Source organism: Serratia sp. TSA_105.2, from assembly GCF_052692115.1.
This window is the reverse complement of record NZ_JBQZFT010000001.1, coordinates 403,700-460,278: the sequence shown is the minus strand read 5'-3', so window position 1 is coordinate 460,278 and position 56,579 is coordinate 403,700. Positions and strand designations below refer to the sequence as shown.

Here is a 56,579-nt window from a genome sequence, read left to right as displayed (position 1 = left end):
GTCGCCGAGTTTATCGGCAGCCCGTCGATGAACCTGCACGATCTGGCGATCGTGCGCGACGGCCAAACGGTGCGGCTGCGCATCGGCCTGCAGCACCCGCTCGAGCTGCCGCCGGCGCTGCAACGGCAGTTGGCGGACTATCCGCATGCGCGGGTGTGCCTCGGTATCCGGCCGGAGTCCCTGCGGCTGTGCGCGCCCGGCAGCGCCAACTGCTTCCCGGCGCAGATCGTCACCATCGAGCGCATGGGCAACGAAGAGCTGCTGCACTGCGAGCTGGCCGACCTGCGCTTCGTGCTGCGCATGGCGTCGCTGCCGGACTGGGAGCCGCGCCTCGGCGAAAGCGTTCATCTGGCATTCGATCTGACGCGCGCACATTTGTTCGACGAGCTCAGCGGCCAAAACCTCAAATAACAACAGCGGAGTATCAGCAATGTCGTCAACACAACCCAACAACGTTGCCCAGCGCCCGGTCCAGGTACTGGTGGTCGGCGCCGGCGCGCGCGGTGAAATCTACTCGCGCTATGCGCTGGCGCACCCCGATTTGATGCAGGTGGTGGCGGTGGCGGAACCGCGCGACGCCTACCGCGAACAGTTCGTGGCACAGCACGCCATCGCGCCGGAAAACGTCTTCACCGACTGGCGCCAGGCCGCCAATGCCGGCAAGCTGGCCGACGCGGTGCTGATCTGCACTCAGGATCAGATGCACCTGGAACCGGCGCTGGCCTTCGCCCGCCAGGGCTACGCCATGCTGCTGGAAAAGCCGCTGTCGCCGGACGCCGACGAGTGCCGCGCCATCGTCGCCGAGGTGGTGCGCCAAAAGCTGATCTTCTCGGTCGGCCACGTGCTGCGCTACACCCGCTATACCCAAAAGCTCAAGCAGCTGCTGCGCGACGGCGCGATCGGCGACATCGTCAGCCTGCAACACCTGGAGCCGGTCGGCTACTGGCATCAGGCGCACTCCTTCGTGCGCGGCAACTGGCGCAACGATCGGCAGGCCGCGTTTATGCTGTTGCAGAAATCCTGCCACGACATCGATTGGATCCGCTACGTGATGGAGCAGCCCTGCGAACAGGTCAGCTCCTTCGGCAACCTGCGCCACTTCCGCCGGGAAAACCAACCGGCCGGCGCGGCGGACAACTGCCTGGATTGCGCAGTGGAGGCGTCCTGCCCCTATTCCGCCAAACGCATCTATCTGGGCGACGACCACAAGGCCACGCCCGGCTTTCTGCGCGTATTGACGCCAGAACCCGACCAGACGACGCTGCGGGCGGCGCTGCGCGACGGGCCCTACGGCCGCTGCGTTTACCGCTGCGACAATAACGTGGTCGATCATCAGGTGGTCAACATGCAGTTCGCCGGCGGCCGCACCGCGTCGTTCACCATGACGGCCTTTACCCGCCACGAAGATCGCCACACCCGCATCTTCGGCAGCCGCGGCTGCCTGGAGGGCGACGGCCGCCATATCCGCATCACCTCGTTCCTCGACGACGGCGAAACGCATTACGACACCGACGTCGGCCAGGATCTGCACGCCATGGCCGGCCACGGCGGCGGTGACTACTACCTGATGCAGCACTTTATCGCGGCCATTCGTACCAACGATCCGAGTCAGGTGTTGGCCGGCCCGGCGGAAGCGCTGGAGAGCCACCTGATGGTGTTCGCCGCCGAACGCGCGCGCCGCGAAGCGGCGGTGATCGCCCTGAACGGAGCCTGACCATGAGCACGAGAGAGATGCGTTACGGCTTCGACATCGGCGGCACCAAGATCGAAATGGCCGCTTACGATCGCCGGCTCAATCAGGTGCTGCTTCAGCGCGTGCGCACCCCAACCGGCGATTATGGCGAGTTCGTGGCCTGCATCGCCAGGCTGGTCGAGCAGGCGGACCGCGAGCTGCATACGCGCGGCAGCATCGGCATCGGCCTGCCGGGGATCACCGATCCCGTCAGCCGCCGCCAGTTGGCGGTCAACGTGCCCTGCCTGACCGGGCAATGCCTGGCGGATGATTTGACGCAGGCGCTGGCGCGGCCGATCGCCATCGAGAACGACTGCCGCTGTTTCGCGCTGTCGGAAGCCAGCACGCCGCAAACCGCCCATCTGCCGCTGGTGTTTGGCGCCATCATCGGCACCGGTGCCGGCGGTGGCCTGGTGGTGAACCGGCAATTGCACAAGGGGCGCAACGGGCTGGCGGGCGAATGGGGCCATATGCCGATCTCCGCCCAGTTGGCGCAGCGTTACGATCTGCCGCTGTTCGGCTGCAACTGCGGGCTGACCGGCTGCTTTGAACGCTACGTCTCCGGCAGCGGGCTGCTGGCGCTGAGCCGCCACTTTGCCCATCCGGCCGCCGACGTGCCGGCGCTGGTCGCCAGCTACCGCGCGGGGAATGCACTCGCACAGTGGCTGATAACCGTCTACGTCGACATTCTGGCCAGCGCGCTGGCCGGTTTGCAGCTGCTGCTGGACGTCGATGCCTTCGTGCTGGGCGGTGGGTTGTCGAACGTCGGCGAGCTGTATCGGCTGCTGCCAGCGGCGATGCGGCGCTGGCTGCTGCCGGGCGTGGAACCGGCAGCGGTATTCCCGCCGGTGCACGGTGACAGCAGCGGCGTGCGTGGCGCGGCGCTATTACAGGCGGCGGCATAAAAAAACAGTGAAAGCCCGGCGGCTGTCGAATGATCGCTGCGGCTTTCGCCGCCGCAGGGCCGAATAAAGCCATCGCGAGAATTGTCGACTGAAAAATAACGAATTTGCCGTTTTCACTTTGTGTTAATACTGCTTTCGGTTGCCGCTCAATCGAAAGCAAAATTAAATATAACCAACTGATAGATATAGATATTTTAAAATTAATCGATTGCATTTCAGTGTTTCGTTTGCTGTAATTGGCCACGAACAACTGAAAGCGCTCCGGTCGGTATCGCTGCGGCTTATTAAGCCGCGGTCGGGCACGGCTACAGGTAAATCAGGAGTCTGCGTTAATGATCAATACCGCAAAACGCCGGGAATTAATTATCGACCAGCTGTGCCGCGAAGGCTCGGTGCGCGTGGAACAGCTCAGCCAGCAGTTTTCGGTGTCCAGCGTCACCATCCGCAGCGATCTGCGCCAGTTGGAAAAGCACGGCTGCGCGGTGCGCGCTTACGGCGGCGCCATGTTGAACAAACAGTTCGCCTTCGATCGCCCGCTGCAGGACAAGGGCCGCATCAACCGCGACGTAAAACACGCCATCGCCTGCGCGGCGGCGGCGCTGATTGAAGACGGCGACGCCGTCATCCTCGACTCCGGCTCCACCACCAGCCAGATGGCGCCGCAGCTGGCGGGCAAAAAGGATCTGGTGGTGATGACCAACGCGCTGAACATCGCCTTCGAACTGGCCAACAACGAGCAGATCGATCTGATGGTGGTCGGCGGCAGCGTGCGCCGCAAGGCCTGGTCGCTGTACGGCCCCGCCGCCGAACAGCAACTGCGCCAGTACCGGTTCGACAAACTGTTTCTCGGCGTCGACGGTTTCGATCTGGCGGGCGGCATCACCACGCCGGATCCGGGCGAAGCGCAGCTGAACCGCGTGATGTGCGAGGTGGCGCGCGAAGTGATCGCCATCGCCGACGCCAGCAAATTCGGCCGCACCAGCTTTTGCATGATCCGCGAAATCGGCCAGATCCACCGCCTGGTCACCGACAGCCGCATTCCGGAACGCTATCTGCAGGCGCTGCACCATTTAGGGATCGACGTGATTATCGCCGACCGTTAACCGAGGCTTTTAAGGAGTTGTCATCATGAACGCGTATTTCTCTTACGAGGCGGATTGGCTGAAGCAGCGCAATGCCTGGCACACCGCCGCAGAGATTTGGCAGCAGCCGGATCTGTGGGCGGCGCTGCACCGGCAACTGCAGGAGCAACAGGCGCAGTGGCAGCCGTTCCTGGCGCCGCTGTTGGCCAATCCTCGGCTGCAAATCGTGCTGTGCGGCGCCGGCAGCTCGGCGTTCGCCGGTCGCGCCCTGGCGCCCTGGCTGCGCGAACGAACCGGCCGCGACGTGGCAGCCTACGGCACCACCGATATCGTCGCCAACCCGCGGCAGTATCTCGATCCTGAGCGGCCGACGCTGCTGGTCTCCTTCGCCCGCTCGGGCAACAGCCCGGAGAGCGTGGCGACGGTGGAGCTGGCCGACCAACTGCAGCCGGAAAGCTACCACCTGATGCTGGTCTGCAACCCGGACAGCAAGCTGGCGCAGTATGCGCATCGGCGCGACAACGTCTGTTCGCTGGTGATGCCGCAAGGCTCCAACGATCAGAGCTTCGCCATGACCTCCAGCTTCAGCTGCATGATGCTGAGCGCCGCGCTGCTGCTCGGCCCGCTTTCGCTCGAGGCCGCCCAGGCGCCGATGAACGCCATGGTGCAGCGCTGCCGCGCACTGCGCGAAACGCTGCAGCCACAGGTAAAGGCGCTGGCCGCCAGCGGTTTCCGCCGTTATATCACCCTCGGCGGCAGCTGCTTTACCGGCCTGGCGGAAGAAGCCTCGCTCAAGATGCTGGAGCTGACCGCCGGGCGCATCGTTACGCGCTACGACTCGCCGCTCGGCCTGCGCCACGGCCCGAAATTTATGGTCGACGGTCAAACATTGGTGGTGGTGATGTTCTCCCACGGCGACTACGCCCGCCAGTATGACCGCGATCTGTGGAACGAACTGCAGCGCGACGGGCTGGCGATGCAGTTGGTCGGTTTGACCGGCGAACGCCAACCCCTGTCCGATGCCCTGCTGTATATGCACGACGCGGCTGACGATATCTGGCTGCTGTTCCCGTACCTGCTGTTCACCCAGATGCTGGCCTTCGAGAGTTCGCTGGCGCTGGGGTTGACCCCGGACAACCCTTGCCCGACCGGCGAGGTCAACCGGGTGGTGAAAGGCGTGACGATTTACCGTTTTCCTTCCCCAGAGCTGTAAGGAGGTCCCATGTATCTGATAGCCAACCGAGAAATGCTGCTCAAGGCGCAACGCCAGGGTTACGCCGTCCCGGCGTTTAACGTTCACAATCTGGAAACCGTGCAGGTGGTAGCGGAAACCGCCGCCGAGCTGCGCTCACCGGTGATCATGGCCGGCACGCCCGGCACCTTCAGCTACGCCGGAACCGACTACCTGATCGGCATTTGCCAATCGGCCGCGCACCGCTACGATCTGCCGCTGGCGCTGCATCTGGATCATCACGAAGCGCTGGACGACATCGAGCACAAGGTGAAAAGCGGCATCCGCTCGGTGATGATCGACGGTTCCCATCTGCCGTTCGAGCAGAATATCGCCAAGGTGGCCGCCGCAGTGGCCCTGTGCCACCGCTATGGCGCCAGCGTGGAGGCAGAACTGGGCCGCCTGGGCGGGCAGGAAGACGACCTGATCGTCGATACGGCGGACAGCTTCTATACCGACCCGGTGGCGGCACGCGAGTTCGTCGCCGCCACCGGCATCGATTCGCTGGCGGTGGCGATCGGTTCCGCCCACGGCCTGTATCACGGCGAGCCGAAGCTGGACTTCGAGCGCCTGGCGCTGATCCGCGAACAGGTGGACGTGCCCCTGGTGCTGCACGGTGCCTCCGGCATTCCGGAAGCGATGGTCAAGCGCGCGATCTCGCTCGGCGTCTGCAAGGTCAACGTCGCCACCGAATTGAAAATCGCCTTCGCCGATGCGGTGAAAAGCTACTTTTCACAGCACCCGGATGCCAACGACCCGCGCAAATACATCGTCCCCGGCAAGCTGGCGATGAAAGAAGTGGTGGCGGAAAAGATCCGCATCTGCGGCAGCAGCGGCATGCTGTAAGCCCGCTCTCGCCCCCGGTTTCTGCGGCCGCACCACGGGGGCGAAAACATCCCGCCATTCCCCGCTTTCCTGAGAGAGCGATCACAGCCTTTTACCCTGCCCGTGCCGGAAACCATTAACCAGTCTTCACTATGATCCAAATCATGGTTTTGCTCACCCTACCTCCCTATTATCAAATTCATTGGATGCAGGCAGTAGGAATTTTGCCCATTCGTTTTTATTTCGCCAGGCGAAATAGCTTATTTGATGAAAACAAGCGTGCTTGTTTTTTAATTGGCAGTATTTTTCACTTTAAGAGGAACAGCATATGAACCATTACTTAGCTGTATTAAGCGCATTGGTCATTCTGCCCTTCGCTCTGCAAGCAAAACCGCTTTCCGGCAGCCAGGTCACCTCCGGCGTCGTGCGCTTCACCGGCGCCATTACCACCCCGACCTGCACCATCACACATCAGGATGAACAGCTTATCTCCAACTGCTTCGGTAAAGTGACGGAATATCAGAACGGCTATATTTCCTCTTCGTTAAAAGAAATGCCAAAAGAATTAGTCTCTGCCGTCACCAGCGAAATAGTAAATAACGATCCCCATTTAAAACGCGTGACCATCAGCTATAAGTAACGCCAACGCGTTAATGTCTGGTGAAATAATAAACAAGACACAGCTTGCCTTGATAACTTATAAATTTATTTTATAAATTTAACGTGCGATGACTCCCCGGCTTACCCTGAGCCGGCTATTTGGGCAACCCTGCGGTTGCCCATCAGCATGTCCGAAATCCGCCATCGCTTCCCCCGCTTTCATGCGATAATCGCCACACCAAACCGAGGAGTGATCCAGATGCAGACTTTTTTGATTGATCGTACCGCCACGCCGGTGGGAGAACTGGTGCTGATTGCCGATGAACAGGGGCGCCTGCGGGCGATTGACTGGACCGATCACGAAGCGCGCCTGATGAAGCTGCTGAATACCCACTACCGCGCCGATCGCTTCACCCTGCGCGAGCAGCGCGATCCCAGCGGGCTGACCGACGCGATGCAACGCTATTTCGCCGGTGAGCTGGGCATTATCGATCGGTTGCCGGTGATGACCGCCGGCACCGAGTTCCAACGCACCGTGTGGCAACAGCTGCGCCAAATCCCGTGCGGCGAGATCCTGACCTACGGCCAACTGGCGCAACGCATCGGTCGTCCGACCGCCTCGCGCGCAGTCGGCATGGCCAACGGTTCAAATCCGATCAGCATCGTGGTGCCCTGCCATCGGGTGATCGGTTCGCAGGGCGCGCTGACCGGCTATGCCGGCGGCGTGCAGCGCAAACAGTGGCTGCTGCAGCACGAAGGTTACCTGCCGAAAAGTTTGCTGTAGCCGCGGCGATGAGCTCATCCAGCGCCATTGTTTGGCGCTGCTTAATAAAGCACGTTGCTCTACGCCGCGCTCGTGCCCGCTTTGGCACTATCAATAACCTGTGTGAATAAAACGCATAAGTCACAAATAATACTCATAACTTCAGTCCGATACAGAATAATCTGCGGCATGTGTGCGCAAAATTCGCACACAATACCCCTATTCATGCTAATGCCACCCTTATCAGCTGCAGCAAAAGATGTTAAAATTGACTCATATCAATTATTGAATGAGCGTAATCTATGATCCCGGAAAAACGCGTGATTCGTCGTATCCAGTCTGGTGGTTGTGCGATCCATTGCCAGGACTGCAGCATCAGCCAGCTGTGCATTCCTTTCACCCTTAATGCCCACGAGCTGGACCAGCTCGACAACATTATCGAGAGGAAAAAGCCCATCCAGAAAGGCCAGACCCTGTTCAAGGCAGGAGACGAGCTGAAGTCGCTGTACGCGATCCGTTCCGGGACCATCAAAAGCTACACCATCACCGAGCAAGGCGACGAGCAGATCACCGGCTTCCACCTGGCGGGCGATCTGGTGGGCTTCGACGCCATCGGCGGCCTGAAGCACCCGAGCTTCGCCCAGGCGCTGGAAACCTCGATGGTGTGCGAGATCCCATTCGAAACCCTCGACGATCTGTCCGGCAAAATGCCTAATCTGCGTCAGCAGATCATGCGGCTGATGAGCGGCGAGATCAAAGGCGACCAGGACATGATCCTGCTGCTGTCGAAGAAAAACGCCGAAGAGCGCCTGGCGGCGTTCGTTTACAACCTGTCGCGCCGCTTCGCGGAGCGTGGCTTCTCGCCGCGCGAGTTCCGGTTGACCATGACTCGCGGCGACATCGGCAACTACCTCGGCCTGACGGTGGAAACCATCAGCCGCCTGCTGGGCCGCTTCCAGAAAAGCGAAATCCTCAGCGTGAAAGGCAAATACATCACCATCGAAAACGCCGACGCCCTGTCGGTGCTGGCCGGTACGCCACGCATCAACGTGACCGTCAACGCCTGATCCCCCGCCGGATCAACATTTCACCGAAATTGTTGATCCGGCACGCTTCTGTTGTTGTTCTGTTTTTCAATGTTGGGTTACTCTGTAAATTAACAGACTGTTGATTTCAGCTGTAAGGAGGCCCTATGGCGAAGTATCAGAATCTTCTGGTGGCTATTGACCCCAATCAGGACGATCAGCCGGCATTGCGCCGCGCCGTGTACCTGGTGAAACGGAACGGCGGGCGCATCAAAGCCTTCCTGCCCATTTATGACTTCTCTTACGAAATGACGACCCTGCTCTCCCCGGACGAAAGAACGGCGATGCGGCAAGGTGTGATCAGCCAACGCGCCGCCTGGATCAACGAGCAGTGCCGCTTCTATCTCAACGACGGCGTGCCTATCGAAATCAAAGTGGTCTGGCATAACCGCCCCTTCGAAGCCATCATTCAGGAAGTGCTTTCCGGCCAGCATGACCTGCTGCTGAAAATGGCGCACCAGCACGACCGGCTGGAATCGGTGATCTTCACCCCCACCGACTGGCACCTGCTGCGCAAATGCCCTTGCCCGGTGTGGATGGTAAAAGACCAGCCCTGGCCGGAAGGCGGCAAAGCGCTGGTGGCGGTCAATCTGGCCAGTGAAGAACCCTATCACGACCCGCTCAATATCAAACTGGTGCAAGAAACCGTCGAACTGGCGGAAAACGTCAACCAGACCGAGGTTCACCTGGTTGGCGCCTATCCCGTTACCCCGATCAACATCGCCATCGAGCTGCCCGATTTCGATCCGAGCGTCTACAACGACGCCATCCGCGGCCAGCATCTGATCGCCATGAAGGCGCTGCGGCAGAAATTCTGCATTAAGGAAGAGTTCACCCACGTGGAAAAAGGCCTGCCGGAAGAGGTGATCCCCGATCTGGCCGAACATCTGCAGGCCGGCGTGGTGGTTCTGGGCACGCTGGGCCGCACGGGCATTTCGGCGGCCTTTATCGGCAACACCGCGGAACATGTGATCGACCATCTGAAATGCGATCTGCTGGTGATTAAGCCGGAGAACTTCAACTGCCCGATCGAGGCGGATGAAGACGATGAACACGACGACGAAGATTAACCCTCGCGCATAAAAAACGGGCCGCTAAGCGGCCCGTTTTTTTGGTTGCCCAATTACTGCTGTAGCGCCCGCAGAATCGCTTCCACGCTGTCTTTGGCGTCGCCGAACAGCATCTGGGTGTTCTCCTTGAAGAACAGCGGGTTCTGCACGCCGGCGTAGCCGGTGTTCATCGAGCGTTTAAACGCGATCACGTTCTGCGCCTTCCACACTTCCAATACCGGCATGCCGGCGATCGGGCTGCGCGGATCTTCCAGCGCCGCCGGGTTCACCGTGTCGTTGGCGCCAATCACCAGCACGGTGTCGGTATCTGGGAAATCTTCGTTGATTTCATCCATCTCCAGCACCACGTCGTACGGCACCTTCGCCTCCGCCAGCAGCACGTTCATGTGGCCCGGCAAACGCCCCGCGACCGGGTGAATGCCGAAGCGCACCTTCACGCCGCGCGCCCGCAGTTTCTCGGTGATTTCCGCCACCGGATACTGTGCCTGCGCCACCGCCATGCCGTAACCCGGGGTGATGATCACCGAGGTGGAGTTCTTCAGCTGCTCGGCCACCTCTTCCGCCGTGGTTTCACGGTATTCGCCCATCTCTTCGGCATCGCCGGTGGACGAACCGTCACTGCCGAAACCGCCGGCGATCACGCTGATAAACGAGCGGTTCATCGCCTTGCACATGATGTAAGACAGGATCGCACCCGAAGAGCCCACCAGCGCCCCGGTGACGATCAGCAGATCGTTGCTCAGCATGAAGCCCGCCGCGGCCGCCGCCCACCCCGAGTAAGAGTTGAGCATCGACACCACCACCGGCATGTCCGCGCCGCCGATCGAGGCCACCAGATGCCAGCCGAACGCCAGTGCGATCGCCGTCATCAGCAACAGCGTCACCACCTGCCAGCCCACGCTGTCGGTACGCACGAATGCCACCAGCAGCAGGAACGAGATCATCAGCGCCGCCAGATTCAGCTTGTGGCGGTTCGGCAGCATCAGCGGCTTGGAAGAGATGATGCCGCGCAGCTTGCCGAAGGCGACGATCGAACCGGTGAAGGTCACGGCGCCGATAAAGATGCCGAGGAACACTTCGGTCAGATGGATATTCGCCATCACCGGCTCCATCGGCGCGCCGTGATCCAGGTAGCTGTTGAAGCCGACCAGCACCGCGGCCAGACCAACGAAGCTATGCAGCACCGCCACCAACTCCGGCATTTCGGTCATCTCGACCTTCTTGGCCAGATAGACGCCGATCGAGCCGCCGATGATCATGGCGATGATTATCCAGCCGACGTTGCCGGAATCCGGCCCAAGAATGGTGGCGATCAGTGCGATAGCCATACCGGCGACGCCGAACAGGTTGCCCTGCTTCGACGTTTCATGGCGCGACAGGCCCGCCAGGCTGAAAATAAACAAAATAGCGGCAACAATGTATGCAGCTGTAACCAATCCTCCAGACATTTGCTACCCCTTAGTTCTTGCGGAACATCTTCAGCATGCGCTGAGTGACGGTGAACCCGCCGAAAATATTGATGCTGGCGATCAGCACGGCGATAAAGGAGAGGAAACTCACCCAGCCGCCATGGCCGATCTGCAACAGCGCGCCGACCACGATAATCCCTGAGATCGCGTTGGTGACCGACATCAACGGGGTATGCAGCGCATGGCTGACGTTCCAGACCACGTAGTAACCGACCACGCAGGCCAGCGCGAACACGGTAAAGTGCGACAGGAACTCTTTCGGCGCCGCATCCGCCAGCCAGCCGAACAGCAGGATCGCCAGGGCCATCAGGCCGTATTTCAGCCACGGCGAGGTCGGTTTGGCTTCGGGTTTGGCGGCCGGTGCGGCGGCGGGCGCCGCTTTCGGCTGGGCGGAAACCTGGATCGGCGGCGCCGGCCAGGTGATTTCACCGCTGCGCACCACGGTAACGCCGCGGATCACCGTATCGTCGAAATCAATGTCGATCTCGCCGTTTTTCTCTTTCGACAGCAGCTTCAGCAGGTTGACCAGGTTGGTGCCGTAAAGCTGCGAAGATTGGGTCGGCAAGCGGCTCGGCAGGTCGGTATAGCCGATGATTTTCACGCCGTTGTCGGTCACGGTAATGGTGTCGGCCACCGTCAGTTCGCAGTTGCCGCCGGTTTGCGCCGCCAGATCGACGATCACGCTGCCCGGTTTCATCGACGCCACCATCTCTTTGGTGATCAGCTTCGGCGCCGGTTTACCCGGGATCAGCGCGGTAGTGACGATGATATCAACCTCCGCCGCCTGCGCGGCGAACAGCGCCATCTCGGCCTTGATAAAGGCTTCGGACATCACTTTGGCATAACCGTCGCCGCTGCCCGCTTCCTCTTCAAAATCCAGCTCGAGGAATTCCGCGCCCATGCTCTGCACCTGCTCTTTCACTTCGGGGCGGGTGTCGAAGGCGCGCACGATGGCACCGAGGCTGCCCGCCGCGCCGATCGCCGCCAGGCCGGCCACGCCGGCCCCGATGATCATCACCTTGGCCGGCGGCACTTTGCCGGCGGCAGTGATCTGGCCGGTGAAGAAGCGGCCGAACTCATGCGCCGCTTCAACGATCGCGCGGTAGCCGGCGATGTTGGCCATCGAGCTCAACGCATCCATCGACTGGGCCCGCGAGATGCGCGGCACCGAGTCCATCGCCAGCGCGGTGACGTTGCGCGCCGCCAGCTTGGCCATCAATTCGGGGTTTTGCGCCGGCCAGATAAAGCTGACCAGCGTGCTGCCTTCGCGCATCAAGGCGATCTCGTCGTCTTGCGGCGCGTTGACTTTCAGGATCAGATCCGACTGCCACACTTCGCTTTCGTCGACCAACGCCGCGCCTGCGGCTTCGTAGGCGACGTCCTCAAAACTGGCCAGTTTGCCCGCCCCGCGTTCAATCGCGACGGTAAAACCCAGCTTCAGCAGTTGTTCCACCGTTTTCGGCGTGGCTGCAACCCGGGCTTCATTGGCCAACCGCTCTCTTGGTACACCAATACGCATAATGTTCCCTTCTCACCTGTCTTGGATGATGTTTATTATTTTCCTGCCCATAGCATGACGCCACCGGCGAGCGAGGCGTTAACTTGCCCGCACTGATTTCAGACGCCAACTATAACCTACTGAAAATAAGGTCGATGATCCATAATTGCTTACGCATTCAGCTCTGTTTTTACATAAAAATGCCGCGCGTGATATGACAAATCGCAATTTACCGTGAAAAAAACCATACAGAACAGCACATTCTGCGTGACAAGAGGTTTACGCCCGGCGTAACGATTTATGGCCACGCGCGGCGAAGAAGCATAAAAGTTATCATTTTGTGAATAATTAACATTAATGACACCAGAGCCTTTATTATGGAAACTTATGAGGATGGCGCCATCCGTGCGACCCGCGTCACCGTCGGCGATTTGTCGCACGGGATAACATAAAATGCTGAGACAGTTTTCAGAATTACATGTAATAATCGACGGCTGAATTACACTTAAACAGTTCAGTACGTTATAAACGTTAATGCGCTAGGCGAAAGGATTTTTTATGAAGCTGAAGACCACGATCATCGCGTCAGCCTTGTTATCACTCACTGCGCTGTCTGCTCATGCGGCGCAAGAGTTAACTCCTGAGAAAGCAGCGGCGCTGAAGCCGTTTGATCGCATCACGATTACCGGCCGCTTCAATGCCATCAATGAAGCCGTCGACGCCGTATCCCGCCGTGCAGACAAACTGGGTGCCGATTCCTTCTATATCCAGGACAGCAACAACAGCAACAACGGCGGCAACTGGCGCGTCACCGCAGACCTTTATCATAAAGATGCGCCAGAAGTGAGCAAAACACCAAAATACCGCGTATTTAACGGCGTGAACGAACTGCCTAAAGAGGAAGCCTACCTGCTGGAGCCTTACGATACCGTGAGCGTCAGCGGTTTCTACCGCAGCCAGCCGGACATCAACGACGCCATCTCCAAAGAAGCGCAGAAAAAAGGCGCTGCCTCGTTCTTCATCGTGCGCCAGGTTGACGCCAACTCCGGCGGCAACCAGTTCGTCACCGCCTACATCTATAAGGCCGATGCGCCAAAACGCCGCGTGCAGAGCCCGGATGCCATTCCAGCCGATTCTGACGCCGGCCGCGCCGCACTGGCCGCCGGCGGCGCCGCTGCAGCGAAAGTCGAAATTCCTGGCGTTGCGTCTTCCGGTTCGCCAAGCCGCGAAGTGGGCCGTTTCTTCGAAACCCAGTCCTCTACCGGCCAGCGCTATACCGTCACGCTGCCTAACGGCACCAAAATCCAGGAAGTGAACAACGTGACTGCCGCGCAGATGGTGCCGTTCGATTCCGTCACCTTCACCGGCCACTTCAACAGCATGACCGACGTGTCCACCGAAGTGGCGAAACGCGCGGCCGAGAAAGGCGCCAAATACTATCACGTCACTCGCCAGTGGCAGAACAAGAGCGGCGGCAACCTGACCGTCAGCGCCGATCTGTTCAAATAAAACCCGCTTTTCGGTTTACCATCGGGCAGCCCTTGAGCTGCCCGTTTTTATTGCCATCCTTTTCACCAGTCGTTGAATAGTTTTTTGTAAATTCCGCATATTCAATCATTGCATCTCTAAGCATCCCTCCGTAGAATTTGCGCCAATTTTTAGGGCTATTGTCTATTCGCGCAGTGGTTGTTAATACATTGTTGCCGCCAAGCAGTTCCCTTCCAGTTGTTTATTCTGCGTTCAGGATCCGTCATTGGAAAAAAAACTCGGTCTTACCGCGCTAACCGCTTTGGTGCTCAGTTCAATGCTGGGCGCCGGCGTGTTCAGTCTGCCGCAAAACATGGCGCAGGTCGCCAGCCCCGCCGCGCTGCTGCTGGGTTGGGGGATCACCGGCGTCGGCATTCTGTTTTTGGCGTTCGCCATGCTGTTGCTTACGCGTTTGCGTCCGGATCTGGACGGCGGCATCTTCACCTACGCCAAAGAAGGGTTCGGCGAGCTGATGGGCTTCTGCTCCGCCTGGGGTTACTGGCTGTGCGCCGTGATCGCCAACGTCTCGTATCTGGTGATCGTGTTCGCGGCGCTGAGTATTTTCACCGATCGCGGCGGCAACGTTATTCTCGGTGACGGCAATACCTGGCAGGCGCTGATCGCCGAATCCGCCCTGTTGTGGATCGTGCATGCGCTGGTGCTGCGCGGCGTGCAAACTGCCGCCAGCATCAATCTGGCGGCCACCCTCGCCAAGCTGCTGCCATTGGGAATGTTCGCCGTTCTGGCGGCGATCGCCTTTAAAATGGACGTGTTCACGCTGGATTTCAAAGGCATCGCCCTCGGCAAGCCGGTGTGGGAACAGGTCAAGGACACCATGCTGATCACCCTGTGGGTGTTTATCGGCGTGGAAGGCGCCGTGGTGGTTTCCGCCCGCGCCCGCAATAAGAAAGACGTAGGCCGCGCCACCATGCTGGCGGTGCTGTCGGCGCTGGCGGTGTATCTGATGGTCACGCTGCTGTCGCTGGGCGTAGTGCCGCGCAGCGAACTGGCCGACATGCGCAACCCGTCGATGGCGGTGCTGATGGTGGAACTGATCGGCCCGTGGGGAGACGTGATCATCGCCGCCGGCCTGATCATTTCCGTGTGCGGCGCCTACCTGAGCTGGACCATCATGGCGGCGGAAGTGCCGCTGCTGGCCGCGCAGCACGGCGCGTTTCCGCGCGTGTTCGGCAAGCAGAACCGCCATCACGCCCCGTCCTCTTCGCTGTGGCTGACCAACATCGCGGTGCAGCTGGCGCTGGTGCTGATCTGGCTGACCGGCAGCAACTACAACTCGCTGTTGACCATCGCTTCAGAAATGATCCTGGTGCCTTACTTCCTGGTTGGCGCGTTTCTGTTCAAGGTGGCTTACCGCCGCCGCGACAAGCGCCTGATCTTCGCCGCGACCGGCGCCTGCGTCTATGGTTTGTGGCTGCTGTACGCGTCCGGGCTGATGCACCTGCTGATGTCAGTGCTGCTGTATGCGCCAGGGCTGTTGGTGTTCATGTATGCCCGCCGCGGCCATCGGGATATCAACCTGCTCAACCGCCTGGAAAAGAGCAGTATCTTCTTGCTGCTGGTGGCCACGCTGCCTGCCGGCTGGTTTATGCTGCACTAACATCGCCTGCCAATGCGGCTGCCCGTCAGCCGTATTTCGCTTCCCTGCTTTCCTCTTTTTTACCTCTCTCCCCGCTGTTGACCGGTCAATTGCCACGCTTGCGATCTTAAATGCAATTAATTATCATTATCATTTAAGTATTAGCGGTAAGACGCGAGTGCCCCTGGCGAAAAGCGTCAGGCGGCGGATGAAAACTGGCTGAAAATGGAAGGCATTTCATGGCTGAGAAACTGCTGCACGCATTACCCTTGTTTGCCGCCTGGGAAGCGCTGATCGCCGAGGGCAACACGGAATTCAATCAGCGGCGCGATCGCCTGGCAATGACGCACTATCAGCAGGCGCTGGATGTTGCTCAGGCGATCCTCGCCGAGAAACCCTGGCTGAATGCGGACTATGCCGCCAGATTTGAAGCGCTGAATATTTTCGAGTCTGCCCTTGCCGCGCTGATCGTCACGTTCAACAACATGACCCATCTGCGCCTGCGGCAAAAGCCCCTGCGCGGCGTTGAGCCGCACGTGCATCAGGCCCGGCTCGCCATCGAGCAGGTGATGGACGATACCTCGCTGTGCGAACAGATGCAGCAGGTCGCCGAACGGCACCTGCTGCGTTTCCGAATAGAGACGCTGCAGGTGCTGCGCGAGCACCGGCTGCCGGAAACCAGCGTCTGCGCACCCGCGGCAAACCATTCCGCCACCGTGCATTAACAACGACACCACGACCTGAGGGGTAACCTGCCAATGAATGAATTGAATGACGACATGAAGAAAATGCTGGCCAAACAGCTGCCTGTGCAGGCAACCAGCAGCCCGAGCGGCGTGCCCGATATCGGCCCCAAGCGTTCTCTGCGCCTCTATGATGACCGTACGCTGATTTACAACGAAAATACCGGTGGCCAGACGCTGCAAAATATCAGAGAAGGATCGAAAATGGCCGTCGTGGTCATCGACCGCGAGGCGCTGGACGGTTACCGCTTCGTCGGCACCCCGGAATTGTTCCTGGCGGGCAAGCCGTTTGACGATGCGCTGGCATTTGCAGAAAAAAATGGAATGAAGCCGCCGAAATACGCGGTGCTGATTCATATAGACAGTATTTATACCCTGCGCTCCGGCCCCAATGCCGGGACCCGGCTTTAGAGGCCGAGCGCTACGCGGCGCGGAATATCACGTTCATGGTTAGGCTATCGCGCGAGGTCAATTGCCTAACCATGAACGGGCGGCCGGGTTGATTCCCGGTCAGCTTTTAGAGGGAATGGTGACGGTCATACGCTCCCCCACCAGGGCAATCGCGATGCCTTCCGCGCACTCTTTCTGAATGGCCGCCAGCTGTTGCGCTTCCAGCGCATAGGGCAGCTGAATATCAAACACCGTCAGGCCCTGCTGCTGCGCCAGGTCAATCAGGCGCACGATATTGGTTTCATCGCTGACCTGCGTCGACACTACCTGCAGCGCCAGCTCTTTCAACTGCTCTTTGCGCGTTTGTGACGTGGTCACGCGCGATTTCAACACCATGCCGAAGATCGGCATCACACCATAAATAGCATCAACAAAGCGCCAGTGCTTCCTGCACGATGCGGACAGAAAATCCATGTAGTCGAAACAGATTTTCTCACTGCGCGCGATGGATGCAAGGTGATTGCTGTTCATCCCCTTATTCCTCTCATGGCCAGTGTTAACCCGTGGTCTTTCAAGCCGCCGCCGGACGGCAACCTGAAATGCATTGGGGATCTTACATCCAGAAATGGATAATCATGCGAAGCTTTAACGACTTTCCGCCGTATGATGGCATAATTCCCCTATTGTTTGCCAGTCTGTCCAGGAGCTTTAATCAATGGAACACCCCAACTCTGCCCCGGTGCTGATTACCGGCGGCGCGCGGCGCATCGGGCTGGCGCTCGCCAGAGCGTTTCTCCAGCGCGGCGTTCCCGTCATCATCGCCTATCGCAGCGAATATCCGGCGATGGCCGAGTTGAAGGCCCTGGGCGCCTGCTGCATTCAGGGCGACTTTTCCACGCACGAAGGTATCTACCGTTTCGCCGACCAGGTGCGGCAGGTGGCCCCCAAACTGCGCGCGATGATCCATAACGCCAGCGCCTGGCAGGCCGAGTCGCCGGAGGTGCCACCGGAGCAGGTGATGGCGGCGATGCTGCAAATTCACGTCTACACGCCCTATTTGCTCAATCAACTGCTCGAATCCTGCCTGACCGGCCAGGGCCAGGCCGGCGCCGACATTATCCATCTCACCGACTACGTGGTGGAAAAAGGCAGCGACAAACACATCGCCTACGCCGCCAGCAAGGCCGCGCTGGACAATATGACCCGCTCTTTCGCCCGCAAGCTGGCGCCGGAGGTCAAGGTCAACGCCATCGCGCCGGCGCTGATCATCTTCAATGCGGGCGACGATGAAGCCTATCGCCAGCAGGCGCTGGCGAAGTCGCTGATGAAGGTCGCGCCGGGCGAGAGCGAAGTGGTGAATCTGGTGAACTACCTGCTGGAGAGCCGCTACGTGACCGGCCGCACCCACGGCGTCGACGGCGGGCGGCCGCTGCGCTGAAGCAAAGATCCGCATGGCGCATCCCTTCGGGCCGCGCTATGCTGAAATCCGCTTTTATTATTAAAACACGGGCATATGCATAAAATTGTTTTTGTGGAAGACGATCCTGAAGTCGGCAAGCTGATCGCCGCCTATCTGGGCAAACACGACATCGAGGTGCTGATCGAGCCGCGCGGTGACAGCGCGCAAGCGCGCATCGAGCGCGAGCAACCCGATTTGGTGCTGCTGGACATCATGCTGCCCGGCAAAGACGGCATGACGCTGTGCCGCGATCTGCGCCCCACCTTCCCCGGCCCAATCGTGCTGCTCACCTCGCTCGACAGCGACATGAACCATATCCTGTCGCTGGAGATGGGCGCCAACGACTATATCCTGAAAACCACGCCACCTGCGGTGTTGCTGGCACGCCTGCGTTTGCACCTGCGCCAACACAGCCAACAGCCGAAAGAAGAGTCGGTTCAGTCGCTCACCCAGCACAACGCGCTGCATTTCGGGCTATTGTGCATCGATCCGGTCAACCGGCAGGTCACGCTGGGCGAAGAAACTGTCACTCTGTCCACCTCGGATTTCGATCTGCTGTGGGAGCTGGCGACCCACGCCGGGCAGATCATGGATCGCGAGGCGCTGCTGCAAAACCTGCGCGGCGTGAGCTATGACGGCATGGACCGCAGCATCGACGTGGCGATCTCCCGCCTGCGCCGCAAGCTGTACGACAACGCACTGGAGCCGTTCCGCATCAAGACCGTGCGCAATAAAGGCTATCTGTTCGCCCCTAACGCCTGGGCATCGGTGCAACAATGAGAAAACTTTTCGTCCAGTTCTTCCTGTTGCTGTTCGTCTGTTTTCTGGTGATGGCGATGCTGGTCGGCCTTGTGTACAAGGTGACCGCCGAGCGCGCCGGCCGCCAATCGATGGACGATCTGATGAAAAGTTCACTGTACCTGATGCGCAGCGAGCTGCGCGAAATCCCGCTGAAAGACTGGAACAAGACCATCGCCACGCTGGATCTCAACCTGTCGTTCAAACTGCATATCGAACCGCTCGGCAAACAGGAACTGAGCGAGGATTTGAAAAAGCGCCTGCGGCTGGGGGAAATCATCGCCCTCGACGATCAGTACACCTTTATGCAGCGCATTCCGCGCAGCCACTACGTGTTGGTGGTCGGTCCCATTCCTTATCTGTTCTATCTGCACCAGATGCGCCTGCTGGATCTGGTGTTGCTGGTGTTTATCGGCATGTCGCTGGCGCTGCCGGTGTTTCTGTGGATGCGGCCGCACTGGCAAGACCTGCTCAAGCTGGAAAACGCCGCCCAGCGGCTCGGCGCCGGGCATCTGGATGAACGCACCCACTTCGATCCCACCTCCAGCCTGAGCCGGCTCGGCGTGGCGTTCAACCAGATGGCCGACAACGTCAACACCCTGATCGCCAGCAAGAAACAGCTGATCGACGGCATCGCGCACGAACTGCGCACGCCGCTGGTGCGCCTGCGTTACCGGCTCGAAATGAGCGATAACCTGTCCGAAAGCGAGCAGCAGGCGCTGAACCGCGATATTGGCCAGTTGGAGTCGCTGATCGACGAGCTGCTGACCTATGCCCGTCTGGACCGTCCGCAGGTTGCGTTAAACATTGCACCCATCGATCTGCCAAAGTGGCTCGAGGACAAGGTCGATGATATCCGTCTTATTCATCAGGAACGCGACATCCAGCTCGATATCCCGCACGTCGGCGACTTCGGCGGCGTCGATCTGCGCCTGATGGAGCGCGTGCTCGACAACCTGGTCAACAACGCGCTGCGCTATTCCGAACAGCGCCTGCGCGTTGGCCTGTGGTTTGACGGCGACCTCGCCTGCCTGCAGGTCGAGGATGACGGGCCGGGTATTCCGCCGGAAGAGCGCGAACGGGTGTTTGAACCTTTCGTCCGTCTCGACCCCAGCCGCGATCGCGCTACCGGCGGCTGCGGGTTGGGGCTAGCCATCGTCCATTCTATCGCCGTCGCCTACCAGGGACAGGTGTTCGTCGAAGGCAGTTCGCTCGGCGGCGCCAGCTTCCGTTTCTGCTGGCCGGTGAAGCCGACATTCAGTTTAAAAGCCGATCTGGCGTAATGCCGCCGGACCTTTCTCATTGGAGCCGAATAATAATGACATCTGCACATTCCAACACGTCTGCTTACGATCACCTGCGCGCCCTGTTCAGCCGGCTGTCGCGCTTCGGCCACCTGTCCGCCATCGCCGGTTGGGACATGCAAACCATGATGCCGCCGGGCGGCAGCAAGGCGCGCTCCGAAGCGCTGGCCGAACTGAGCGTGCTGCAGCACCAGATTTTAACGGCACAAAGCACCGGCGCGCTGTTGGATCGCGCGCAGCAAGAGACGCTGGACGAACTCGATCGCGCCAACCTGCGCGAAATGCGCCGCCAATATGAAGACGCCGTGCTGCTGCCGGCGTCGCTGGTCGAAGCCAAGTCGCTCGCCGGCGCGCGCTGCGAACACGCCTGGCGCGCCCAGCGCCCGGCCAACGATTGGGACGGTTTCGTCGAGAATCTGCGCGAGGTGGTCAAACTCAGTCGGGAAGAGGCGCAGATCCGCGCACAGGCGGCCGGCACCAGCCGTTACGACGCCCTGCTCAACCTGTATGAACCGGGCATGCGCAGCAGCGATCTCGATCGCATCTTCGGCGATCTGAAAACCTGGCTGCCGGATTTGCTGCAGCGCGTGGTGGCCAAACAGGCCAATGAACCTTGCCAGACGCCTCAGGGGCCGTTCAATGTGGACATCCAGCGCCAGCTGAGCCTCAGCGTGATGAAGCTGCTCGGTTTCAACTTCGACAACGGCCGCGTCGACGTCAGCGCCCACCCGTTCTGCGGCGGCGTGCCGGAAGATGTGCGCATCACCACGCGCTACAACGAGAAAGAGTTTTTGACCGCGCTGCTCGGCATCGTGCATGAGACCGGCCACGCCCGCTACGAGCAGAATCTGCCGCGCGATCTGCTCGGCCAGCCGGTCGCCCTGGCCCGCTCCACCGCCATCCACGAATCGCAGAGCCTACTGTTCGAAATGCAGCTGGCGCGCGGCAATGAATTCCTGAAAATCTTGCGCCCGCTGGTCACCGCGCAGTTTGGCGAACAGCCGGCGCTGGAAGAAGCCAACTTCATTCGCCTCAACCAGCGCGTTAAACCGGGCCTGATCCGCGTCGACGCCGACGAGGTGAGCTATCCTGCCCACGTCATCTTGCGCTACGAAATTGAAAAAGCGCTGATCGAAGGCGATATCGAAGTGGAAGACATTCCGGCACTGTGGAATGAGAAGATGCATGCTTATCTCGGCCTCGACACCATCGGCAACTACCGCAACGGCTGCATGCAGGATATTCACTGGACCGACGGCGCTTTCGGCTACTTCCCGACGTACACGCTCGGCGCGATGTACGCCGCGCAGCTGTTCCACAGCGTGCGTCAGGCGTTGCCTTCGCTGAACGAGGATATCGCCGCCGGCAACCTGCAGCCGCTGTTCCACTGGTTGCAGCACAACATCTGGCGCCACGGCAGCCGTTTCCCGACCGAGACGCTGATCGCCAACGCGACCGGCGAAGCGCTCAACCCACGCTACTTCCGTCAGCATTTGGAAAACCGCTACCTGTAATCTCCCCTGGCGCGGCTCTGCCGCGCCCTTTTCCCGCCTGCAAGACGGGATAATGCTTCATAACGCACATTCCCTGCCGACATCGCCTTGGCCGCAGAGTGGCGGGTGGCCACCCTCAATTAGTATGTTGTAACTAAAATAGCAAAAAACGCCGGCGTTCCGGCCGCTCATCCCAGCGCATGACGGGCGACCATCGCCGCCAGCTGTGGCCTCAACGGGGCAGGCAGGTCATGCCCCATGCCCGGCATAATATGCAGCTTGGCGTGGGCGACCGCGCGGGCTATCGCGACTCCCCCCGCCTTACGTACCAGCCGATCGCGATCGCCGTGAATGACCAGCGTCGGCGCGGCAATACGCCGACTGTAGCGACGCAGATCGCCGCTGCCGAGCAACGCGGAAAATTGCCGCTGCATGCCTTCCGGATCCACGCCCCGCTTTAACAGCCGATGCACCAACGCATCCAGTTCCGCCTCCTCCGGCGGGTAAAACCGGGTGCCGAGCGCGCGCAGGAAGGTTTTCATCCCCTCGTGGCGCTGCTGCAGTGTCAAATCGGCCGCAGGCCGGCGCACCAACAGCCACAGCAGCGAAGGTGCCGGCGGCGGCAACAGCGGCTGATTGGTGCTGGAGAACAAGATGCATAACGAGGCGACGCGCTGCGGGTATTCGGCAGCCAGCACCTGGGCGATCATCCCCCCCATCGAAGCGCCCAGTACGTGAGCCCGCGGGATGCGCAAGTGATCGAGCAGATGCGCCGCGTCCGCCGCCATGTCCGCAAGGGTATAAGGCACCGGCGTTTGCCAACCGAGCTGGGCGCGCAGCATCAACAGCCACAACGGCTGCGTGCGTTGCGCCTGCGTTTTGCCGGAAAGGCCGACGTCGCGGTTGTCATAACGGATCACCCGAAACCCCTTGGCCACCAGTGCGCGGCAGAAGTCGTCAGGCCACAGCAGAAGCTGCGCGCCGATGCCCATGATGAGCAGCAGCGGCGGGTGCGCCTCATCGCCCCAGTCCTCATAGGCCAGCGGCACCTCGCCCTGCTCAGTCACGCCACAACGAATCGTTATCTCGTTCATTTTAAATCCCTTTTATCGCGCCTGGCGGTCATTATAGCAGCAATCCCCCTTGCCGCCGCCGCCCTGTACATTAGGTTACAAGCCGAAACCAATCACTCACGGAAAGCCGGGCGCCGTTTGCCTACTATCATCTCAACGGCCCCGCAGTGGGGTTGATACACAAAAAGTCATGTTGAGGATTCTGCGATGAAAAAAGTATTAGCTCTGGTTGTTGCCGCTGCAATGGGTCTGTCTTCCGTGGCTTTCGCTGCCGAGGCGGCCACCACCGCACCTGCGGCTACCGCAACCACCGCCACCGCTGCGCCGGCTAAAGCTCAGGTGAAACACCACGGCAAGAAAGCCCCGGTTCAGAAAGCTCAGGCGGCCAAAAAGCATCACAAAAAGGCCGGTAAGAAAGCCCCGGCCCAAAAAGCCCAGGCGGCTAAAAAGCACCACAAGAAAGCCAGCCACAAAAAAGCGTAATGACGTGAGGGTCCCCTCACCGCTTCAGGCTTGACGTGTACGACACCCGGTTCGCCGGGTGTTTTTTCATCGGGGGGTTCTCATTGATGCTGCGCCGCTACCTGTTCGAGATCGTTCTGACCGCCCTGATCCTTTGTGGACTGATCGCCGTCTTTTTTTACCTGTAGCCTGCCGCGTCGCCGGCGGGAAATTATTGAAAAATCAATTATTGCCCATCCACATGGCTGCTAAATCAGTCTATAGTTAGCATTCAGTGTGTTTATGGATGATCCGTATTTGTCAGGCAAGAGATCTATGCGCATATCCGTTTTACTGTTGCTGTGCTCACTCCCGCTCATCGCTGCTCAGGCGGCACGCGCCGACGGCCCGTCCAAGGCCGAGCAAACGCGTCTGTTTTTCGGCAAAGATGAACGAATCAAGGTCACGGATACCGCCGCCCAGCCGTGGCAGGCCATCGGCCAGGTCGAAACCGCCAGCGGCAATCTGTGTACCGCCACGCTGATCTCCCCGCACCTGGCGTTGACCGCCGGCCACTGCGTGCTGGCACCGCCCGGACAACTGGATAAAGCCATCGCTCTGCGCTTCGTGGCAGGCGATAAATCCTGGCAGTATCAAACCGGCAATATCGAGACCCTGGTCGACAGCAAGCTGGGCAAAAAGCTGAAGCCGGACGGTGATGGCTGGATCGTGCCGCCCGCCGCCGCCGCCTATGACTTTGCGCTGATCCGTCTGAAAGACAAAAAGCCGCTGCCGATCGCACCGTTGCCGCTGTGGCAAGGCGACAGCAAGGCGCTGACCCAGGCCCTGAAACAGGCCAAACGGCTGATAACTCAGGCGGGTTACCCGGAAGACCACCTGGATGACCTCTACAGCCACCAAAACTGCAAGGTCACCGGCTGGGCCCAGCAAGGCGTACTGTCGCACCAATGTGATACTCTGCCCGGCGACAGCGGCTCACCGCTGCTGTTGAAAACCGCCGATGGCTGGCAATTGATCGCCATCCAAAGTTCGGCGCCGGCGGCGAAAGATCGCTACCGCGCCGATAACCGCGCCCTGGCGGTGCCCGGCATCCGCGAAGCGCTAGACGCCCTGGCGGCAGGCAAATAACCCTCTCACAACGGCGCATTATGCGCCGTTGTGCTTTATCGGCCTCCTTGCATATAGCGCCGCGGCGTGGTGCCGGTGAACTGGCGGAAAAAAGCGATAAACGCGCTGTCGCTGGAAAACCCCAACCGCTGCGCCACCGCGCTAACCGACGGCAACGTCGCCAGCAGTTCGATCGCGCGCATCAGCCGCCACTGCTGGCACCACTGCTGATAGCTCAGGCCGGTTTCCCGCACAAACAGCCGCGTCAACGTTTTGGCGTGCAGATTCAAGCGCAGCGCCAACGCCACCAACCCCGGCAATTCGTCGCGCTCCGGCAGCGTCGCCAGCCAGGCGGCAAGACGCCTATCCTGCGGCAGCCGCAGCTGGGTATTCTCGCGCTGCGCCTCGTTCAGCTCATTGATCAGCACCGCCAGCAAATCGCACGCCTGGGGCTGCGCCAACGCAGAGTCCAGCGGCCAGTGCGCGATCCGCTCGACGATCGCCGCCAACAGCGGGTTCACCGCCAGCACCGCAGCCTGTGGCGGCATGGCGGCGGTCAGCGCCGGATCGAAATACAGCGAGCGATACGCGACGCGGCCGCGCAGCTGCACCCGATGCGCAATGCCGCCCGGTATCCAGACGCTGCGCGTCGGCGGCAGAATCAGCCACTGCTGCGCCAACGTGACCGTCATGCACCCCTGCGGCGCATACAGCAGCTGCGAGCGCTGATGCCAATGCAGCCCGGAGTCGTGCTCCGCCAGTTCGGCCGCAATGCCGAGCACCGGCGCCGGCAGCCGGTCTGGGTCGAACGGGTGATGCTGTTGAATCAGCGCCATCAGATTGTCCTATATCTGTTGTTTTTTGTCCGAATGATTGTAATCGAACAAAGCGCCGCTCCCTATACTGGCCGCATTAACTTTTAGGGAGAATGTGCATCATGCAACGCTTATCTTTACCGCTGCTCGTCACCGCCATCATGACGCCGCAGATCCTGGAAACGCTGTACAGCCCGGCGCTTACCGCCATCCGCAGCGATTTCGGCATCAGCGCCGCGCAGGCCGGGCAGACGTTATCCATCTATTTCTTCGCCTTCGCCCTCGGCGTCGCCTTTTGGGGAGCCTTCTGCGATCGGTTCGGCCGCCGTCCGGCGATGCTGGCCGGCCTGGCGCTCTATCTGATCGGCGCCGGCATCGCGCTGCTGAGCGGCAGCTTCACGCTGTTGCTGGCCGCCCGTGGGCTGATCGCCTTCGGTGCCGCGGTCGGTTCAATCGTCACGCAAACCATGCTGCGTGACGTCTATCAAGGCCCGGCGCTGGGGCGCATGTTCGCGCTGGTCGGCATCGCTCTTTCCATCAGCCCGCTGCTGGGAATGTTTGCCGGCGGCGCGCTGGTCGCCTGGGGCGGCAGCGCGGCGATTTTCACCGCGCAGGCGGCCTGGGCGCTGGCGCTGCTGCTGTGGAGCTACGGCACATTGCCGGAAACGCGGCAGCGGCAAACCGCAACGGCCGCCGCACCGGGTATTGCCCTGATGACGATGCTGCGCGATCGGCACATCTGGTGTTCGGCGCTGCTGGTCGCCAGCTTCAATATCATGGTGTTCAGCTACTTCAGCCTGGCGCCGTTCATGTTCGAAAGGCTGGGGTTGAGCAGCCAGCAGTTTGGCTACTCGGGCGTGATGCTGGCTTTGGGCAGCCTGGCGGGGGCGCTGTTGAACCGCCACCTGCTGGCGCGCAGCGTCAGCGCCAAACGTCAGATCCTGCTGGGCGGGTTGCTGGCGGTGGCCAGCGGCGTGGCATTGTTCTGGTGGCAACACAGCCTGTGGATGCTGCTTCCCTGCGCGCTGGTGATGCTGGCGTTCGGATTGGCTATTCCGAATGTGCTGAGCCAGGCGCTGAGCCGCTACCGGCAGCAACTCGGCACCGCCGGCGCATTATTCGGGCTGTTGTACTATCTGCTGATCGGCCTGGGGCTGACGATCGCGGCGCGCGGGCAGGATTTGGCCGCCACGCTGCTGCTGTGCGGCCTGTTGAGCCTGTGGTGCGCCAGCCGCTTGCCGGCCGGTGCGCCCGAGCTTAACCCGAAAGCTGCTCGATAGTTTGCAAAATGCGCTTGTCGGAGATCGGGTAAGGCGTGCCCAACTGCTGCGCGAACAGGCTGACGCGCAGCTCTTCGATCATCCAGCGCACCGCTTTCACCTCTTCCTCCTGCTGTCGCTTCGGCGGCAGCTTGTTCAGCCACTGCTGCCAGGCCTGCTGCACCTGCTCCACCCGCAGCATCTGCGCGCGATCGCGGTGCGGATCGATAGCCAATTTTTCCAATCGGCGCTCGATCGCCTGCAGGTAACGCAACGTGTCCGGCAGGCGTTTCCACCCGTTGCCGGTCACGAAGCCGCGGTAAACCAGCCCGCCGAGCTGGGTCTTGATGTCCGACAGCGCCAGTGCCAACGACATGTCCACCCGGCCTTTCAGCCGTTTGTTGATGTTGAAGACCGCCGTCAGGATCTGCTCAACCTGCTTGGCCACCTCGACGACCGTGTCGTTCAGCTCGGCGCGGATCTGCTCCTGCAGGCGGGCAAAGCCTTCCTCTTGCCAGACCGGGCCGCCGTGTTCGGCGATCAGCTTATCGATGCCGCACGAAATGCAGTCATCGATCAGCTCCAGCACCTTGCCGTACGGGTTGAAATAGAGCCCCAGCTTGGCCTTGTTCGGCAGCTTTTCATGCAGGTATTTGATCGGCGAAGGAATATTCAGCAACAGCAGGCGGCGCGTGCCCTGCCACATCGCCTGTTGCTGCTCGCTTTCGCTGTCGAACAGGCGGATCGCCACGCTGTCTTTTTCATCCACCAGCGCCGGGTACGCCTTCATCGAATAGCCGCCGCGCTTCTGCTCGTAAAACGCCGGCAATTGGCCAAAGCTCCAGACATGCAGATTGCTCTGCTCCAGCCCGTCGTCGGCCACCGCCGACAGCGTCTCCTGCACCTTCTCTTTCAGCTGCAGCCGCAAGGCCGCCAGGTCTTTGCCTTCGCGCAGCGTCTGGTTTTTCTCGCCCACCACGCGGAAGGTCATTTTCAGGTGATCGGGCACCTGATCCCACTGCCAGTCATCACGTGACACGGTCACGCCGGTCATGCGCCGCAGCTCGCGCTCCAGCGCGTCCAGCAGCGGCAATTCCAGCGCCGTGACGCGGCCGAGGAACGCCTCGGCGTAGTTCGGTGCCGGCACGAAGTTGCGGCGCACCGGCTTCGGCAGCGACTTGATCAGCGCAATCACCAGCTCGCGGCGGATGCCGGGGATCTGCCATTCGAAGCCCTGCTCCTCCACCTGGTTGAGGATCGGCAGCGGAATGTGCACCGTCACGCCGTCGGCGTCGGTGCCCGGCTCGAACTGGTAGCTCAGCCGCAGCTTGAGGTTGCCCTGATGCCAGAAATTCGGGTAGTCGAGCGCGCTGATCTTGTTGGCGCCGTCTTTGATCAGCATCTCTTTTTCGAAGTTCAGCAGGTCCGGCTGCTGTTTGGCCGCGCTCTTCCACCAGCTGTCGAAATGACGGCCGGAAACCACGTCGTTGGGGATGCGGCGATCGTAGAAGCCGAACAGCGTTTCGTCGTCCACCAGAATGTCGCGGCGGCGCGATTTATGCTCCAGCTCTTCCACTTCGGCGCGCAGCTTTTGGTTTTCGCGGAAGAAGGCGTGGCGCGTCTGCCAGTCGCCCTCCACCAGCGCATGGCGGATAAACAACTCGCGGCACAGCAGCGGATCGATGGAGCCGTAGTTGACCTGGCGTGCCGCGACGATCGGCAGACCAAACAGCGTGACCTTTTCGCTGGCCATCACCGCCCCCTGCGACTTCGACCAGTGCGGCTCGCTGTAGCTGTGTTTCACCAGGTGCTGAGCCAGCGGCTCGATCCATTCCGGTTCGATGCGCGCGGCGATGCGCCCCCACAGGCGGCTGGTTTCCACCAGTTCGGCCACCATGGTCCACTTCGGCGGCTTCTTGAACAGGCCAGAGCCGGGGAAGATCGAGAAGCGGGCGTTGCGCGCGCCGGTAAATTCCTGCTTGTCCGCATCCTTCTGGCCGATATGCGACAGCAAACCGGTCAGCAGCGCGGTGTGTACGCTGCGGTAGTCGGAAGGCGTGCTGTTGATCGGCAGCCCCAGCTCTTTCACCACCTGGCGCAGCTGGGTATAGATATCCTGCCACTCGCGCACCCGCAGGTAGTTGAGGAAATCGTTGCGGCACAGCCGGCGGAACTGGCTGGAAGAGTTCGCCTTTTGCTGCTCCTGCAGATAATCCCACAGGTTGACGAACGCCAGGAAGTCCGAGTCTTTGTCGGCGAAGCGGCGGTGTTTCTCATCCGAGGCCTGCTGCTTGTCCATCGGGCGCTCACGCGGATCCTGAATCGACAGCGCGGCGGTGATGATCATCACCTCGCGCACGCTGCCGCTCTTCTGCGCCTCCAGCACCATGCGCGCCAGACGCGGGTCGATCGGCAACTGCGCCAGCTGGCGGCCCTGCGGCGTCAGCTGATAGTGGCCGTTATCGGCGGTAGCGATCGCCCCCAGCTCTTCCAGCAGGCGCACGCCATCCTGAATATTACGCTTGTCCGGCGCCTCGACGAACGGAAACGCGGCGATGTCGCCCAGCCCCAGCGAGGTCATCTGCAGAATGACCGACGCCAGGTTGGTGCGCAGAATTTCCGGATCGGTAAACGCCGGCCGCGAGAGGAAATCCTGCTCGGAGTACAGACGGATGCACACCCCTTCCGATACGCGACCGCAGCGCCCTTTACGCTGGTTGGCAGAGGCCTGCGACACCGGTTCGATCGGCAGGCGCTGCACCTTGGTGCGGAAGCTGTAGCGGCTGATGCGCGCGGTGCCCGGATCGATAACGTACTTGATGCCCGGCACCGTCAGCGAGGTTTCCGCCACGTTGGTGGCCAGCACGATGCGCCGGCCGTGGTGCGACTGAAACACCCGGTTCTGCTCGCTGTTCGACAGGCGCGCATACAGCGGCAGCACTTCGGTGTGCGGCAGATTGAGGCGGTTCAGGGCGTCGGCGGTATCGCGGATCTCGCGCTCGCCGCTCATGAAGATCAGAATGTCGCCCGACCCTTCGCGCCCAAGCTCGTCCACCGCATCGAAAATCGCCTGCAGCTGGTCGCGATCGGTATCGTCGCCGTCGTCGACCACCGGACGGTAGCGCACCTCCACCGGGTAGGTGCGGCCGGAAACCTCGATGATCGGCGCATTGTTGAAATGGCGCGAGAAGCGCTGCGGATCGATGGTCGCCGAGGTGATGATCACCTTCAGATCCGGGCGCTTCGGCAACAGTTCGCGCAGGTAGCCGAGAATAAAGTCGATATTGAGGCTGCGTTCGTGCGCTTCATCGATGATCAGCGTGTCGTACTGCATCAGCAGGCGGTCCTGCTGAATTTCCGCCAGCAAGATACCGTCGGTCATCAGCTTGACCAGGGTATTTTCCCCCACCTGATCGTTGAAGCGCACCTTGTAGCCGACGCTGCCGCCGAGCGGGGTTTCCAGCTCGTCGGCGATGCGGTTGGCCACGGTGCGCGCCGCCAGGCGGCGCGGCTGGGTATGGCCGATCAGCCCTTTCACCCCGCGTCCCAGTTCCAGACAGATCTTCGGCAGCTGGGTGGTTTTCCCCGAGCCGGTTTCCCCGGCGACGATCACCACCTGGTGATCGCGAATGGCGTTTAAAATGTCCTGCTTTTTTTGGCTGACCGGCAGGCTTTCCGGATAGGTAATGCGCGGGCAAGACGCGGCGCGCGCCTGCACTTTTTGCCGCGCCGCCGCGATGTCGCTTTCTACTTCGGCGGCAACCGCCAGCTGGGCATCGGGATTTTTGATTTTTCGTGCGCCCTGCAGGCGACGACGCAGGCGTTGTTGATCGCGGAGCATCAGCTCACCCAGTTGGGCCGGCAGTGCCTCGAGCGGAGATTTCACGTTCGGTGTTCCTTGTTTCTTCGCCGCCAAGGCCAGGCTTGGCAACGGTTTGATGTTTTTTTAGCGATTTTTTTACTTTAGACGCACAGCCTATCACAAACGGCTTTCTCCCCCTACTTCCGCGAGTAAAGCGTCGCCATGTCATTCAATAAAATCGAACGAAGATCTCGAAATATTGCGCTATCACTGTTGGGGGAATGTGAATAGCATGTACTTCATGCAAGGGACGCTGAGTCCTGATGTCACTGTCACAACGTAAGGAATTATCGATGAGCAACGTATTGGTTCTGAAATCAAGCATCCTGGCGACCTACTCTCAGTCTAACCAACTGGCCGATTTCTTCGTAGAGCAATGGAGCAACGCCCACAGCGGCGACACCATCACCGTACGCGATCTGGCCGCGCAGCCAATCCCGGTGCTGGACGGTGAGCTGGTCGGCGCGCTGCGTCCTTCCGATGCTCCGTTGACCCCGCGTCAACAAGAAGCGCTGGCCCTGTCGGACGAGCTGATCGCCGAGCTGCAGGCCAATGACGTCATCGTGATTGCCGCGCCGATGTACAACTTCAACATCCCGACCCAGCTGAAAAACTATTTCGACCTGGTTGCCCGCGCCGGCGTGACCTTCCGCTACACCGAAAACGGTCCGGAAGGCCTGGTGAAAAACAAACGCGCCGTGATCCTGACCAGCCGCGGCGGCATCCACAAAGGCACCCCAACCGACCTGGTAGAGCCTTACCTGCGTCTGTTCCTGGGCTTCATCGGCATCACCGACGTGGAGTTCGTCTTTGCGGAAGGCATCGCCTACGGCCCGGAAGTGGCGACCAAAGCCCAGGAAGACGCGAAAGCGGCCCTGTCTCAGGTGGTTGCTGCCTAAGATTCTGCGCAGGGGCGCCGAGCCCCTGCCGGACAAGTGGCAAGTCCTGTCAAACCTGCACTACCCTCATAATAATCATCTATCCGTATCTCTTGGCGCGCCAGACGGCGCGCTTTTTTTTATTTCTTCAGCCACTGGCCGTTGATGCCGCGCACATACTCGCCACTCTGCGCGCGCGTCACCAGCTTCTGCCCGGCCATGCGCGCCACTTCGTCGACGGCGATATGGTTGCCGTCCGCCACTTCCTGATACTTCTCGGTACGGCCGGCGTTGATGCGCTTCACCAGCGCCAGCGTTTCCGCGTCCTGCTTCACCGGCGCGATGTAGCCGCTCAGAGTTTCACCCACCCGCCCTTGCTGCTTCGCCTCATCCAGCGTCAGCGCCATCGCCACGCTGCTGAACAACCAGGCGGCGCCGGCCAGCCACAAATAACGTTTTTTCATGTCGGCTCCTAGAACAGACCGCTTTGGGTTTTCAGCAGGTTTTCGACGTCCTTATCCACCTTGATATGAATTTCATGCTCGATCTTGACGTTCATATTGATGGTGATGGGATCCTTCGGCGTCGCCACCTCGATGCGCGGCACGCAGCCGCTCAGCAGCGAAACGCACAGCACCGCTGCCAGCGCCGACACACTCATGATTTTCATTGTTGCTCCCCAGGTTGTGAGAGGGCCTGCTCCAGCCACTCCTGTAAATTGTCGCCGAAGCGCAAACTGCGCCACAGCTGAAACACGTTTTCCTGATGGCGATAGTTCAGAATCACCTCACGCTTGGCGCTCTTCTGCGGGTTGATGCCGTCGATGCGCGCGCTCAGCGTCAGCTCACCCAGATTGTCGAGATCGACCCGGGCGTGCGAACGGTTGATTTCCATATAGCGCAGCCAGTCGATCGCCGCGCCGGTCGCCAGGTTGTTGCTGCCGATGGCGTCGGCCATGTCTTTGTCCAGCCGCAGCGTCAACGTGCCGGCATTGGCGATCCAGCCGTTTTGCACCAGCCACTTGGGGTGGTTCAGGAACAGCGGCAGCTCGCCGTCGACGCGGCCGGACATGGCGAACTGCTTCGGTTTCAGGGCGGTGAACAGCGCGCTGAGATCGACCTTGTCCAGTTTCAGCACCGCGGCGTCATGCTGCGGCAACCGCAGCGCCGACAGGCTGATATGCCCGTTGAGCATGTCCACGCCGACGTTGCTCAACGTCAGCGGCTGCCTTTCGCTATAAGGATAGGTGCCCTGCAGATCGGCGGAAATGTTCTGCATCTCGAACAGGTTGCTGAAAGACTTGATGCGCAGCGACACCGGCTGTTTGGCACCCAGCAGCCACTGATGCTGCTTGAACCGGTACGACAGGATGAAGTCCAGGCCGCTCATCTCGCCGTCCTTCAGCCACATGCCGCCGTTTTTCACCACCCAATGGCCGCCGGCTTCGAAGCCTTGTTCACGGGCGGCGGAAAACGCCGACTGCGCGTAAAACTCGCCGTCGCGCAGCGTGAGATTGAGATCCGGTGCCAGCAGCGGCTGGAAGACCTTCAGCGACTGTTTCGGCCACCAGGCTTCGCCGCGCAGGCGTTCGCCGTCCCAGCGGCCGCGCAGCGCGATCGGCCCGATCTGCTGCGCCTGCAGTTTGCCCTGCAGCTGGAAACTGTCCGGCGAACGGCCGCTCAGCTGCAGCACCAGCACCGGCGCCGGCAGATGGCCGCCGTCGCTGAAGCTGACCTTATCCGCCGCCAGCTGGAGTTCGCCGTTGAGCTGCGGGCTTTGTTCATCACGCCGCCAGCGCAGCGGTTGGTTGAGGCTCAGGCGCGGCGCGGCGACCGTCACCAGACCGTACTTCAACTTGTCGAAGCCGGTGGAGAGCTTGTCGAGCACCAGCTCGCTGTCCTGCCAGCGGCCGCTGCCGGCGACGTCCCAGGCGGCCTGCAGCGGCGGCAAGCGGCCGTTGCCCCAGTAACGCCACTGCCAGTCACCCTTGTCCGGCCAGAAATCCTGCGCCTGGCCGTCCAGGTGCAACTTGAAGCGCCCCCAATAACTGTCGCTGGCGCTCAAAATCGCCTGCAGACGGCCGGTGATGCCGGCGGCGGTCACCTTCACGCCCGCCAGCGGTAAACGCGCCTCCTCCAGCGTCATTTCCGGCGTCACCTTGCCCCATAGACGGAGCAGCGAACCTGGCTGAAGCACCAGCGTCGGATTAAGAATGCTGCCGCCGATCACGCCCGGGATTGACGCGGTGGTGGAGAAGTCGGCCAGATTGGCCTGGCCGGTCAGTTGGAAGCGCAGATCGCTGTCGGTCAACCCCACCTTGCCCGGCCCGAGGGTGAGCACCGCGTTGCCCTTGCCGTTGTGGCCGGCGGTGATCACGTTCAGCCGCGCGCTGATCTCCGTTTCATCCCACCCTTTGCTCCAGTCGTGCAGCGCGATGCTCAGGCCGCCGTTCAACGGCTGCCCGCTGTATGGCCAACGCCACTCGCCCTGCTTGATGCTGACCCGCTGCGGGGTCACTTCCCACGGCAACACCGCCAGCGGCCGATCGTCGCCTTTTTCGCTAACCGTCAACACGCCCTGCTGCTGTTGCCAGCGCACGTCCAGCAATACCGGTTTTTCCAGATAGGCGGTCTGCATTTCCCCCTGCAGCGCGCCCTGCGTCGGCAGGCTGGCCAGATCCAGCGGGAGAGTTATCTTGCCGGCGAGGTGCAGCGGTTGCGCGCTGTTGGGTGGGACGACGGTCAGGCTCTGCAACGTCAACTGCTGTTTTTCATCCAGCTGTGCCTCGGCGCTGAGATTCGGCCCCCGATAATGCAGGCGTTGCCCGTCAGGGCCGGAGGAAAGCTGCAGCTTGCCGGCATAGCGCTGCCAGGGAATGAGCGTCAGATCATTAATGGTGAGATCCAACGCCGGCAGTTGCCGCTGCAATTGATCGAGCGCCAGCGGCGCGCTGTTGGCGTCGCCGCTCGGCAGTTTTGACAAACAGGCGCTATCGACGCTGACCTTATCGCTCGACAGCTGCCAGCGGCCCTGGTGATAAGCCAGCCGCGTCGGCCCGACGTTGGCCAGCAGGCAATCTTGCGCGGTGAAACGCGCCCCCGCCAACGCCAGGCCGCCCTGACGCCAGTGCAAATTGCCCTGCAATTCCAGGCGGCTCCCCGCCGGCAACCAATGCGATAGCACTCCCGGCAGCCAGCGCGGCAAAGTTTGCCACAACGCCAGCACCAGAATTGCGCAGCCCGCCACCGTCCCTATGAATACTTTCAATCGCCTGGTCATTAAATGATTGCTTCGTTCCTGAGTTAGGCATCCGTTAAGTCTATGCCTGAATTGACAATAATGATGGCACGAATTTGACATAGGGTGAAGCTGAGTGCGGTCGCAGAAGCGATTTGCACCTTTTTGGCGCAAACGTGTGCGGATTGTAGATTTTCGTTACATATACATCACATAAATAGGACGGTTTTCAGACTTTTGTTATTGTCGTTACCGTTGATGATTAATAGTCTTGCAACCATTCTAATAAAAGTTCAGCTGCTAGCTAACTGTGTACTAGAGAAGCCATTCCCCACACCCCCGTGGGGATTTTTTTGCCGCTAATTTCAAATCACGGCCTCAATAAAAGCCTGTACTATTCGGCTGTCGCTCGCTTTACGCCAGATAGCATAAATATCGCTGCGCATTTCATTCCCGCACTCGATATACGCAACCTCTCGCTGTCGCGCCAGGCTTTCAGGGACAAACGCATACCCCAACCCCGCGGTGACGCAGGCGAATATCACGTCGTAGCATTCCACCTCCAGCAGCGCGGCGGGGATGATTTGCTGCTTCTGCAGCCAGGCATCCACCAGATGGCGATAGTGGCATTGCCGCGAATAAACATAGAGATCGCTTTTTGCCAACAACGCTGGCTGATACGCCCCGCCAATGAAGACCAAACGCTCCTGAAAAGCACGCCGGCTCTGCAGCTGCGGATGTTCTATCGGCCCATCAGAAAACACCACGTCCAGCGTCCCTTTTTGCAATTGAAACTCCAGATCCAGCGAATAGCCCTGCACCACACTCAACTGAACGCGGCGGTTCTGCGCACGGTAATGCGCCAACTTTTGCGGCAGATGATGGCTCAAGGCGATATCCAGCGCGCCAAGCTTCAGTTCACCCAGCACCGGATCCTGTTCAAGCTGCGCTCGCGCCCGCTCTTCGATAGCCAAAAAGCGCTTGGCCTTATGGTAAAGCGCTCGGCCTTCCGGCGTGAGCGACAACCGATTGCGCTCACGATCAAATAGCGTAACGCCACACGCCGTTTCCAATTCTTTTAATTTCTTGGTCACGTTAGAGGGCACGCAAAACAGCCTCTCCGCCGCTGCCGTGAGACTCTCCGACTCCACCACCATGCAAAAGGTGGCTAACTGGGCACGTTTAAACATATCAAGTCTTCACCAAAAGTGAATAATTCCCGAACTTTATTTCACTTTCAGTCAGTCATCAAGTCCGTAAAATCCTCGCTGTCAGCACAATGCTGCCCCCTGGAGATATCCAGTTTCATTCCCGACCGAGGAAATAAACCATGATCACGCTTAACGTCTTTTTTCAGGTCAACCCGGCCAAGCGCCCCGCGTTTCTCAGCCTGCTCAACACCATGGTGCAGGAATCCAATAAAGAAACCGGCTGTTCTTTTTATCAGCTTTGGCAATGCCAGAACGATGAAAACAGCTATGCGCTGATCGAAAACTGGGACGATAAGGCGGCGCTTGCGGCGCACCAGAAAACACCGCATTGGATCGCCTTTAACGATGCCGTCAACGGGTATTTGACCCATGACTACGATGAGCATCATTACACGGAAATCGCTCGCTAACATCGCGTGAACCGGCCCAATGCGGGCCGGTTTCACTCCCCTGTCTGATCGAACAAACCCCGCGCGGGTCAAACTGCTAACCAATTGTCGAATTTACTAAAATCTGTTAAATTGATCACAAAATCACGGTGGAGAAACCACGATGAAATTGGCGATATACAGTACCAAACAGTATGACCGTAAATATCTCGAACTGGTGAATCAGCAGTTTGGCTATGAGCTGGAATTCTTCGACTTTTTACTCAGTAAAAAAACCGCCAAAACGGCCGCCGGTTGCAAGGCGGTGTGCCTCTTCGTTAACGACGACGGCAGCCGTGAAGTGCTCGAAGAACTGGCGGCGCTGGGCGTCGAAATTCTCGCCTTGCGCTGCGCCGGTTTTAATAACGTCGATCTGGACGCCGCCCAAGAACTGGGCATCAAGGTGGTGCGCGTGCCGGCCTACTCGCCGGAAGCTGTGGCAGAACACGCGGTAGGCATGATGATGTGCCTGAACCGCCGTATTCACCGCGCCTATCAACGCACGCGCGACGCCAACTTCTCGCTGGAAGGGCTGATCGGCTTTAACATGCACAACCGCACCGCCGGCGTGATAGGCACCGGTAAAATCGGCGTGGCGACAATGCGCATTCTGAAAGGCTTCGGCATGAAGCTGCTGGCCTACGATCCGTTCCCGAGCGAACAGGCGCTGGAACTGGGTGCGGAGTATGTCGATCTGAAAACGCTGTACGCGCAGTCCGACGTGATCACCCTGCATTGCCCGCTGACGCCGGAAAACCACCATCTGCTGAATGCCGACGCCTTCGCGATGATGAAAAACGGCGTGATGGTGATCAACACCAGCCGCGGCGCGCTGATCGACTCCACCGCCGCCATCGATGCGCTGAAACAGCAGAAAATCGGCGCGCTGGGGATGGACGTTTACGAGAACGAACGCGATCTGTTCTTCGAAGACAAGTCGAACGACGTGATTCAGGACGACGTGTTCCGCCGCCTCTCAGCCTGCCACAACGTGCTGTTTACCGGCCATCAGGCTTTCCTGACCGAAGAGGCGCTGACCAGCATTTCGCAAACCACGCTGCAGAACATCAGCCAGTTGGATCGCGGCGAAACCTGCCCGAACCAGTTGAACGCCTGAGCGTAACCTCGGGGCGCCCTTGCAGCGCCCTGTTTATTTGAGAGAACGCGATGAGAAAAACCACGGTAGCCGCCCTTGCGGCGCTGGCCTTAGCGGGGTGCAGTATGAAACCAAACACGGCCGTCACGCCAGGCGATCTGTTGCATCACAACTTCGTGTTGCAAAGCGTGGATGGCGAAACGACGAAGTCACCGGCGGGCGGCGGCCTGCTCAATCTGGAGTTCGGCGAGAGCCTGCATGTCTCCGGCGCGATGTGCAACCGCTTCTTCGGCCAGGGGCAATTACGCGACGGCGTGCTGACGGTGAAACCGCTGGCCACGACCCGCAGGCTGTGCCCTGATGAACAGCGCAACCGCTGGGATCGGGTGATCGGCACCGTGCTGGAAAACGGCGCCGAAGTAACGCTAAACGCCCAGCAGCTGACGCTCAACGGCAGCGGCCACACGCTTATCTATACCCTGCGCGATTGGGTGTATTGATCCTGCACGCCAGGCCTGGCGCCGCGGGCTTACCCGGCGCAGCTGCCCAGGCCCAGCGTGCGCTCTTCGCACTGCTTGCCGTTCGGCATCTGGCACATGCGCAGCGCTTCACCGTTCAGGTTGTGCGCGATGGTGGTGACGCCGCCGACCGCCGCGCAACCGGCGCTGGTCTGCAACGTATTGATTCTGGCACTGTTGCCCTGCTGTACTGGCTCTTCGTTATTGCTGCTGCACGCGGCTAAAAGCAGCACGGCGCTGGCAAGCAGCCATTTTGATGTCGTCATTATTCCACTCCTGAACCCGGAACTGCGCTGTGTAAAATCGCCATTGCTGATAACGCGCATCACTTGGCGGACACGTTTCGCTATCTTTGATGCAAACTTGTTTAATCTAGCTCGATATATAAATAATGAAAATATATTCCAGCCATTATTTGTCATTTTTTTGCACCGGCCGAACATTTATTTTGTTTGCAGAATATTTCCGCACCGGCGCGCGGTGCCAAACGTGACGGCGCCACCCGCTGCCAGGCCCCGGCCGCACGCAGAAAGTGATAACGTCACCGCTGCCGATGAGGAAGTTTCTCTCGCGATATCGGTATTCATTATCTTCGCGTGCTTTGAGTGTGACGGCGCATTTTTTGCTACCGGAGAGAAGGATATTTACGTCTATGCTGGCGGCGCTAAGTAATTAGCATTCCACTATTTTCAGTGAATGATGGCTGAATTCTTCAACCGGCGCGACTTGCTGTCACGCCGGCCTTTTTTCACATTAAAATAACACTCAGTGTACCGAGGCTTTGGACAGTAAATTAATCACCAGCACGCCGGCAATAATTAATCCCATGCCGACGATCGCCGGCCAATCCAATTTTTGCTGATAAACGAATACCGCGGCGAACGATACCAGCACAATCCCCATGCCCGACCAAATCGCATACACGATGCCCAGCGGCATGCTCTTGACCACCATCGACAGCCCCCAAAATGCCACGCCGTAGCCCAGCACCACCAGCAGCGACGGCCACAGGCGGGTAAAGCCCTCGGAGGCTTTCAACATGGTGGTGGCGATCACTTCCGCGACTATCGCCATCGTCAAATACATAAATGCGCTCATGGTTTTCTTCTGTCAGTTTGCCGATGCGCAATTATGACGTGCCGGAAATAAATTGTCTTTAAACGGTGAAAACAATTTATTGCCGCCGGCCCCCAATCGGCGAGGAAATACGCCCTTGACGATTTATCACCCGCCACACAAACACGATAAAGCCACGTTCAAACCCTCTGTTAGACTTTTTCCCATTACTGCGAAAGTGCGCTTTCGCGGCTTTGTGAGCAATGAAAAGGTAATGTCGATGATAACTACAGATGGTAATAACGCAGTCGCTTCCGTGGCCTACCGCACCAACGAAGTGATTGCCATCTACCCTATCACACCAAGTTCTACCATGGCGGAGCAGGCGGACGCCTGGTCCGGCGATGGCCGGCAAAACATCTGGGGCGACATCCCGCGGGTGGTGGAAATGCAGTCGGAAGGCGGCGCGATCGCCACCGTGCACGGCGCCTTGCAAACCGGCGCGCTGTCGACCTCGTTCACGTCATCGCAGGGCCTGCTGCTGATGATCCCGACGCTGTACAAACTGGCCGGCGAGCTGACGCCGTTCGTGCTGCACGTCGCCGCGCGCACCGTGGCCACGCACGCGCTGTCTATCTTCGGCGACCATTCTGACGTGATGGCGGTGCGCCAGACCGGCTGCGCCATGCTGTGCGCCGGCAGCGTGCAGGAGGCGCAGGACTTCGCGCTGATCTCGCAGACCGCCACCCTCAATGCGCGCGTGCCGTTTATCCATTTCTTCGACGGCTTCCGCACCTCGCACGAAATCAACAAGATCGTGCCGCTCAGCGACGATACGCTGCGGCAAATGCTGCCGCAGGCGGCGATCGACGCTCACCGCAGCCGGGCGCTGTCGCCGGATCATCCGGTGGTGCGCGGCACTTCCGCCAACCCGGACACCTATTTCCAGTCGCGCGAAGCCACCAACCCGTGGTATGACGCCACCGGCCAGCACGTGATCGACGCCATGGCGGCCTTCGCCGCCCTCACCGGCCGCCACTATCGGCCATTCGACTATTACGGCCACCCGCAGGCCGAACGCGTGGTGGTGGTGATGGGTTCTGCCGCCGGCACCTGCGAAGAGGTGATCGACACCCTGCTGACCCGCGGCGAGAAAGTCGGCGTGCTGAAAGTCCGGCTGTTCCGGCCGTTCTCCGCCAAATACCTGCTCGACGCCCTGCCGGACAGCGTGCGCAGCGTCGCGGTGCTCGATCGCACCAAAGAACCGGGCGCGCTGGCCGAGCCGCTGTATCTGGACGTGATGACCGCGCTGGCGGAAGCCTACAGCCGGGGTGAACGCGCCACGCTGCCGCGGGTGATCGGCGGCCGTTACGGCCTGTCGTCGAAAGAATTCGGCCCCGACTGCGCGCTGGCGGTGTTCCGCGAGCTGGCCCAGCCGCAGCCGCGCCCGCGCTTTACCGTCGGCATCTTCGATGATGTCACCGGGCTTTCGCTGCCGCTGAGCGACGAAATCCTGCCGCAGCGCGCCTCGCTGGAAGCCCTGTTCTACGGTTTGGGCAGCGACGGCTCGGTCTCGGCCACCAAGAACAACATCAAGATCATCGGCAATGCCACGCCGTTGTATGCCCAGGGCTATTTCGTCTACGACTCCAAAAAGGCCGGCGGTCTGACGGTGTCGCACCTGCGCGTCAGCGAGCAACCGATCAACTCGGCTTACCTGGTCAGCCGCGCGGACTTCGTCGGCTGCCACCAGCTGCAGTTTATCGATAAGTACCAAATGGTCGAACGCCTGAAGGCCGGCGGCACCTTCCTGCTCAATACCCCTTACGGTGCCGACGAGGTCTGGTCGCGCCTGCCGCAGGAGGTTCAGGCGCTGTTGCACCAACGCCAGGCGCGTTTCTATATCATCAACGCCGCCAAGCTGGCGCGCGAATGCCGGCTCGGCGCGCGCATCAATACCGTAATGCAGATGGCGTTTTTCCACCTGACGCAGATCCTGCCGAGCGACGTGGCGCTGCAACAGCTGCAGGACGCCATCGCCCGCAGCTACAGCAGCAAAGGCCAGGAGATCGTCGAGCGCAACTGGCAGGCGCTGGGCGCTACCCGCGCCGCGCTGACCGAGATCCCGCTGCAGCCGATCGACGCCAACAGCCCGATGCGCCCGCCGGTGGTGTCGGACGCCGCGCCGGACTTCGTCAAAACCGTCACCGCCGCGATGCTGGCCGGGCTGGGCGATGCGCTGCCGGTTTCCGCCTTCCCGCCGGACGGCACCTGGCCGGTGGGCACCACCCAATGGGAAAAGCGCAACATCGCCGAAGAGATCCCGGTCTGGCAGCCCGACCTGTGCACCCAGTGCAACCACTGCGTCGCCGCCTGCCCGCACTCCGCCATTCGCGCCAAGGTGGTTCAGCCGGCGGAGATGGAACACGCCCCCGCTTCCCTGCAGTCTCTGGATGTCAAATCACGCGATATGCGCGGCCAGAAATACGTGCTGCAGGTAGCGCCGGAAGATTGCACCGGCTGTAACCTGTGCGTCGAGGTCTGCCCGGCGAAAGATCGCCAGAACCCGGAGATCAAGGCCATCAACATGGCTTCGCGCCTCGATAATCTGACGGCGGAGAAAGACAACTACGACTTCTTCCTGCAGCTGCCGGAAATCGATCCGACGCAGCTGGAGCGCATCGATATCCGCACCTCGCAGCTGATCACGCCGCTGTTCGAGTACTCCGGCGCCTGCTCCGGCTGCGGCGAAACGCCGTACATCAAGCTGTTGACCCAGCTCTATGGCGACCGCTTGCTGATCGCCAACGCCACCGGCTGTTCGTCGATCTACGGCGGCAATCTGCCGACCACGCCTTACACCACCAACGCCGAAGGGCGCGGCCCGGCGTGGGCCAACTCGCTGTTCGAAGACAACGCCGAATTCGGTCTGGGCTTCCGCCTGACGGTCGATCAACATCGCGCGCGGGTGCTGCGCCTGCTGAATTCGCTGGCGGCGCAGCTGCCGGAGCAGTTGATCAATGCCCTGCAGATGGAAGATGTGGCGCCGGAGCCGCGCCGTAAGCAGATCGCCGAACTGCGCGCGCTGCTGGCGAGTCTCGAAGGTGAAGACGCACGCCAGCTGGCGGCCGACGCCGACTATCTGGTGGATAAATCCATCTGGCTGATCGGCGGAGACGGCTGGGCCTACGACATTGGCTTCGGCGGTTTGGATCACGTGCTCAGCCTGACGGAGAACGTCAACGTGCTGGTGCTCGACACCCAGTGCTACTCCAACACCGGCGGCCAGCAGTCGAAGGCCACGCCGCTCGGCGCGGTGACCAAGTTCGGTGAACACGGCAAGCGCAAGGCGCGCAAGGATTTGGGCGTCAGCATGATGATGTACGGCCATGTCTACGTCGCGCAAATCTCACTGGGGGCTCAGCTTAACCAAACGGTGAAAGCGATTCAGGAGGCCGAAGCCTATCCGGGCCCGTCGCTGATCATCGCCTACAGCCCGTGCGAAGAGCACGGCTACGATCTGGCGCTCAGCCACGATCAGATGAAACAGCTGACCGCCACCGGCTTCTGGCCGCTGTACCGCTTCGATCCGCGCCGCAGCGCCGAGGGCAAGGCCGCATTGGCGCTGGATTCACGGCCGCCAAACAGCAACCTGTCGGAAACGCTGCTGAAAGAACAGCGTTTCCGCCGCCTGAACTCGCAGCAGCCGGAGGTGGCCAGCGCGCTGTATCAGGCCGCCGAGAAAGAGCTGAAGGAGAAATACGACTTCCTCAGCCTGCTGGCCGGCAAGGCGGAAAAATCCGCCGCAGAGTAACGCCATCAGGGCGCGAGCAATTCGCGCCCTGTTCTTTTACCGTCGGCGTAAGCCGCAGCAATAAAACCTGCTGGCATTCCTGCGCGCAATCCGTACCATACAGGCCTCGCGTCGGGCGCGTGGCGGCAGGATGATGAATAATGATCAAAATCGGCCGGTTGAATGGTAAACTTGCGGTCTACAACGCCATGCCCCTAGTGCCCCCCATTGAGAATGAGCACGATTTAAATGTCAGAAAAGCAATCCGTTAGCCAAAAAGAGCAGTACAACCTGAACAAATTGCAAAAGCGCCTGCGCCGCAACGTAGGCGAAGCGATTGCCGATTTCAATATGATTGAAGAAGGCGACCGCATCATGGTCTGCCTGTCCGGCGGTAAAGACAGCTACACCATGCTGGAGATCCTGCGCAACCTGCAGCAGAGTGCGCCGATCAACTTCTCGCTGATCGCGGTCAATCTCGATCAGAAACAGCCCGGCTTCCCGGAGCATATTCTGCCCGCCTACCTGGAAAGCCTGGGGGTGGAGTACAAGATCGTTGAAGAGAACACCTACAGCATCGTCAAAGACAAGATCCCGGAAGGCAAAACCACCTGTTCACTGTGCTCGCGCCTGCGCCGCGGCATTCTGTACCGCACCGCTACCGAACTGGGCGCCACCAAGATCGCGCTGGGCCATCACCGCGACGACATTCTGCAGACGCTGTTCCTCAACATGTTCTACGGCGGCAAGATGAAAGGCATGCCGCCCAAGCTGATGAGCGACGACGGCAAACATGTGGTCATTCGCCCGCTGGCCTATTGCCGCGAGAAAGACATTGAGCGTTTCTCGATCGCCAAAGCCTTCCCGATCATTCCATGCAACCTGTGCGGCTCGCAGCCTAATCTGCAGCGCCAGGTGATCGGCGACATGCTGCGCGACTGGGACAAGCGTTACCCTGGCCGGTTGGAAACCATGTTCAGCGCCATGCAAAACGTGGTGCCTTCGCACCTGAGCGATATCAACCTGTTCGATTTCAAAGGCATTCACCACGGTAGCGCCGTGGTGGACGGCGGCGATTTGGCCTTCGATCGCGAAGACATCCCGATGCAGCCGGTCGGTTGGCAGCCGGAAGACTCAGACGACGCGGTGCCAGCGCCAGAGCGGTTGAACGTGCTGGAAATCAAATAAGCCCCTCTCGCCGCTTGCCCTCTGCAAGCGGCGACATCTCCTCTCTCGACGATCTCGATCCTGTTCACAGTTTGCGCAAAATTTACTGGGCGATGCCGTTTTTACCCTATACTGTTTATTTATACAGTCACTTGGAGAGCGCGCAATGAATATTACCCCCTGCCTGTCCCACGTCTCGCTAGGCTCCAACGATTTCGAGGCCGCCGCCGCCTTTTACGATCGTGCGCTGGCCGCCTTGGGTTGCCGACGTGTGCTGGAGCATCCCGGCGCCATCGGTTACGGCCGCGACTACCCGGAGTTTTGGCTGCAGATGCCGATCGACGGCCGCCCGGCCTCGCCCGGCAACGGTACGCACGTCGGTTTTTTCGCCACCAGCAAGCAACAGGTGGATGAATTTCATCGTCAGGCGCTGCTGGCCGGCGCCGTCGATGAAGGCGCGCCCGGTTCGCGTCCGCATTACGGTGAGGCTTACTACGGCTGCTTTGTCCGTGATTTGGACGGGCACAAGATTGAAGCCAGCTTCTGGGATGAAAGCGCAGCCTGAAGAAGAAGGAAAACCGAATAAAAAAATGCCGGTGATTAAACCGGCATTGTACGAATCAAATGTGCTATGCAGTAATTCAAAAATAAGAAAGTAAGACAATTATGGAGCGCAACGCCCATCGCTTGACGTTGCATTCACCTGCGAGTGAGATCATGCCCCATTTCCCCCGGCTAAATGTTGATATTGCTCAATGTTAACCGGGTTTTCGTCATTTTTGCCTACAGCCAGCGGCTGCGCTTCAACCACCAAGCGACGCCAAGCACCAACCCAACCAGCATCAGGCAAAATGCCGCAAAACCGAGGGGATTACCGCCGCCCGGAATGCCGCCGAGGTTGACGCCAAACAGCCCGGTCAGGAAGGTGGTCGGCAGAAATACCATCGCCAACAATGACATGGTGTAAGTACGGCGGTTCATCGCGTCGGCCATCACCGTGGTGATTTCGTCGGACAAGATGGCGGTGCGCGCGATGCTGCCGTCCAGATCGTCCAATCCCCGCCCCAGGCGATCGGCGATGTCCTGCATGCGGCGGCGATCGTCGTCGCTCATCCACGGCAGGCGGTCGCTGGCCAACCGTGCAAAGACGTCGCGCTGCGGCGCCATGTAACGGCGCAACACGATCAGCTGTTTACGGATCAACGCCAGCTGGCCGCGCTCCGGCACCTGCTGCTCCAGCAAGGCGTCCTCCAGATCGATAATCTTGTCGTGCAGATCCTCGATAAATTCGCTGGTGTGATCGGTCAACGCATCGGAAATTTCCACCAGCCAGTTGCCGCTGTTGGTCGGCCCGGCGCTGCTTTGCAGATCGTTCACCACCTGATCGATGGAATACACCTTGCGGTGTCGCGTGGAGATAATCAGTTTATCGGTGATGTATACGCGGATAGTGACCAGTTGGTCCGGCCGTGAGTTGGCGTTGAAGTTGATACTGCGCAGGGTGATCATCGTACCTTCGCCCTGGCGGCTGACGCGCGGCCGTGAGCTTTCGCCGGAGAGCGCTTCGCGCACCGAGTCCGGCAGCAGCGGCGTGGTACTCAGCCATTCAGCGCTGGCCGGGTGCGCGTAATCAAGATGCAGCCAGCACGGCGCGTCGCAGGTGATCTTGTCATCCTGCCCGATCGGCGTTACGCCCCCCTTACCGTCCAGCTGATAAGCGTAAACCGCATCGGCGACCTGCAGCTCGCTCCCCTCAATCACATCCATTCATTTATCCCCTCAGTCTTGCTTATGTTGCTGAGTCTAGCGTTAACGCCTTGGAGATCAAAGGCCAAGCTGTAACGCCAATTTTCACGTTGTTCTATAAGCGTGGTCTATACTTCTGCCGCAAGGAACGCAAGACAGCCCGAGAGGAGACTCGCATGTTACAAATCAGCGCCGCAGATATCTTGAAAATCGTCTTACCGACCGTCATTACGCTGTTTATCGCCGTCGTCAAAACCCCTTTTCGCATTCGGCGGGAAAACCACGATAAGCTGCTAAACCTGCTCGAATCGGTCGAGAAGCCCCAAAGCGCTCCCATACGCCTGTTGCGCTTTCGCGACTATATCGGCAACAGCAGCGCCGGCCTTGTTGCGCTGCAGCTGCTGCTGGCATTGCCAGACAGCGTAGCGGCACTGGAACGCTATCGTTTCACCGGTGGCCGCCAGCAAATCTTGCGCGCCACGTCCGCAGGCTTCGTTTTGCGGCCTAGCGCCAATAACGCTTTCAAACGTTTCCTGCTTTCCTGCCGCTATTTTTTGCTGTATTTGGTGTTCGTTACGCTGCTGGTACTGTTCCCCGCTTTGACTCAATGGGGACTCCAGCAGTTAGGGGTATTGATTACGCCCTATTCACTCAGCTATCTGCCTAATGCACGCATAACCAACGGCTGGCAGCTGCTGTTCCCCGGCTTATTATTTATTATCATTATGCTGAGCCTGACATATCTGACTTTCAAACAGCTGGCACGCGCGGGTAACCTCAGCTCGGAACGCGCCTTTTATCGCTACTATCAACGAGCGCGTGAGGAACAACGATGCCGGGAGGTTCTGAAACAAATGCGCGCTGCGCTGCGCCGGGCCTGACGAGGATGCGCCGCCTGCGCTGCATCGCAATGGCCGCTCTGTTGTTGTTGAGCCAATCGGTTCGTGCAGAACCGGTGTTGGAGCGTCTCGCCACGCCCTATCACGCGCCGACTGCGTCGGGTTCACTGCCTTATTTTGTCGCTCACGTTCAATCCCCCCAGCCACGCACCGCACTGGTGGTGATGCACGGGCATCCACGCGACGCCGCCAAGTCGTTGCAAGCGGCGATCGACGCCGCGCAGGGAGCGGGAGACAACAGCTTGCTGGTCGCCCCGCTGTTCCCGGTGCCGGAAAAACTCGCCGCCCACTGCCATTCCGCCGGTCTGCCCCAGCCGCAAGACGGCGACGCTCTGTGGCGCTGCGGCTCCTGGATCGAAGGCGGTTTGGATAATGACGGCAAAACCGGCTCGTTCAACGCCATGGATAGCCTGCTGGCCGACCTGAAACGGCGCTGGCCGTCGCTGCAGTCGATAACCGTGGCCGGTTTTTCCGCCGGCGCCCAGTTCGTGCAGCATTATGTCGGCTTTGCCCATCCGCCAGGCAGAGTGCGGCTGCGCTATGTGGTGGCTGACCCCGGCAGCTGGCTCTACTTTGATAATCTGCGCCCCCAGCCAACATATGGGGGGAGCTGCGGCAGTGAAAAAACGTGTCGTTTCCGCTGGCAAGCGGTGAACGCCGGCCAGTGCCCACAGGCCAACCGATGGAAATACGGGCTGGAAGCGCTTCCCGCTCACCTGCAGCGCACCGCAAACGCGGCCCGCCGGCGCTATGCCGCTGCCGATATCACCTATCTGGCCGCCGCCGAGGATACCGGCACCGCGCCGGGCGCCTACTATCGGATACTCGACAAATCCTGCGCCGCCCAGTTGCAGGGCCCCTACCGTTTGCAGCGCGCCCTGGCCTACGCCGACTACGATCGCCGTTATCTGGCGCCGGAGAAGCCGCATCGGTTAACGATCGTTCCCGGCTGCGGGCACAACGTCGCCTGCGTATTTCCCGCCCCGGCGGCCAGGCGAGCACTTTTCCCCATTAATGCAGACTAATAATAACGGCAATGAAATAAACCATTGCCGATAAATCAGACAATATCGCCGATAAAGCGCTGGCAATGCCGTTATTATTATGACTTAACATATTGCTATCAATTTTAATTCAAAATGATAATAATAAATCAACACAAAGCTGTTTCAGCGCAAATTTTAGGGGCATATACTTTTCTCACTACGAGGAGGTAGTTATGTTACGCGACCATTTAAAAATAAACGCCAGCGATACGCTGGAAAAAATCAGCAATATCCATTTGCAAAACCAGGGCCAGGAAGAGATCAGTGAGTTTGTGGTGAAAAACGCCGCCGGCCTGCAGATTGGCAAGGTCTCCGTCCACGATCGTTTCAGCACTCGCCGCTCTTATCCCACCAGCTACCGTATCACCCAAACCGACATGAGCGGCCGGGTGGTGGTGGACGCCATGCGGGACTGTCTATAAGCGTAACCACTCTCTGAAATAGCGAAAAATAATGTGATGATGGCAACCCTGTTTATTATTAAACGGGGTTTACCGCGTGGAAAAATTAATTACCCTCTCCGTTGCACCGTCGAAAAAATAAAGCCCCCGCATTACGCGGGGGCTAAAAAAATAAGCTCAATCAGTGTTTGATAATATACATCGTTTGGCTGTAGGCCACGTCTTCCGGATTGGTGATCGGGTAGCCTTTTACCCACGGTTTGATCAGGCGGCCGTTGGTGTACTGGTAAATCGGCGCGATCGGCGCCTGATCGGCAATGATCTGCTCCATCTTGTTGTAATCGGCGGTCACCGCCGCAGGATTGGTTTCCCGCCCCGCCTGCGCCAGCAGCTTGTCGTAGTCCGCGTCCTTGAACTTGGCGATGTTGCCGCTGTGGGTGGAGGTCAGCAGCGACAGGAAGGTCGACGCTTCGTTATAGTCACCCACCCAGGAGGCGCGGATCACGTCGAAATTGCCGGTGTTGCGGCTATCGATATAGGTTTTCCACTCCTGGTTTTGCAGCTTGACGTCAATGCCGAGCTTCTTCTTCCACATCGAGGCCACGGCGATGGCGATCTTCTGGTGGCTTTCCGAGGTGTTATACAGCAGCGTCAGCTTCAGCGGGTTGTTCGGGCCGTAGCCAGCCGCCTGCAGCAACGCCTTGGCCTGCGCGTCCAGCTCCGCCTGCGGTTGCTGTTGCTGTTGCAGCAAACTCTCCTCCGGTTTGAAGCCGGCGGTCACGTCCGGCGTGAAGTGATAGGCCGGCTTTTCGCCGGTGCCCAGCACTTTTTCCGCGATAATCTTGCGATCGATGGCGTAGGACAAGGCCTGGCGCACCCGCACGTCGTTGGTCGGCGCGCGCTGGGTGTTGAACGCGTAGTAATAGGTGCCGAGCTGATCCGGCGTGTAAACCTGCCCCGGAATGTCTTTCAGCAGCTTCTGATACATGTTTTTCGGGAAGGATTCGGTGATATCGATGTCACCCGCCAGGTAACGCTTGGTGGCGTTGGATTCCTGGTTGATCGGCACGAAGGTCACTTTGGTCAGCACGGTATGCGCATGATCCCAGTAATGATCGTTAGGCGTCAGCACCAGCTTCTCGTTCACCACCCGCTCCTGCAGTTTGAACGCGCCGTTGCCCACCAGATTGCCGACCTTGGTCCAGTCGTTGCCGTATTTTTCCACCACCGCCTTATTCACCGGGAACAGACTGAAGTTGGCCGTCAGGCTGACGAAGTAAGGCACCGGTTTGTCCAACTGCACTTTAAGCGTGTAGTCGTCCGGCGCCGACACGCCCAGGCGATCGGCCGGCAATTTGCCGCTGATGATCTGTTCGGCGTTCTGGATCCCCGCCAGCTGCGCGAACCAGGCGAACGGCGACAGGTTTTTCGGCTCTACCAGCCGCTGCCAGCTGTAGACGAAATCCTTCGCTGTGACAGGGTCACCGTTTGACCACCGCGCGTCTTTGCGCAGATGGAAAATGTAAGTCTGGTTATCGCTGGTCTGCCAGCGCGTGGCGACGCCGGGGATCACTTTTCCGTTGGCGTCCTGATTGACCAGCCCTTCGAACAGATCGCGCGCCAGCTGGGCCTCCGGCAGGCCAACCGCTTTGATCGGATCGAGCGAGGCCGGTTCGTCTTTAATGTGGCGCACGATTTCCTGTTTGGCCGCCAGCGCGGTGCCCGGGGGAACCTGCGCCGCCATGGCGCTGCTCATACAGGCGCCGATCGCCGCCGCGCAAAGCGCCAAACGAAAACCTCGTTGCATTTTTCTTCCCGTCATTATGATATTCCCCCGTTAACCATCTGAATTTTTTATCATATAGCACAAGATCCGTCCGGCCTAGCGCTCACGGTCGAGAAGTTGCAAAAAGTGCGATTCAGGCGATAAAAAAACCCGTGCGGCGCAGGGCGGCACGGGCGGTGTTTGCAGCAGCAACCGTCAGTCGTACAGGTGGATGCTGTCGATGCGGTAGCTGAACTCTTCGCCTTCTTCTTCATCGAACACGGTGAAAAAGCCTTTCTCGGCCAGCGGACGGGCCGAAATATCGGTTTTTTGCAGCTGGCGCGCGTCGGCGTCGTCGTAGCCGTAATCAAGGTAGAAGACATCTTTCTGGTAATCGATATGCAGGGTGAACGGATAGTTCGATTCGTCCCCGCGCCCGTCGTCGTTTTTCACCACGCCGAACCACTCCCCCTGACGGATCTGGTTTTCAGCGTCCACGCCGCACAGCAGCGTGATGGTGTCATTTTCATTTTCGCTATAGCTGGCGATGATTCTGGCTACTGGCATGTTAAATCCTCTTGCGGGTGATTGGCTTAGCACTGCCGTTAGTATAACAACAGCGTCAGGCCAGGTGCGGTTTAATTGGCGTTTTCGCCGCCGCCGCGTCACAGATCGCGCAAACGCCGCACAATTGCGATGGGAAAGATGCCTCAAAGCGTAATACACTGAATAAAATGACAATGACTCTCGGCCTTTTACTCAGGGACAACACCATGACCGAACATCGACCGCGCAGTGAACGTGGCCAGTTGGCCGTCGCAGGAGAGAACTACGGCAGCTCGCTGCTGGGCGCGCCGCTGCTCTATTTCCCGGCGGCGGTCAGCGGCCCGGAGACCGGGCTGATCATCGCCGGCACCCACGGCGATGAGAGCGCCGCCATCGTGACCCTGTCCTGCGCGCTGCGCAGCATCGCGCCCGAGCAACTGCGTCACCACGTGGTGCTGGCGGTCAACCCCGACGGCTGCCAGCTGGGGCTGCGCGCCAATGCCAACGGCGTCGATCTGAACCGCAACTTCCCGGCCGCCAACTGGCGCTCCGGCGACACCGTCTACCGCTGGAACAGCGCGGCGCCGGTGCGCGACGTCAAGCTCTCCACCGGCGGGCGCCCCGGTTCCGAACCGGAAACTCAGGCGCTGTGTCACCTGATCCATCGCCTGAAGCCGCACTGGGTAGTGTCGTTCCATGAGCCGCTGGCCTGCATCGAAGATCCCGCCAGCTCGCGGCTCGGCGTTTGGCTGGCGCATAAGTTCGAGCTGCCGCTGGTGACCAGCGTCGGTTATGAAACGCCCGGTTCGTTCGGCAGCTGGTGCGCGGATCTGTCGCTGCCGTGCATCACCGCCGAATTCCCGCCGATCTCCGCCGATGCCGCCAGCGAGCGCTACATCGACGCGATGACCGAGCTGCTGACCTACCCGAATTAATCCCTACGGGGCGATATCGACGATCGCCCCGCATTCAAACGCCAGGCCCGGTTCGACGTCCCGCGCCAGCCAGGTCGGGCCGTCCAGATCGACGAAGCGCGCCGCCGGCGCCAGCGGCAAGGCGGCGGATATCGCCCGCGACGTGCACAACATGCAGCCGAGCATGATAGCGAACCCTTGTTCGCGCGCGGCCTGCGCCAGCGCCAACGCCTCGGTCAAGCCGCCGGTTTTGTCCAGTTTGATATTGACCATCTGATAGCGCTGCGCCAACCGCGGCAGATCGGCGAGGGTGTGGCAGCTCTCATCGGCGCAGATCGGCAGCGGATGAATAAAGTGCTCCAGCGCGGCGTCGTCACCGGCCGGCAGCGGCTGCTCCAGCATCGCCACGCCAAGATCGGCCAGCAGTTGGCAGCGCGCCGCCAGCCCTTCCGCCTGCCAGGATTCATTGGCGTCGACAATCAACGTCGCCTGCGGCACCGCAGCGCGGATCGCCACCAATCGTTCGCTGATATAGTGATCGTCGAGTTTGATCTTCAGCAGCGTGGCACCCTGCTGCTCCAGTTCACGCGCGGCGAAGGCCATCGCTTCCGGCGTACCGATGCTGACGGTCTGCGCCATACGAATATGCGCCGGGGCCGTCACGCCGCTGCGCTGCCACAGGCTCTGCCCGAGCAGGCGGCACTCGAGATCCCACAGCGCCGAATCCAGCGCGTTGCGGGCGGCGCCCGCCGGCATCTGCGCCCGCAGCTGTTCGCGGGTCATGCCTTGTGCGATCGCCGGCGCCATCTCTGCCAGCTGTGCCATCACCGATTCCTCACTCTCGCCGTAGCGCGGGTACGGTGTGCATTCACCGATGCCGCGCACGTCCTGCTGTTCGATTTCGACCACCACCACCCGGGCTTCGGTGCGGCTGCCGCGCGCAATCACGAAGGCGGTATGCAGCGGCCAGGCTTCCGGGTAAAAACGCATGTCTCTCATAACGGCTCCTGAGCGAAAACTGCGCATTCAGCCAGGCTGATGCGCCGGTGATGTTTTATAGAACAGCCTAATATATACAACTATTTAGCAAACTTTGATATCCAATCCGCCCCGGTTGTCATAAACTGGCGCCAGGGTGTGAACCTGATGTTAAATGCCGTTACCGGCGCACCGTTTCATCAGGTTCATACCCTTTGTATAAACACCTGTAAAAGGAATCTAGCAATGACTCAGACAGTACATTTTCAAGGCAATCCGGTCAGCGTAGCGGGCAAGCTGCCACAGCAGGGCGAACAGGCCAAGGCCTTCTCACTGGTTGCCAAAGACCTGTCAGACGTGGCGCTGAGCAGCTTCGCGGGTAAACGCAAAGTCCTGAACATCTTCCCAAGCATCGATACCGGCGTCTGCGCGACTTCGGTGCGTAAATTCAACCAGCTGGCCAGCGGCCTGGATAATACCGTGGTGCTGTGCATCTCCGCCGATCTGCCGTTCGCGCAGTCTCGCTTCTGCGGCGCGGAAGGCCTGAGCAACGTGGTCACCCTGTCCACCCTGCGCGGCGCCGAATTCAAGCAGGCGTACGGCGTCGAAATCGCCGAAGGCCCGTTGGCAGGCCTGACCGCGCGTGCGGTCGTGGTGCTGGATGGCCAGGATAACGTGCTGTACAGCGAGCTGGTGAACGAAATCACCACCGAGCCGGACTACGACGCGGCGCTGGCTGCGCTGAAATAACAAAGCCGGCGTTCGCCGGCTTTGGATACCCATTAAAGGCGCCGCAAGGCGCCTTTCTTATTCCTCGCTCTCGGCGCCGCCCTTGCGGCTGCTCAGGCCATACTCGCGCAGCTTGTTGGCGATGGCGGTATGGGAAACGCCCAGTCGCTTCGCCAGCTTGCGGGTGCTGGGATAGGTGCGATACAGGCGCGTCAGCACCGAGCGCTCGAAACGCTTGCTGATGTCGTCCAGCGAGCCGTCCAGCACCTCGTCGCCCAATGACATCTCCACCTCGAACTCCGGCAACACGATATCCTGCGGCCGCAGCTCGTAGCCTTCGGTTTGCGTCAGCGCGCGGTAGATGGCATTTTTCAGCTGGCGCACGTTGCCCGGCCAGCCATATTTGCTGAGGAAGCCGCCCAGATCGCTCGCCAGCTTGGGCCGCGCCACGCCCTGCTCATCGGCGAAGCGCGCCACGAACAGCTCGGTCAGCGGCATGATGTCCTGCGGACGCTCGCGCAATGGCGGGATGGTGATGGTCAGCACATTGAGGCGATAATAGAGATCTTCACGGAATTCGCCGCGCTGCACCAGCTCGGTGAGGTTTTTCTGGGTAGCGCAGATCACGCGCACGTCGACGTGCACCTCATGCTCTTCGCCAACGCGGCGGAAGGTGCCGTCGTTGAGGAAACGCAGCAGTTTGGTCTGCATGCGCGGCGACATTTCGCCGATCTCATCCAGCAGCACCGAGCCGCCGTTGGCCTGCTCGAAGAAGCCCTTCTTGCCTTCCAGCGCGTTGGGATAAGCGCCCGGCGCATGGCCGAACAGCTCGCTCTCCACCACGTCATCCGGCAGTGCGGCGCAGTTCAGCGCCAGGAACGGCTGTTTGCCGCGCGGGCTGCGCAAATGGCAGGCGCGGGCCAGAATATCCTTGCCGGTACCGGTATCGCCGACGATCAACAGCGGCGCATCGAGCATCGCCAGCTTGCGCGCCTGCTCCAGCACGTGACGCATCTTGGCGCTTACCGCGACGATATGGTCGAATTCGGTATCGTCGTTCACCGACAGATTTTGCAGCTGGCGGCCCATGCGCGCGGTGGACTTCAGCATCACCACCGCGCCGACCGCGGCCGGCTGCTGCTGTTCGTCTTCCAGATAGATAGGCGTGATGTCCATCAGGAAGTCCTGGCTGCGGATCACCACCCGCTCGGAGTGCGGCGCCGTATGCTCGCTCTCCAGCCAGCGGCTGAAGTTATAGCCGCCGATCAGCGCCCCGGCGGTCTGGTTGCGGATCTTGTCTTCGTTCAGGCTGAACAGCGCCTGCGCCGCCGGGTTGGCCAGCTCGACCTTGCCCTTCATGTCGATCGAGAACACCGGTTCCGGCATCGACTCCAGCAGCGCACGCAGCGCGCGATGCTCACGTTCGGAAGGCATAAAGCTGACGGTGCGCACGTCGGTCACGCCGGCGATGCGGCGGATCTCCGCCATCAGCGCGCGGAAAGTATCGAAATCCAGCTGGGAGAAATTGAGGTAAATGCGGCCGATGGGATCGATCTCGATGCCACGCAAGTCAATGCTGCGCGATACCAAAAGATCGAGTAATTCTCGAGTGAGACCGAGGCGGTCTTCGCAAAATACTTCCAAACGCATCAGTGTTGGCCTTATCTCTGCAGGTGCGGGGATCGTTGACGATGATGATACTCCCTCGCACCGGGCGGTAGAAGCAGTCTGTCAGCAAAAGTTGACAGAACTCTGATTTATTGCCGTGGTTGCTGATTTTAAACGCAAGCGGATAACAGCATCGGCGTCATTTTAGCCTACAAACAGAGAGTTATCACAACCAGAATTAATTTTGCAGAGATTTATCACGCACTCACAGGGGGATCGACTGTCGTCAAGTCTTGATTACGTTCGGCGTTCGCGCCGTTGAGAGAACGGCGCTCCTGAGAGCGCCGTCGTGGGGGTTATTTGGCCTTGCCGTCGCTCTTTTTCAGCGTGTCTTTCAACTGGCCGATCAGCTGGCTACGGAAATCGCCAAGCTTCGGTTTTTCCCCTTCCAGCCACGGCAGCGGGCGGCACAGCTCCATCGCCTTGATGCCCAGCCGCGCGGTCAACAGCCCGGCGCCGATGCCCTGCGCCGCGCGCGCCGACAGCCGCGCCGCCAGATCCTGCGACATCCAGTCCATGCCCACTTCGCGCACCAGCTCGGAGGCGCCGGCGAAAGCGATGTTCAACAGCACCAGCCGGAACAGACGAATGCGGCTGAAGTAGCCCAGCTCGATGCCGTACAGCGCGGCGATGCGGTTGATCAAACGGATGTTGCGCCAGGCGATGAACGCCATATCCACCAGCGCCAACGGGCTGACGGCGATCATCAGCGTCGATTCGGCGGCGGAGCGGCTGATTTCGCGCCGCGCCTGGTTGTCGAGCACCGGCTGCACCAGTTTGGCGTAAAGCTCCACCACTTCACGGTCATTCTGCGTTTCATGCAACGAGGCCTGCCAACGCTGCAGCGCAGGATGCCCCTGATCCAGTCCGGCCTGGCGCGCCAGCTTCTCGCAGAATTCTCGCCCTTGCCCCAGCCCGTGGCTGTGCAACAGCTCGCGCGCCACGTCGCGCTCTTCTGCGCGCTGGCGCAACCGATACAAACGCCGCCACTCGGTGACCACCGAACCGACGCCGGCGAACACGATCAGGCCGCCGGCCACGCCGCCGCCCATGGCGATCCAGTCCTGCTGCACCCAGGCGGTATGCACCCACTGCACGCCCTGCGCCACCACGCTGACGCCAAACAGCGCCAGGCCGGCGGTGACCATTTTGCGCCACAGGCTGCGTTTGGGTTTCAGCGCGGCGTTGATGATGCCTTCGGCGCGCCCTTCTTCCTCTTCCTGCTGCAACTCCGGCGCCGCCGGGAAAAAGCTTTCCGCCTGCTCGGCATCGAAAGCGACGCCGGCGCGCAACGCCGGCTCTTGCGGCGGCTGCAGCGGCTCGTCAAAATCGATACGCGGTTTGATCGGCTCGCTCATCGCAATTTGTCTCCCAATAAAAACTCCATCACCGCATCCAGACGGATGTGCGGCAACGGGCTGTCCACGCTCATGGCGCGCGGACGAAACTCATCGAAGTGGAACCCCTGGCTCTGCCAGAACGCCGGCCCCGGCAGGCGCGCGGGCACTTCGCCGGGGAACACCGTCAGCGGCGCGCCGTCGCTCAGGCGGTTGCCCTTCAGCGCCGGAATGCGTTGCCCCTGATGGTCGACGATACCGCTCTCGGTCGCCTGCACCGAGGCCAGGCCGACGCAATCCATGCTGATGCCCTCAAACGCCGCGTTCTGCCACGCCTCTTGCACCAGTTGTTGCAGCAACGACACCAGATTGGCGTGCTGATCGGCGGTGATATGGTCCGCCTTGGTGGCGGCGAACATCAGTTTGTCGATGGTCGGCGAGAACAAGCGGCGAAACAGCGTGCGTTTGCCGTAATGGAAGCTCTGCATCAGTTGGGTCAGTGCCAGACGCATGTCGTTGAACGCCTGCGGGCCGCTGTTGAGCGGCTGCAGGCAGTCGACCAGCACGATTTGCCGATCGAAACGGACGAAATGTTCTTTGTAGAAGTTTTTGACGATCGACTGGCAATAGTAGTTGAAGCGAGCGCGCAACATGCCAATGTTGGTGTGTTTGTCGGCCTGCGCCAGCTTCGATTCGCCGATCGCGGCCACGTCGGGCCACGGGAAAAACTGCAGCGCCGGCGCGCCGGCCATATCGCCCGGCAGCACGAAGCGGCCCGGCTGAATGAAGTGCAGCCCTTCGCTTTTGCAGCGCAGCAGATAATCGGTGTAGGCCTGGGCGATCGCCGCCAGGCGGTTTTCATCGGCCGGGGCCAGCGGATCACAGGCCTTGCACAGCTCAAGCCAAGGCTTGGCCCATTCGGCGCGTTCGCCCTGCAGCAGCCCGGTCATCTGGCGCGACCAGGCCAGGTAGTCCTGCTCGAGCATCGGCAGATCCAGCAACCATTCACCCGGATAA

Annotated in this window: 52 protein-coding genes (2 of these 52 running past the window's edge); 33 read left to right on the top strand and 19 right to left on the bottom strand. The window is 60.2% G+C overall.

The genetic code is table 11. The features are described from left to right. The 10 genes from ACUTSC_RS02020 to uspE all read left to right on the top strand — a co-directional run. Window positions 1-411, top strand: partial view of an ABC transporter ATP-binding protein gene (locus tag ACUTSC_RS02020; RefSeq protein WP_060439858.1) — the 3' end only. Its footprint begins 702 nt before the window's first position; the window shows 411 of its 1,113 coding nt (coding positions 703-1,113); the start codon falls outside the window, past its left edge; the stop codon is at window positions 409-411. A 19-nt stretch (window positions 412-430) separates the two neighbouring features. Further along, window positions 431-1,714, top strand: coding sequence for a Gfo/Idh/MocA family protein (locus ACUTSC_RS02015; protein WP_443002462.1), 1,284 nt, complete (start codon window positions 431-433; stop codon window positions 1,712-1,714). 17 nt (window positions 1,715-1,731) lie between these two features. Next, a complete protein-coding gene (locus ACUTSC_RS02010; RefSeq protein WP_197767418.1) occupies window positions 1,732-2,637 on the top strand; it encodes an ROK family protein in 906 nt (301 codons plus the stop codon). A gap of 332 nt (window positions 2,638-2,969) precedes the next feature. After that, window positions 2,970-3,740, top strand: a complete 771-nt coding sequence (gene agaR / locus ACUTSC_RS02005) for a transcriptional repressor AgaR (protein WP_197767306.1) — start codon at window positions 2,970-2,972, stop codon at window positions 3,738-3,740. Between the two features lie 25 nt (window positions 3,741-3,765). Beyond that, window positions 3,766-4,932, top strand: a complete 1,167-nt coding sequence (locus tag ACUTSC_RS02000) for an SIS domain-containing protein (protein WP_197767307.1) — start codon at window positions 3,766-3,768, stop codon at window positions 4,930-4,932. Between the two features lie 9 nt (window positions 4,933-4,941). Beyond that, on the top strand, window positions 4,942-5,796 hold the full coding sequence (locus ACUTSC_RS01995) for a tagatose bisphosphate family class II aldolase (protein WP_063989984.1): 855 nt from the start codon (window positions 4,942-4,944) through the stop codon (window positions 5,794-5,796). 307 nt (window positions 5,797-6,103) lie between these two features. After that, window positions 6,104-6,415, top strand: coding sequence for a hypothetical protein (locus tag ACUTSC_RS01990; RefSeq protein WP_197767308.1), 312 nt, complete (start codon window positions 6,104-6,106; stop codon window positions 6,413-6,415). Window positions 6,416-6,634: 219 nt separating this feature from the next. After that, a complete protein-coding gene (gene ogt, locus ACUTSC_RS01985; RefSeq protein ID WP_063989986.1) occupies window positions 6,635-7,159 on the top strand; it encodes a methylated-DNA--[protein]-cysteine S-methyltransferase in 525 nt (174 codons plus the stop codon). Window positions 7,160-7,440: 281 nt separating this feature from the next. Beyond that, on the top strand, window positions 7,441-8,205 hold the full coding sequence (locus ACUTSC_RS01980) for an FNR family transcription factor (RefSeq protein ID WP_004938278.1): 765 nt from the start codon (window positions 7,441-7,443) through the stop codon (window positions 8,203-8,205). A 125-nt stretch (window positions 8,206-8,330) separates the two neighbouring features. Continuing rightward, window positions 8,331-9,293: a universal stress protein UspE gene (gene uspE / locus ACUTSC_RS01975; RefSeq protein ID WP_063989987.1), complete on the top strand. Its 963-nt coding sequence runs from the start codon at window positions 8,331-8,333 to the stop codon at window positions 9,291-9,293. 53 nt (window positions 9,294-9,346) lie between these two features. Here uspE and pntB read toward each other — a convergent pair whose 3' ends face one another. After that, entirely contained in the window at window positions 9,347-10,741 is a 1,395-nt protein-coding gene (gene pntB, locus ACUTSC_RS01970; RefSeq protein ID WP_197767309.1) for a Re/Si-specific NAD(P)(+) transhydrogenase subunit beta, read from the bottom strand. Window positions 10,742-10,751: 10 nt separating this feature from the next. Continuing rightward, window positions 10,752-12,281 carry a Re/Si-specific NAD(P)(+) transhydrogenase subunit alpha gene (pntA, locus tag ACUTSC_RS01965; protein ID WP_004938288.1) on the bottom strand — a complete coding sequence of 510 codons (1,530 nt, stop codon included), beginning with the start codon at window positions 12,279-12,281 and terminating at the stop codon, window positions 10,752-10,754. 537 nt (window positions 12,282-12,818) lie between these two features. Between pntA and ydgH the strand changes: the two genes are divergently transcribed. The 4 genes from ydgH to ACUTSC_RS01945 all read left to right on the top strand — a co-directional run bounded on the left by ydgH (window position 12,819) and on the right by ACUTSC_RS01945 (window position 16,538). Continuing rightward, window positions 12,819-13,769: a DUF1471 family protein YdgH gene (gene ydgH, locus ACUTSC_RS01960; protein ID WP_025302966.1), complete on the top strand. Its 951-nt coding sequence runs from the start codon at window positions 12,819-12,821 to the stop codon at window positions 13,767-13,769. A gap of 244 nt (window positions 13,770-14,013) precedes the next feature. Continuing rightward, window positions 14,014-15,405 (top strand): amino acid permease, encoded by a 1,392-nt coding sequence (locus tag ACUTSC_RS01955; protein ID WP_063989989.1) that lies wholly within the window; start codon window positions 14,014-14,016, stop codon window positions 15,403-15,405. A gap of 218 nt (window positions 15,406-15,623) precedes the next feature. Beyond that, window positions 15,624-16,109: a hypothetical protein gene (locus tag ACUTSC_RS01950; protein ID WP_130017398.1), complete on the top strand. Its 486-nt coding sequence runs from the start codon at window positions 15,624-15,626 to the stop codon at window positions 16,107-16,109. 33 nt (window positions 16,110-16,142) lie between these two features. Then, window positions 16,143-16,538, top strand: coding sequence for a pyridoxamine 5'-phosphate oxidase family protein (locus ACUTSC_RS01945; RefSeq protein WP_038880295.1), 396 nt, complete (start codon window positions 16,143-16,145; stop codon window positions 16,536-16,538). 99 nt (window positions 16,539-16,637) lie between these two features. Here ACUTSC_RS01945 and ACUTSC_RS01940 read toward each other — a convergent pair whose 3' ends face one another. Continuing rightward, complete coding sequence (locus ACUTSC_RS01940) at window positions 16,638-17,048, bottom strand: hypothetical protein (protein ID WP_033634653.1); 411 nt, start codon at window positions 17,046-17,048, stop codon at window positions 16,638-16,640. 184 nt (window positions 17,049-17,232) lie between these two features. Here ACUTSC_RS01940 and folM point away from each other — a divergent pair, with 184 nt between their 5' ends. The 4 genes from folM to ACUTSC_RS01920 all read left to right on the top strand — a co-directional run bounded on the left by folM (window position 17,233) and on the right by ACUTSC_RS01920 (window position 21,592). Continuing rightward, window positions 17,233-17,955, top strand: a complete 723-nt coding sequence (gene folM / locus ACUTSC_RS01935) for a dihydromonapterin reductase (protein WP_197767311.1) — start codon at window positions 17,233-17,235, stop codon at window positions 17,953-17,955. A 75-nt stretch (window positions 17,956-18,030) separates the two neighbouring features. Then, window positions 18,031-18,756: a two-component system response regulator RstA gene (rstA, locus tag ACUTSC_RS01930; protein WP_197767312.1), complete on the top strand. Its 726-nt coding sequence runs from the start codon at window positions 18,031-18,033 to the stop codon at window positions 18,754-18,756. Further along, on the top strand, window positions 18,753-20,057 hold the full coding sequence (gene rstB, locus ACUTSC_RS01925) for a two-component system sensor histidine kinase RstB (protein WP_197767313.1): 1,305 nt from the start codon (window positions 18,753-18,755) through the stop codon (window positions 20,055-20,057). The genes rstA and rstB overlap by 4 nt, the downstream gene beginning before the upstream one ends. A gap of 35 nt (window positions 20,058-20,092) precedes the next feature. Further along, a complete protein-coding gene (locus ACUTSC_RS01920) occupies window positions 20,093-21,592 on the top strand; it encodes a carboxypeptidase M32 (protein WP_197767314.1) in 1,500 nt (499 codons plus the stop codon). A 167-nt stretch (window positions 21,593-21,759) separates the two neighbouring features. Here the strand turns inward: ACUTSC_RS01920 and ACUTSC_RS01915 are convergent, their stop codons facing one another. After that, window positions 21,760-22,665: an alpha/beta fold hydrolase gene (locus ACUTSC_RS01915; RefSeq protein ID WP_197767315.1), complete on the bottom strand. Its 906-nt coding sequence runs from the start codon at window positions 22,663-22,665 to the stop codon at window positions 21,760-21,762. 186 nt (window positions 22,666-22,851) lie between these two features. On the opposite strand from ACUTSC_RS01915, the gene asr reads away from it, so the two are divergent. Both asr and ACUTSC_RS01905 read left to right on the top strand, forming a co-directional pair. Then, window positions 22,852-23,127, top strand: a complete 276-nt coding sequence (asr, locus tag ACUTSC_RS01910; protein ID WP_025302975.1) for an acid resistance repetitive basic protein Asr — start codon at window positions 22,852-22,854, stop codon at window positions 23,125-23,127. 294 nt (window positions 23,128-23,421) lie between these two features. Continuing rightward, window positions 23,422-24,234, top strand: a complete 813-nt coding sequence (locus tag ACUTSC_RS01905; protein ID WP_049198285.1) for a trypsin-like serine peptidase — start codon at window positions 23,422-23,424, stop codon at window positions 24,232-24,234. A gap of 35 nt (window positions 24,235-24,269) precedes the next feature. Here ACUTSC_RS01905 and ACUTSC_RS01900 read toward each other — a convergent pair whose 3' ends face one another. Further along, window positions 24,270-25,049, bottom strand: coding sequence for a helix-turn-helix domain-containing protein (locus tag ACUTSC_RS01900; protein ID WP_197767316.1), 780 nt, complete (start codon window positions 25,047-25,049; stop codon window positions 24,270-24,272). Window positions 25,050-25,150: 101 nt separating this feature from the next. Between ACUTSC_RS01900 and ACUTSC_RS01895 the strand changes: the two genes are divergently transcribed. Further along, complete coding sequence (locus ACUTSC_RS01895) at window positions 25,151-26,308, top strand: MFS transporter (RefSeq protein ID WP_197767317.1); 1,158 nt, start codon at window positions 25,151-25,153, stop codon at window positions 26,306-26,308. On the opposite strand, the gene hrpA is transcribed toward ACUTSC_RS01895, so the two are convergent. Further along, complete coding sequence (gene hrpA / locus ACUTSC_RS01890; RefSeq protein WP_197767318.1) at window positions 26,286-30,173, bottom strand: ATP-dependent RNA helicase HrpA; 3,888 nt, start codon at window positions 30,171-30,173, stop codon at window positions 26,286-26,288. The two genes, ACUTSC_RS01895 and hrpA, sit on opposite strands and share 23 nt — an antisense overlap. A 269-nt stretch (window positions 30,174-30,442) precedes the next feature. On the opposite strand from hrpA, the gene azoR reads away from it, so the two are divergent. Further along, on the top strand, window positions 30,443-31,048 hold the full coding sequence (azoR, locus tag ACUTSC_RS01885) for an FMN-dependent NADH-azoreductase (protein WP_015377994.1): 606 nt from the start codon (window positions 30,443-30,445) through the stop codon (window positions 31,046-31,048). A gap of 119 nt (window positions 31,049-31,167) precedes the next feature. Here azoR and ACUTSC_RS01880 read toward each other — a convergent pair whose 3' ends face one another. The 4 genes from ACUTSC_RS01880 to ACUTSC_RS01865 all read right to left on the bottom strand — a co-directional run bounded on the left by ACUTSC_RS01880 (window position 31,168) and on the right by ACUTSC_RS01865 (window position 35,454). After that, entirely contained in the window at window positions 31,168-31,491 is a 324-nt protein-coding gene (locus ACUTSC_RS01880; RefSeq protein ID WP_063989997.1) for a YdbL family protein, read from the bottom strand. An 8-nt stretch (window positions 31,492-31,499) separates the two neighbouring features. Continuing rightward, complete coding sequence (locus ACUTSC_RS01875) at window positions 31,500-31,697, bottom strand: YnbE family lipoprotein (RefSeq protein ID WP_004930472.1); 198 nt, start codon at window positions 31,695-31,697, stop codon at window positions 31,500-31,502. Beyond that, window positions 31,694-34,306: a YdbH family protein gene (locus ACUTSC_RS01870; protein WP_197767319.1), complete on the bottom strand. Its 2,613-nt coding sequence runs from the start codon at window positions 34,304-34,306 to the stop codon at window positions 31,694-31,696. Before ACUTSC_RS01870 ends, ACUTSC_RS01875 begins: the two co-directional genes overlap by 4 nt. 323 nt (window positions 34,307-34,629) lie before the next feature. After that, window positions 34,630-35,454, bottom strand: coding sequence for a LysR substrate-binding domain-containing protein (locus ACUTSC_RS01865; protein ID WP_197767320.1), 825 nt, complete (start codon window positions 35,452-35,454; stop codon window positions 34,630-34,632). Between the two features lie 140 nt (window positions 35,455-35,594). On the opposite strand from ACUTSC_RS01865, the gene ACUTSC_RS01860 reads away from it, so the two are divergent. The 3 genes from ACUTSC_RS01860 (at window position 35,595) to hslJ (ending at window position 37,499) form a co-directional block, all read left to right on the top strand. Beyond that, window positions 35,595-35,885: an antibiotic biosynthesis monooxygenase gene (locus ACUTSC_RS01860; protein ID WP_197767321.1), complete on the top strand. Its 291-nt coding sequence runs from the start codon at window positions 35,595-35,597 to the stop codon at window positions 35,883-35,885. Between the two features lie 142 nt (window positions 35,886-36,027). Further along, window positions 36,028-37,020 carry a 2-hydroxyacid dehydrogenase gene (locus ACUTSC_RS01855; protein WP_063990001.1) on the top strand — a complete coding sequence of 331 codons (993 nt, stop codon included), beginning with the start codon at window positions 36,028-36,030 and terminating at the stop codon, window positions 37,018-37,020. Between the two features lie 50 nt (window positions 37,021-37,070). After that, the gene (hslJ, locus tag ACUTSC_RS01850) at window positions 37,071-37,499 is read left to right on the top strand and encodes a heat shock protein HslJ (RefSeq protein ID WP_197767322.1); all 429 of its coding nucleotides are present in this window, start codon (window positions 37,071-37,073) and stop codon (window positions 37,497-37,499) included. A 29-nt stretch (window positions 37,500-37,528) separates the two neighbouring features. Here hslJ and ACUTSC_RS01845 read toward each other — a convergent pair whose 3' ends face one another. Both ACUTSC_RS01845 and ssmE read right to left on the bottom strand, forming a co-directional pair. Then, window positions 37,529-37,783 (bottom strand): DUF333 domain-containing protein, encoded by a 255-nt coding sequence (locus ACUTSC_RS01845; protein ID WP_015377999.1) that lies wholly within the window; start codon window positions 37,781-37,783, stop codon window positions 37,529-37,531. 499 nt (window positions 37,784-38,282) lie between these two features. Further along, window positions 38,283-38,615, bottom strand: a complete 333-nt coding sequence (ssmE, locus tag ACUTSC_RS01840) for a multidrug efflux SMR transporter SsmE (RefSeq protein WP_197767323.1) — start codon at window positions 38,613-38,615, stop codon at window positions 38,283-38,285. 238 nt (window positions 38,616-38,853) lie between these two features. Between ssmE and nifJ the strand changes: the two genes are divergently transcribed. The 3 genes from nifJ (at window position 38,854) to ACUTSC_RS01825 (ending at window position 44,098) form a co-directional block, all read left to right on the top strand. Further along, window positions 38,854-42,387, top strand: coding sequence for a pyruvate:ferredoxin (flavodoxin) oxidoreductase (gene nifJ, locus ACUTSC_RS01835; protein WP_197767324.1), 3,534 nt, complete (start codon window positions 38,854-38,856; stop codon window positions 42,385-42,387). A gap of 228 nt (window positions 42,388-42,615) precedes the next feature. Further along, window positions 42,616-43,554 (top strand): tRNA 2-thiocytidine(32) synthetase TtcA, encoded by a 939-nt coding sequence (gene ttcA / locus ACUTSC_RS01830; RefSeq protein ID WP_060418604.1) that lies wholly within the window; start codon window positions 42,616-42,618, stop codon window positions 43,552-43,554. Window positions 43,555-43,699: 145 nt separating this feature from the next. Next, complete coding sequence (locus ACUTSC_RS01825) at window positions 43,700-44,098, top strand: VOC family protein (RefSeq protein ID WP_060439842.1); 399 nt, start codon at window positions 43,700-43,702, stop codon at window positions 44,096-44,098. 218 nt (window positions 44,099-44,316) lie between these two features. On the opposite strand, the gene zntB is transcribed toward ACUTSC_RS01825, so the two are convergent. Then, the gene (zntB, locus tag ACUTSC_RS01820; RefSeq protein WP_197767325.1) at window positions 44,317-45,300 is read right to left on the bottom strand and encodes a zinc transporter ZntB; all 984 of its coding nucleotides are present in this window, start codon (window positions 45,298-45,300) and stop codon (window positions 44,317-44,319) included. A 155-nt stretch (window positions 45,301-45,455) separates the two neighbouring features. On the opposite strand from zntB, the gene ACUTSC_RS01815 reads away from it, so the two are divergent. The 3 genes from ACUTSC_RS01815 to ACUTSC_RS01805 all read left to right on the top strand — a co-directional run bounded on the left by ACUTSC_RS01815 (window position 45,456) and on the right by ACUTSC_RS01805 (window position 47,646). Next, window positions 45,456-46,160: a hypothetical protein gene (locus tag ACUTSC_RS01815; RefSeq protein ID WP_197767326.1), complete on the top strand. Its 705-nt coding sequence runs from the start codon at window positions 45,456-45,458 to the stop codon at window positions 46,158-46,160. Then, window positions 46,112-47,203, top strand: coding sequence for a hypothetical protein (locus tag ACUTSC_RS01810; protein ID WP_197767327.1), 1,092 nt, complete (start codon window positions 46,112-46,114; stop codon window positions 47,201-47,203). The genes ACUTSC_RS01815 and ACUTSC_RS01810 overlap by 49 nt, the downstream gene beginning before the upstream one ends. A 194-nt stretch (window positions 47,204-47,397) precedes the next feature. Next, window positions 47,398-47,646 carry a hypothetical protein gene (locus tag ACUTSC_RS01805; RefSeq protein ID WP_004930507.1) on the top strand — a complete coding sequence of 83 codons (249 nt, stop codon included), beginning with the start codon at window positions 47,398-47,400 and terminating at the stop codon, window positions 47,644-47,646. A gap of 160 nt (window positions 47,647-47,806) precedes the next feature. Here ACUTSC_RS01805 and ACUTSC_RS01800 read toward each other — a convergent pair whose 3' ends face one another. Both ACUTSC_RS01800 and ACUTSC_RS01795 read right to left on the bottom strand, forming a co-directional pair. Further along, the gene (locus tag ACUTSC_RS01800; protein ID WP_445653051.1) at window positions 47,807-49,447 is read right to left on the bottom strand and encodes a peptide ABC transporter substrate-binding protein; all 1,641 of its coding nucleotides are present in this window, start codon (window positions 49,445-49,447) and stop codon (window positions 47,807-47,809) included. Window positions 49,448-49,606: 159 nt separating this feature from the next. Next, entirely contained in the window at window positions 49,607-49,957 is a 351-nt protein-coding gene (locus tag ACUTSC_RS01795; protein ID WP_063990008.1) for a hypothetical protein, read from the bottom strand. A gap of 206 nt (window positions 49,958-50,163) precedes the next feature. Between ACUTSC_RS01795 and mpaA the strand changes: the two genes are divergently transcribed. Then, window positions 50,164-50,871: a murein tripeptide amidase MpaA gene (gene mpaA, locus ACUTSC_RS01790; protein WP_063990009.1), complete on the top strand. Its 708-nt coding sequence runs from the start codon at window positions 50,164-50,166 to the stop codon at window positions 50,869-50,871. Window positions 50,872-50,874: 3 nt separating this feature from the next. Here mpaA and ycjG read toward each other — a convergent pair whose 3' ends face one another. Then, entirely contained in the window at window positions 50,875-51,849 is a 975-nt protein-coding gene (gene ycjG / locus ACUTSC_RS01785) for an L-Ala-D/L-Glu epimerase (RefSeq protein ID WP_197767329.1), read from the bottom strand. A gap of 225 nt (window positions 51,850-52,074) precedes the next feature. On the opposite strand from ycjG, the gene tpx reads away from it, so the two are divergent. Next, on the top strand, window positions 52,075-52,578 hold the full coding sequence (gene tpx, locus ACUTSC_RS01780) for a thiol peroxidase (RefSeq protein WP_004930536.1): 504 nt from the start codon (window positions 52,075-52,077) through the stop codon (window positions 52,576-52,578). A gap of 57 nt (window positions 52,579-52,635) precedes the next feature. Here tpx and tyrR read toward each other — a convergent pair whose 3' ends face one another. From tyrR to ACUTSC_RS01765, 3 genes are all read right to left on the bottom strand, one after another. Then, window positions 52,636-54,207, bottom strand: coding sequence for a transcriptional regulator TyrR (gene tyrR, locus ACUTSC_RS01775; protein ID WP_197767330.1), 1,572 nt, complete (start codon window positions 54,205-54,207; stop codon window positions 52,636-52,638). A gap of 314 nt (window positions 54,208-54,521) precedes the next feature. Beyond that, window positions 54,522-55,583, bottom strand: coding sequence for a YcjF family protein (locus ACUTSC_RS01770; RefSeq protein ID WP_004930545.1), 1,062 nt, complete (start codon window positions 55,581-55,583; stop codon window positions 54,522-54,524). After that, on the bottom strand, window positions 55,580-56,579 hold the 3' portion of the coding sequence (locus ACUTSC_RS01765; protein ID WP_038880359.1) for a YcjX family GTP-binding protein. Its footprint extends 398 nt past the window's final position; 1,000 of the gene's 1,398 nt are visible here — the last part of the coding sequence; the start codon falls outside the window, past its right edge; the stop codon is at window positions 55,580-55,582. The genes ACUTSC_RS01770 and ACUTSC_RS01765 overlap by 4 nt, the downstream gene beginning before the upstream one ends.

What these genes read in the sequence shown, in the direction of transcription:
- ACUTSC_RS01995 (WP_063989984.1), top strand. Translation starts at nt 4,942, where the DNA reads ATGTATCTGATAGCCAACCGAGAAATGCTGCTCAAGGCGCAACGCCAG.
- ogt (WP_063989986.1), top strand. Translation starts at nt 6,635, where the DNA reads ATGCAGACTTTTTTGATTGATCGTACCGCCACGCCGGTGGGAGAACTG.
- ACUTSC_RS01855 (WP_063990001.1), top strand. Translation starts at nt 36,028, where the DNA reads ATGAAATTGGCGATATACAGTACCAAACAGTATGACCGTAAATATCTC.
- ACUTSC_RS01945 (WP_038880295.1), top strand. Translation starts at nt 16,143, where the DNA reads ATGAATGAATTGAATGACGACATGAAGAAAATGCTGGCCAAACAGCTG.
- ACUTSC_RS01845 (WP_015377999.1), bottom strand. Translation starts at nt 37,783, where the DNA reads ATGACGACATCAAAATGGCTGCTTGCCAGCGCCGTGCTGCTTTTAGCC.
- ACUTSC_RS02015 (WP_443002462.1), top strand. Translation starts at nt 431, where the DNA reads ATGTCGTCAACACAACCCAACAACGTTGCCCAGCGCCCGGTCCAGGTA.
- rstA (WP_197767312.1), top strand. Translation starts at nt 18,031, where the DNA reads ATGCATAAAATTGTTTTTGTGGAAGACGATCCTGAAGTCGGCAAGCTG.
- ACUTSC_RS01870 (WP_197767319.1), bottom strand. Translation starts at nt 34,306, where the DNA reads ATGACCAGGCGATTGAAAGTATTCATAGGGACGGTGGCGGGCTGCGCA.
- ACUTSC_RS01795 (WP_063990008.1), bottom strand. Translation starts at nt 49,957, where the DNA reads ATGCCAGTAGCCAGAATCATCGCCAGCTATAGCGAAAATGAAAATGAC.
- ACUTSC_RS01860 (WP_197767321.1), top strand. Translation starts at nt 35,595, where the DNA reads ATGATCACGCTTAACGTCTTTTTTCAGGTCAACCCGGCCAAGCGCCCC.
- ACUTSC_RS01915 (WP_197767315.1), bottom strand. Translation starts at nt 22,665, where the DNA reads ATGAACGAGATAACGATTCGTTGTGGCGTGACTGAGCAGGGCGAGGTG.
- ACUTSC_RS02010 (WP_197767418.1), top strand. Translation starts at nt 1,732, where the DNA reads ATGCGTTACGGCTTCGACATCGGCGGCACCAAGATCGAAATGGCCGCT.
- ACUTSC_RS01875 (WP_004930472.1), bottom strand. Translation starts at nt 31,697, where the DNA reads ATGAAAATCATGAGTGTGTCGGCGCTGGCAGCGGTGCTGTGCGTTTCG.
- ACUTSC_RS01815 (WP_197767326.1), top strand. Translation starts at nt 45,456, where the DNA reads ATGTTACAAATCAGCGCCGCAGATATCTTGAAAATCGTCTTACCGACC.
- ACUTSC_RS01920 (WP_197767314.1), top strand. Translation starts at nt 20,093, where the DNA reads ATGACATCTGCACATTCCAACACGTCTGCTTACGATCACCTGCGCGCC.
- ydgH (WP_025302966.1), top strand. Translation starts at nt 12,819, where the DNA reads ATGAAGCTGAAGACCACGATCATCGCGTCAGCCTTGTTATCACTCACT.
- ycjG (WP_197767329.1), bottom strand. Translation starts at nt 51,849, where the DNA reads ATGAGAGACATGCGTTTTTACCCGGAAGCCTGGCCGCTGCATACCGCC.
- mpaA (WP_063990009.1), top strand. Translation starts at nt 50,164, where the DNA reads ATGACCGAACATCGACCGCGCAGTGAACGTGGCCAGTTGGCCGTCGCA.
- nifJ (WP_197767324.1), top strand. Translation starts at nt 38,854, where the DNA reads ATGATAACTACAGATGGTAATAACGCAGTCGCTTCCGTGGCCTACCGC.
- asr (WP_025302975.1), top strand. Translation starts at nt 22,852, where the DNA reads ATGAAAAAAGTATTAGCTCTGGTTGTTGCCGCTGCAATGGGTCTGTCT.
- folM (WP_197767311.1), top strand. Translation starts at nt 17,233, where the DNA reads ATGGAACACCCCAACTCTGCCCCGGTGCTGATTACCGGCGGCGCGCGG.
- pntB (WP_197767309.1), bottom strand. Translation starts at nt 10,741, where the DNA reads ATGTCTGGAGGATTGGTTACAGCTGCATACATTGTTGCCGCTATTTTG.
- tyrR (WP_197767330.1), bottom strand. Translation starts at nt 54,207, where the DNA reads ATGCGTTTGGAAGTATTTTGCGAAGACCGCCTCGGTCTCACTCGAGAA.
- hslJ (WP_197767322.1), top strand. Translation starts at nt 37,071, where the DNA reads ATGAGAAAAACCACGGTAGCCGCCCTTGCGGCGCTGGCCTTAGCGGGG.
- rstB (WP_197767313.1), top strand. Translation starts at nt 18,753, where the DNA reads ATGAGAAAACTTTTCGTCCAGTTCTTCCTGTTGCTGTTCGTCTGTTTT.
- ACUTSC_RS01810 (WP_197767327.1), top strand. Translation starts at nt 46,112, where the DNA reads ATGCCGGGAGGTTCTGAAACAAATGCGCGCTGCGCTGCGCCGGGCCTG.
- ACUTSC_RS01990 (WP_197767308.1), top strand. Translation starts at nt 6,104, where the DNA reads ATGAACCATTACTTAGCTGTATTAAGCGCATTGGTCATTCTGCCCTTC.
- tpx (WP_004930536.1), top strand. Translation starts at nt 52,075, where the DNA reads ATGACTCAGACAGTACATTTTCAAGGCAATCCGGTCAGCGTAGCGGGC.
- ttcA (WP_060418604.1), top strand. Translation starts at nt 42,616, where the DNA reads ATGTCAGAAAAGCAATCCGTTAGCCAAAAAGAGCAGTACAACCTGAAC.
- ACUTSC_RS01880 (WP_063989997.1), bottom strand. Translation starts at nt 31,491, where the DNA reads ATGAAAAAACGTTATTTGTGGCTGGCCGGCGCCGCCTGGTTGTTCAGC.
- ACUTSC_RS01895 (WP_197767317.1), top strand. Translation starts at nt 25,151, where the DNA reads ATGCAACGCTTATCTTTACCGCTGCTCGTCACCGCCATCATGACGCCG.
- ACUTSC_RS01825 (WP_060439842.1), top strand. Translation starts at nt 43,700, where the DNA reads ATGAATATTACCCCCTGCCTGTCCCACGTCTCGCTAGGCTCCAACGAT.
- ACUTSC_RS01805 (WP_004930507.1), top strand. Translation starts at nt 47,398, where the DNA reads ATGTTACGCGACCATTTAAAAATAAACGCCAGCGATACGCTGGAAAAA.
- ACUTSC_RS01800 (WP_445653051.1), bottom strand. Translation starts at nt 49,447, where the DNA reads ATGACGGGAAGAAAAATGCAACGAGGTTTTCGTTTGGCGCTTTGCGCG.
- ACUTSC_RS01770 (WP_004930545.1), bottom strand. Translation starts at nt 55,583, where the DNA reads ATGAGCGAGCCGATCAAACCGCGTATCGATTTTGACGAGCCGCTGCAG.
- zntB (WP_197767325.1), bottom strand. Translation starts at nt 45,300, where the DNA reads ATGGATGTGATTGAGGGGAGCGAGCTGCAGGTCGCCGATGCGGTTTAC.
- uspE (WP_063989987.1), top strand. Translation starts at nt 8,331, where the DNA reads ATGGCGAAGTATCAGAATCTTCTGGTGGCTATTGACCCCAATCAGGAC.
- pntA (WP_004938288.1), bottom strand. Translation starts at nt 12,281, where the DNA reads ATGCGTATTGGTGTACCAAGAGAGCGGTTGGCCAATGAAGCCCGGGTT.
- ACUTSC_RS01865 (WP_197767320.1), bottom strand. Translation starts at nt 35,454, where the DNA reads ATGTTTAAACGTGCCCAGTTAGCCACCTTTTGCATGGTGGTGGAGTCG.
- ACUTSC_RS01980 (WP_004938278.1), top strand. Translation starts at nt 7,441, where the DNA reads ATGATCCCGGAAAAACGCGTGATTCGTCGTATCCAGTCTGGTGGTTGT.
- ACUTSC_RS02000 (WP_197767307.1), top strand. Translation starts at nt 3,766, where the DNA reads ATGAACGCGTATTTCTCTTACGAGGCGGATTGGCTGAAGCAGCGCAAT.
- ACUTSC_RS01950 (WP_130017398.1), top strand. Translation starts at nt 15,624, where the DNA reads ATGGCTGAGAAACTGCTGCACGCATTACCCTTGTTTGCCGCCTGGGAA.
- ACUTSC_RS01905 (WP_049198285.1), top strand. Translation starts at nt 23,422, where the DNA reads ATGCGCATATCCGTTTTACTGTTGCTGTGCTCACTCCCGCTCATCGCT.
- ACUTSC_RS01940 (WP_033634653.1), bottom strand. Translation starts at nt 17,048, where the DNA reads ATGAACAGCAATCACCTTGCATCCATCGCGCGCAGTGAGAAAATCTGT.
- agaR (WP_197767306.1), top strand. Translation starts at nt 2,970, where the DNA reads ATGATCAATACCGCAAAACGCCGGGAATTAATTATCGACCAGCTGTGC.
- azoR (WP_015377994.1), top strand. Translation starts at nt 30,443, where the DNA reads ATGAGCAACGTATTGGTTCTGAAATCAAGCATCCTGGCGACCTACTCT.
- ssmE (WP_197767323.1), bottom strand. Translation starts at nt 38,615, where the DNA reads ATGAGCGCATTTATGTATTTGACGATGGCGATAGTCGCGGAAGTGATC.
- ACUTSC_RS01900 (WP_197767316.1), bottom strand. Translation starts at nt 25,049, where the DNA reads ATGGCGCTGATTCAACAGCATCACCCGTTCGACCCAGACCGGCTGCCG.